Origin of the sequence: Microcoleus sp. Pol8_D6 (genome assembly GCF_036700965.1) — a bacterium.
GTDB lineage: Bacteria > Cyanobacteriota > Cyanobacteriia > Cyanobacteriales > Microcoleaceae > Microcoleus.
Window position 1 is genome coordinate 1 of sequence record NZ_JAUBPW010000032.1, and the last position, 57,314, is coordinate 57,314.

The window sequence follows — 57,314 nt, forward strand, 5'->3', positions numbered from 1 at the left end:
GGTCGCAGTGTCTTCAATTCTTTCTTGGTAATTTACTTTCATACAATCGTCCTTTTGCTAGAAGTGCTATTGTAGCACATTTTTGGAGAAGTGGTATTAATACCAATTACCTAAACGTTGTTACCTTTAGTCACAAGTTGAAAAGGGTATGAGGCGGTAGCGGTCAAATCTCTATCAATGGAAGGGTGTATGCGGCTGATTGATTCGGTATCGTGAAATTAAGTAGCCATAATCCTCAGCAATCTGCAACGGTTGGCTGTTTTGGCAGGCAGCACCACAATAATTAGAGTTAGCATAACTTGATTCCATGCAAAACACGATAGACATACTTCCTTCTTCAGACTCGCGGACTCTTTCTAAAAAGCAACCCGTACTCCCAAATTATGAAGCAGCCGATCGGCAATTTGTCAATTTGCTAGAAGTCGAGGATTTAGACAAGACGGTGGCGACAAAACCGTTACTTGTCAGCGATTTTGAAAGCGCGATCGCCTATGCAATTCAAGCAGCTTACCAACAGGAACCGGGCGATGAGGCCGCTCACCGCTTCTTGCAGCGCGTGCTTTACCGCATCAACCGCCTCAACTTGTTTTGGTACGATGATTTGCGCCGCTACAACAACGAGCGATCGCACTATTTGCGTTCCGTGCGCGATCGCATTGAGGAACCTTGGCAGCAGTGGGAAATCGCGCAAATCGACGTTGCAGCGCTGCAAAAATTGCCGGATGTCAAGCAAGCTCTGCGCGATCGCGCGGCCGCCGATGTCGATCCTCCTTTGAACGAGAGCGATCGCTATTTGCGCGAACACATGACTGAAGAGGGATACAAACACCTGCTGGCGATCGCCTCCTTCGACGGTTTAGTGGAAGCCAGCCGTGTTTCTCGCATCATCGGCGGTGCCGGCAACGAAATTCAGTGCACCCTTACGCGAGTGCTGATCGAAGAATACGGCGGCGGTCGTCTCCCCCGCAAGCATTCGACCTTTTTTGCCCAAATGCTGGCTGAATTCGGGATGAGTACAGAACCGGAAGCGTACTTCGATTTAGTGCCTTGGCAAGTGCTCGCAAGCATTAATCACAACTTCCTGCTGACGGAACGCAAGCGCCATTTTCTGCGCTACAACGGTGGACTCACTTATTTTGAGGTCGCGGGGCCCGTGGCTTACCGCAATTATCTAGCCGCCGCCCAGCGTCTGGGCCTGTCGCAGGCTGCGATGGGTTATTGGGAACTGCACATCAAAGAAGATGAGCGTCACGGCCGCTGGATGTTGGATGAAGTGGCGATCCCGCTGGTTGATAGATACCCACAGGAGGCTTGGGAACTGGTGTTGGGGTACGATCAGGAGAAGTCGATCGGCGATCGGGCTGCTGCTGCTGTGGTGCGATCGATCCAAGCTTCAGAACGGAATTAAGGGCTATCTAGGGTGCATAAGTCTTGGATGCACGCTAGATCTTGCACCTTTCTCAATAAGCCTTTGAGGAACAGGCAAGATGCCTGTTCCACAAAGAGTGTATTTCTTGTGGAACAGGCATCTTGCCTGTTGCTGACAATGGTGGAACACGCAAGATGAACCTGCCACCGCTGTATTTCACAATGCTGTCATTAACTGAATGAGCTCGATCGACAAATCTCTTTGCGACTTTTGGTGCTTCTTAAACAAAACTCCAGCCAGCAGATAGATATTTTCCGTATAAAAAGCCATTCCCTGTTCTCTAAGAGTGGCGATCGCGCTTTTCACTTTGGGTTCCGAACTATAATAGCCAAAAGTTAAAGGTGCAATTTCAAAATTCGCAACCGAGTAGCCTCGATCCAAGGCATAATCGATCAAACCCACAGGATTAGAATAACTAGAAACCATCAGCAAAACTTCATCGCTGCCCAAAGATAAAAGTTTATTAGCAATTGTACAACCATCATTCCCGCCGTGCAACAGTGGCTGGTAGATTTTATCATCTACTGCAGGCAAGTAAGGGGGATTTGAGATGACACAATCCGCCGACTCGTATAAAGGCGAATCAAAAAAAGAGCAATTGTTGACGGTGTATTTTTCGCTGAGTTGATATTCTTTAATTTGAGACTGAGCAATTTTCCAAGCTACATTATTTAGCTCAAATCCCTGTATTGTCCCCTCAAAATCACTTCTCAGCAAAGACTTAATAACTGGACTTCCCTCTCCTGAACCAAACTCTACGATAAGTCGAGAATTGTCACTAGCATTTAACACTAAACTTTCCAAGCAGTGCGCGTAAAAATCCGATTCTTCCGGGCAGTGGAATACCTGTTTCAGAGGATGGGATGAAGTGAGCATAAATTCTGTAACAAAGTTGACTATTTTTAAAGTATCGAATAAGTAATATCCCAGCCATCTGTCGCAAGAGCTATTTTATCAAACTCCTCTGCAATCTCTCTCTTCCTGTTTGAGTTCGTGCGAGCAACTAACTATTACTGCCGACAGATTATCAAATTAACTAGATTAATCCGATTGACAGATTGCAATTATAGCGATTGCTGGTGAGATAGTACCTAAGCAAATAATTGTAAGTTTTAATAGTGTCAGATATGAGCTTTTTTAATTATTCAGTTCCGCCTCTGCGCCGGAAACAGATTAACATTGAGGTTCAGGATTTAGAAGGGCTTTGGCAGGTTCAGTTTCCCCTGGGCAAAGATCGATTTTATTCACAATTTTACACTTGTCTCGATCGAACTTGCTTGCTGTGGAGCTTGCTGTTAATACCCATCTTCGGCACAGCACAATTTTTTTCGGTGAGTTGGATGCTGCAAGCTGGTTTGTGGTCAGCCCTCAGCCTCGTAGGTACAGCAGCAATGGTAAGCATGACATACTCTTGGGTCAAAATAGAACGCCTGATTTGGGTGCTTTACGGTTGGGTAATACTAATGTTATTAGGATTGTTGCTGACGGATTTAGCAATTTTTCTCAGTTGGGGAAAAGTGTTGGCGAATCTCTGTCCCCTGTGGTTGGGCATGAGCGGAATAGGGTATTTAGGGACTGGATTTGCAGTGCGATCGCGCGCGCTTTTAGCAGCAAGTTTATTTCACCTGTTGGGGATTTTAATTTTACCTTACACTGGCGGTTGGTCTTTCCTATTTACGGGAACCGTAATGGTATTTAGCTTGCTCGTTTTAGCAGAACTGCAATGGGATATGCGCCACCCTATTAACAGGCTGCATTAACTTCTCTACCACCGCGATTCTAACAACTATCAACGTAAAGCATTAACCACAACAGATGAGTACATTGCTCATGAATGATGATATCATGCCCGCTAGAATAACGTCACTGCAATTGGTTAGTAGTAAGGATTCTTCGTTCTCATCAAAATTTGAGGAATGAAGCCCTCACTACACAACGGATAGGGGTTATGTTAGCGGACACGATATTACTGATTGCTGATAACTAATTGCCACCAGACTGTACAGATTTGCGGGTTTGGTTAGTATCGTCGCCCTTATGATGCCACGTGCCACCTTCGCCTTGAACATATTCAGATTTTACACTGTTCCAAGCAACGCTAGTAGCACCATCGGCGCTCATTCCATCTTCGCTAGCGCTCTTAAAAGCCGCCTGAAAAATTTGTTTAGCTCCTTGGGGGAGTTCTTGTGCTTCTGAAGGTAAGGTGTCAAATTGTTGTTCTGGCATAATGACCTCTAATTATTAAACACAAAGTAAATCTTATATACTAGAAGCCACTACTTTCCTCTCTCTAAAAGCAAGTTTAAGATTGCATTCTTATCAGTCCGAAGACAGATGTAACATTAAATTTATTGGGAAAATATAATGCAACTTAATTGCCGTTGCTGGTTCAGCCGGATTTGGCTAATTTCGAGCCTCAAACAGCCATTAATCTGACTTCGGCTTTTTCACCTGCGAACTTAGAAAATACGTCAGTGCAGTGATTACTAAAGCGATACCCGCTCCCAACGGAAGGATGTTCGTCCCGCCGTTCCACCGAACTACCTCAGAGAGAAACAATACACTCAACACTACTACAATGACGCTGGTGAGTTTGGTTTTCAGGTCATCGATGGTGTGAATTTCCAGCCAGTGTGGTACTTTGATGCGCTCGTCTATAAACAGCTCGTAAAGTCCGAGTGCAGTAATGTAAAATACTGTGGCGAGGAGAAACAAATCTACAACTTCGATGCAAGACAGAATCAGTTGTTTCGAGTTTTCGCTGGAAACCGGTACTGTAGCTGTGTGGCCGATGGTAATGACGGTTTCCAAGACACCGTAGATCAAAAGCGTCATAGACGCTGCAAAAGAACCTAATACAGCGATTAACATTAGATAGCGACTTCTGGCAAGAATTCGATGCAGCATATTTGATCTCCGCTTGAAAAAAGTGTTAGATAACAAGCGCTCTCTGGCATACCTGTGGCTTTACTATATCAGAGTTTGCCCGATCGCACTCACAAGCAATTCTGACGAGTGCGCCACCCCTGCTTAATTTAATGTCGCACGGGCCCGACTCGAATAGCCCTCAGTTCGCCTTCCTGTTTAACGCAAGTCAAAGCCCAGTCAAAAGCCTTGCTGTTTCGGGGTTCTAGGTGTTCGGGCTACTCAGAGCGAGCGGCGTTTTGAGATAATTTAGTTTCCTGAGAAAATTTGAGCTGTATGCTACCAGGGGAAAAATTGTCAGCAGCAAGTTAAGGAAAAATAGCGATCAAAAAAATTTTAAACTAACTCATCTGGCGGAGTGCTAACCCAAAAGTGACGGTGACCAAATCCAGAATTTCTGCCTCAAAGCACCAGCAGCCGGGGAAAATTTATAGGAAGATCAGCGCCCTTGTCTCAGAAAGCCGGTTGATGCGTATATATCTCGTTACTCAACCCAAAATTTTTCAGATCAACCAGCTTTTTATCCCCCGTATACAAATTTTTATTTAGCTAGTCTGCCGCTCAATCAAATTTCATCCACCACCTGAAAGAAAAAGCTATTTTGTCAAATATTCCTAAAGATGAATGGCGAACTTGAAGTATACGTAATAGCTTATAAACTGTTAACGTAGCGGTGTAATTAATCAGGAAAAAATCATCGAGGCAACGGGACTAAATTTGCTCCCTCACCTTCATTATCCCGCAGCAAAGGTTATAAAATTTGCACGTTACGCTGTCAAGTTGACCCTGCTGTTTTGGCATCACAAGCGATCGCAGCACTCTATGCAAAAGCAAGCATTACCATGAAATCTTCTAAATTGTTGAAAGTTGTTTTAGCAAGCGCTTGTACTTTAGGTTTAGCAACGGTTTCCTTAGCACTGCCTGCTTCAGCCCAGTCGGGCGGTGCTGGCGGCGGTGCTGGCGGCGGTGCCGGCACAGGCACAAGCGGTACAAGCGGTACAAGCGGTACAAGCGGTACAACTGGCACGGGTACAAGCGGTACTGGCACAAGCGGTACAAGCGGTACTGGAACAAGTGGTACAAGCGGTACGACTGGCACGGATACAACCGGTATCAGCGGTACGAGTGGTATCGGTACAAGCGGTACAAGCGGTACAAGCGATACAACGGGTACAACGGGTACAACGGGTACAAGCGGTACAACGGGTACGAGTGGCACCGATACAAGCGGTACAACGGGTACAACGGGTACAACGGGTACAACGGGTACAACGGGTACAAGCGGTACAACGGGTACGAGTGGCACCGGTACAAGCGGTACAACGGGTACGAGTGGCACCGGTACAAGCGGTACAAGCGGTACGAGTGGCACCGATACAAGCGGTACAAGCGGTACGAGTGGCACGGGTACAACTGGTACAAGCGGTACAACTGGTACGACCGGCACCGGCACAAGCGGTACAAGCGGTACGAGTGGCACGGGTACAACTGGTACAAGCGGTACAACCGGTACGAGTGGCACGGGTACAAGGGGTACAACCGATACGACTGGCACTGGTACAACAGGTACAACTGGTACGACTGGCACTGGTACAACAGGTACAACTGGTACGACATCGACGCCGGCTGAAACTAATTCTGGAGTTTTGAGTGCTCGGCGCGATAGCCCCAACAATTTCGGGTGGCTGGGTGCCTTGGGCGCGTTTGGTTTGATCAACTTGTTTCGGAAAGGCAGTACACCATCCCATCGCTAGTTTGGGGGGATTCCCTACGGGATAGCTTCGCTTCACGTACTTTTGAAAACAACTTAGAGGCATAGAAAGTCATGACTTCACTCAATCGCAAAAGTTTGTTCAAAAAATTGGTAACAGTTGCCGGAATTGCCGGCGTTAGTTCCTTGATAGCTGTGCCGGGATTTGCAGAATTAAACCGCCAGACTCACGGCTTCAACCAGTCGGGCGATCGAGTTTTTGAGCTTGCTGATAGCGACTTAAACGATCCTAATTCTCCGGGACCTTCTGTTACAGATCCTAACAACAACAATCCTGGCGGTTCTCCCAACACTCCAAATACCCCCACCAACAACACTCCCGGCCGTTCTCCAAATAGCCCCATCAACAACACTCCCAGCCGTTCTCCCAACACTCCAACAGGTGGCGAAACTTCGCCTAATTCTCTCAGCAGCCAAGACAGAAACTTTGTCATGCAAGCAGGTCAAATTGGTATGCTGGAAGTGGAACTCGGCAGATTGGCAGTGCAGCGCGGTTCTAGTGCAGGTGTGAAACAATACGGGCAAGAAATGGTTGAGGAACACACCCAGGCTAATCAAGAACTGATGCAGGTAGCAATGCAAAAAGGCGTAAAACTGCCAACCGAAATGAGCAGCCAGAACACAGCTTTGATGGATCGACTTTCCGGACTATCCGGTACAAGTTTTGACACCGCTTACAAGCAGGCTATGATCGACAGCCACACTCAGGCTATTGCTTTGTTTCAGGCTCAATCTCAACAGGGACAAGATCCAGACTTGAAGGCTTGGGCCACCCAAAAGTTGCCGAACCTTCAGGCGCACTTGCAAATGGTTAACCAAATGTTGGCAGATACCAGCCAGCCCAAATAGGAGGTAGAGGAGGCAGAGTGCGATCGCATAAAAGCCGATCGCACTCTACCTTTTGTGCTCGGAGAGGGAACAGTAATAAATTCTTTTAAACCCTATAATTTTTGAGAAGAATGGAAGATTTTCTCCGCAACTTGTTGGGCAACAATATTACAGCAACCTGGCTGTTATTAATCGTATGGTTTTGCTGGATTGCTTACATACCCGGTCGCCTGAAAAATTAAAAATTATCAATTAAAACTTCAAAATTAAGTACGTATGCGCCAATAAACCTTACCCTGCAACCAACCTATTGGAGGGTGCCTCAAGCCTCAGATTTTCTACGATATTTCATGCCATATCTCATGAGGCACCCTACAACTTAGTCTAAATTAATCATTTTTTAACAGATAGGCGTTCTATCGCCCGATCGCGGAAACAAGCAAGTGCGATCGGGCGATTTATTCAAACAACACCAAATTATATCATTTCCGGTTACACTCCTTATGATGTTGACGGTTGACTGGTGAATGTTGACGCCGTGAACGCCGTGAACAGTCAACAGTCAACAGTGAACTCGAATTTACTATTCCGATGCTAACGGATTTGATATTAATTAGTCCTCAGTGTCCACAAAAACAGTTACAGCCGCCACAGCGATTAGCATTTCATCATTTTTATCATTCAGAGAGGCGATCGCCCTTCCTGGGACAATCATGCCTCCTTGCTCCACAATCAGAGTTTTGCTGCCAAAAGGCAGCACCGCCAACACATCCTCAGCGCGCACTTGTTCCGGGTAAGGAACAGCCACCTTTACCTCAACAATCATCTGATTGGGGTCAGTCAAACCCGCCACTTCCCAGACCCCCAGCAAAGCATTATGGGCAATCGCATTCCGTACAGCCCTTGCACAGGCGACAGTCGGCTCCTGCCCGTGCTGGTCTATACCCATCCCCATTTCAATAATGAAACATTTACGTGCCATAGTTGCCCCTTGCTTGATTTTTGTTTGTAGTCTATCGCACTTTTTTCCAAAACAATTATCAACCAAACTGACCGCTCTTGATATTATTTTATAAATCGATATCACAACAAAAGAATAATACCAGTCTTAAAAAAAAATCCAACTGTAGGCGAGCTTCAAACCCTTATGAAATCAGTCCTTCTCAATCTCAAATCTCAAATGGTATAACTTATGGTAATATAACCAAATTCAGCTTTCCTCGCGGACTGCCCAACTCATCGCCAGCTTGAATCATGGATAGTTTTCTACCAATTGCCTACTTTCAAAACCAATTTCTCCCATTTACCGACGCCAAAATTTCCATAGCCACCCACGCACTGCACTACGGAACCGGAGTTTTAGGCGGGTTGCGGGGAATTCCCGACCCCCTAAATGCCGATCGAATATTGCTATTTAGATTAGACCGCCACTGTCAAAGATTAAGTCAAAGTGCCAGCTTCCTTCACTGCGATTTACCAGCCAGCAAAATTCAACAAATAATCATTGATTTTGTCCAGAAAAACCAGCCAACAAAATCATTTTATATCCGCCCTTTCGTCTACACATCCAGTTTAGGAATTGCCCCACGACTCCACAACGTAGAAACCGACTTTTTTGTTTACGGATTAGAACTTTCAGACTATTTGCCCAAAGAAGGAGTCAACTGTAGAATTAGCTCTTGGTACCGCCAAGAAGACCGCAGCTTGCCCTTAAGAGGTAAAATTAGCGGTGCTTACATCACCTCAGCATTAGCTAAAACAGAAGCAGTAGAATCCGGCTTCGACGAAGCAATTATGATGAATTCTCAAGGAAAAGTCAGCGAAGCTTCAGGAATGAACATATTTGTCGCCAGAAACGGTAAATTAGTTACTCCCGGTTTCGAGCAAGATATTCTCGAAGGAATTACGAGAGATAGCGTTATAACTATCGCTAGAGACTTAGGAATTGAAGTCACAGAAAGACCAGTTGATAAATCCGAATTGTTGATTGCAGACGAGATTTTCCTGTGCGGAACCGCCGCCAAAATTACGCCTATTAACCGAGTAGAAAACTATCAATTGCCCCAAAATAGACCCATCACCGAAAAGATTTTGGACAAACTAACCGCGATTATCGAAAATCGCGACAGCAAGTACAAAGACTGGGTATTTCCGATTAATCTTAATTAATCGAAAATACCTGCGATCGTAGAAGCGAGTTCACTCGTTACCAGGCTCTGCCTGGTAACGCAGATCATGGAGCATCGGCCTCCACATTTCATGGCAGCCATGCGAGGCAGAGCCTCTGGATATCGGTTCCCAGGTAGAGCCTAACAGTTGTTGTGGAGCAGGCATCTTGCCTGTTTCCTGCTAGGAACTACCCGCACAAAACAGCCGCGTGATGCCGAATGTGATCCTCCATAAAACTAGCTATAAAATAATAGCTATGGTCGTAACCTTCCTGCATCCTTAAAGTTAGTGGCTGTCCCGCTTTTGCACAAGCTTCCGCGAAAACTTCCGGCAACAACTGCCCGTCACCCAGATACGAATCAGCCGTCCCGCAGTCAATTAAAATCGGGCGGTTATATTGCGCCTGAAACACCAATTCGCTAGCATCCCAAGCCTTCCACATCTCTTTGTCGCCACCGAGGTACTGCCCGAATATTTTTTGTCCCCAAGGGCAGCGCATGGGCGCGGAAATAGGCGCAAAAGCGGAAACTGAAAGATAGCGAGATCGATTTTTCAAAGCGCAAATTAACGCCCCGTGTCCGCCCATCGAATGACCGAAAATTCCCTGTTTTTCCGGTATCGCTGGAAAATTTCCTGCGATTAAATTAGGTAATTCATCTACCACATAACTGTACATCCGATAGTGAAAATTCCAAGGTGTGGCTGTCGCATCAACATAAAAACCCGCACCACTTCCTAAATCCCAATCGTCATCTTCGCCGGGGATGCCTGTATTGCGTGGACTGGTGTCGGGCACAACCAGCATTAACCCATATTTTGCCGCAAATTTTTGCGCCCCCGCTTTTGCCATAAAGTTCTCTTCCGTGCAGGTTAAACCTGATAGAAAATACAAAACTGGTACGGGTTGAGATAAAGCTTGCGGCGGCTGATAAACTGCAAATTTCATCTTGCTGTTGCAAGCGGAGGATTGATGGCTATAAAAGCCGAGTTTGCCACCGAAACATTTCTGTTCTTTGTGCAGTTTAAGGGATTCCGATATCATGTTAATTCTATTTCATTTTTGAATTAGATTTTTTTTACCGCAGAGGGCGCAGAGGAAGAGAGAAGAGAGAAAGATTTGTGTTCAAAATGTTAAAACTGTGCGAATTGATTCACCTTTGTGCATCAATTCAAAGGCTTCATTGATTTTGTCGATCGGCATTACCTGAGTTACCAGACTGTCAATATCAATTTTACCGTCCATATACCAATCAACAATCTTAGGAACATCAGTTCTGCCTTTGGCCCCGCCAAAAGCCGTCCCTTTCCAAACCCTGCCAGTTACTAGCTGAAACGGGCGAGTGCTAATTTCTTGACCGGCTCCCGCTACCCCAACAATTACGCTCACACCCCAACCTTTGTGGCAGCATTCTAAAGCTTGGCGCATCACATTAATGTTGCCGATACATTCAAAACTGTAATCAGCTCCACCTTTGGTTAAATCTACTAAATAAGGCACTAAATCGCCTTCCACTTCGTGGGGATTGACAAAGTGAGTCATGCCGAATTTTTCCGCCATCTCTCGCTTGTCGGGATTCAAGTCTACGCCGACAATCATGTTAGCTCCCACCATGCGAGCCGCTTGAATTACATTCAAACCCACGCCACCTAAACCGAAAACTACCACATTAGAACCAGGCTCTACTTTCGCAGTATTTATGACAGCGCCGATGCCAGTTGTTACGCCGCAGCCGATCAAACAAACTTTATCAAAAGGAGCGTCATCGCGAATTTTTGCTACTGCAATTTCCGGCAATACTGTATAATTAGCAAAGGTAGAAGTTCCCATGTAATGGTAAAGTTTCTGCCCGTCTATGGAAAACCTGCTGGTGCCGTCGGGCATCACTCCCTGGCCTTGAGTCACGCGAATTGCTTGACAGAGATTGGTTTTGCGGCTCAAACAATATTCGCAGTTGCGGCATTCGGGAATGTAGAGAGGAATTACCCGATCGCCCACTTTGACACTCGTTACTCCCGGCCCAACTTCTGCGACAATCCCGGCTCCCTCGTGGCCTAAAATAGCAGGAAACAAACCTTCAGGATCGGCACCGGAAAGAGTGTAAGCGTCAGTGTGACAAACACCCGTGGCTTTAATTTCCACCAGCACCTCTCCAGCCCGCGGCCCATCCAGATCCACCATTTCAATGCTCAAAGGTTTGCCGGCACTGCGAGCAACTGCTGCTTTAACTTTCATCTTTCTCCCTTCGATCTATTTGTCAATTGACCCGTCAATATGTATTGTATTACTTAACGTCAAAATTCAGCAGATATATGACAAAATTAATTGTAATTACCGGAGTCAGTCGCGGTCTCGGTCTTGCCATGACCGAAAAGTTTATTGAATTGGGACATACAGTTGTGGGATGCGCCCGTTCTTCCGAAGCGGTGGAAAAACTCAACCAAAAATATAGTGCGCCCCATTATTTTACTTGTTTGGATGTCACCAACGACGATCGAGTAAAAGCTTGGGCAACAGAAATTATGGCACAAAAGAAGCCGCCAGATTTGCTCATCAACAATGCAGCTTTAGTCAACCATCCCGCGCCGCTTTGGTTGGTCAGCAGCGAAGAATTTTCCCAGCTAGTAGATATTAATATTAAAGGTACAGCTAATGTAATTCGCCACTTTGTCCCGGCAATGATTGCTCGAAAAAACGGCATAATTGTCAACTTTAGTTCTGGTTGGGGAAGGTCAACTTCGCCGGAATTCGCGCCCTATTGCGCTTCTAAGTGGGCAATAGAAGGACTTACGCGAGCGCTCGCTCAAGAATTGCCAGCAGGTATGGCAGCAGTTCCTTTGAATCCGGGGATAATTCACACCGATATGCTGGAGATTTGTTTCGGCGAAGATGCGGCAAGTTACACATCAGTCAAAACCTGGGTGCAAAAAGCAGTTCCTTTTTTACTAAAATTAAAACCTTCCGATAACGGAATACCAATGACAGTTCCTGGATAATACAGCAACCCTGGCAGGATTTACGCACATCTCTCTTTTCTTCTCCTCTGCGCCCTCTGCGCTCTCTGCGGTTCATAAAAAAATCTCAAAAATGAAATAAAATTGCTATATTCCCAACTCAAAACTCTTTCCCCAAATAGCAACTGTGAACTTGCCGCTAACCTCCCCCTCGCAAACCGAAACCCGCAAAGCAGACCACCTGCGGATTTGCCTCGAAGAAGACGTACAATTTCGCGAAACTACCAGCGGCCTCGAACACTACCGTTTTGAACACTGCTGTTTGCCAGAACTCGATCGCACTGAAATTGATTTAACCTCCACATTTCTCGGCAAAAAACTAGCCGTTCCCCTGCTAATTTCCTCAATGACTGGCGGCACAGAATTAGCCCAGACAATCAATTATCGCCTCGCCGATGTCGCTCAAGAATACAAACTGGCAATGGGAGTCGGTTCCCAGCGAATTGTTGTAGAAAATCCTCAACTCGCTCCTACATTTGCAGTCCGGCGGCGGGCTCCAGATATTCTGCTATTTGCCAATATCGGAGCGGTTCAATTAAACTACAATTACGGTTTGGAAGAGTGCCAAAAAATTGTTGATATTTTAGAAGCAGATGCTCTAATTTTGCACCTCAATCCGCTGCAAGAGTGCGTTCAAACCGAAGGCGATACTAACTTTAAAGGACTGCTAGATAAAATTGCCACATTGTGCGCTAAATTACCAGTACCAGTTATTGCCAAAGAAGTCGGCAACGGTATTTCAGGAAAGATGGCAAAGAAATTGCTCGCTGCGGGGGTAGGTGCGATCGACATTGCCGGAGCCGGAGGTACTTCTTGGGCGAAAATAGAAGGAGAGCGAGCTAAAGATGGGAAGCAGCGCAGGTTGGGCGCAACCTTTGCCGACTGGGGAATACCGACAGCCGAGTGCATTGTCAGCACCCGCGCCGTAGCACCGGATGTTCCTCTGATTGCCTCTGGAGGCTTGCAGAATGGGTTGGATGCAGCGAAGGCTATAGCTCTTGGCGCGGATATTGCGGGACTGGCGCGACCGTTTTTACAAGCTGCTGCGGAATCGGAATCAGCCGCAGGCGTTCTAGCTGAGGCTTTAATTGCAGAAATCGCCACCGTGATGTTCTGTACGGGCTGCGGTAATTTGGGTGAGTTAAAACATTCTGGGGTTTTGGAAAGGTTAAGATAAAAGAGAGTCAGCAGTCAAAAGTCATTAGTCAGCAGTCAAAAGTCATTAGCTAATAACTACGACAGGAAATAATTGTTTAGTCCTAGTTGCAGGAATTACCCATAATATCGTTTGCGCTGGCATCGGAATAATATTTTTTCGAGTGCAGTGCGAGCGACCAGCTCCCACGCTCGGTATTATTCCGTTCTAACCGGATTTGCTATAACTAATGACTAATGACTATTGACTATTGACTAATAACTAATTACCAATTATCTAATGAAAGATTTCCTAAAATATACCTGTGCAAGTTTACTGGGAACCTTCCTAGGAATGTTGCTGCTGGGCAGCATCGGATTGGGGGGACTGGTACTACTAATTGCTATGGCGGCATCGTCGTCTAAAGATTCAGGCCCGCAAGTCAAAGATAAGTCTGTATTGGTATTAGACCTTTCTTTAAATATCACCGACAGCAAACCGAGCCGTAGCACTAGCGCGGCGATTGAAGAAGTGCTTTCGGAAGATTCCGGCGATACAGTAACGTTGCGGACTGTTTTAGACACGATCGAATATGCTAAAAAAGACCCGAAAATCGTTGGCATTTATCTCGAAGGTAGCTCGGATTCGAGCAGCAGCGGGTTTGCCAATCTCAAAGAAGTTCGAGGGGCATTGCAGCGTTTCCGAGATGCCAAAAAACCCATTTTTGCTTACCAAATGGACTGGAATGAGCGAGATTATTACCTCGGTTCCGTTGCTAATACAGTTGCCGTCAATCCTTACGGAGCTTTGGAAATCAACGGTTTTAGCAGTCAGGCAATGTTTTTCACCGGTGCTTTGGAGAAATACGGCCTGGGAGTGCAAGTGACTCGCGTCGGCAAATACAAGTCAGCCGTTGAGCCGTTTTTGCTCACAAAAATGAGTCCCGAAAATCGCCAGCAAACTCAAAAGTTGCTCGGAGATATGTGGGGAGAATACCTGAAAACTGTCGCCCCGAGTCGCAAAGTGACTGTTCCGCAACTGCAAGCACTTGCAGATAATGGTGGAACCTTGATGGCTGACGAAGCTCTCAAAAGCAAGTTAGTTGATAAAGTTGTATACTTTGACGAAATATCGACTGAACTCAAAAAACTCACAGGAACCGATCGCGAAAACAAATCTTTCAAGCAAATTAGTTTGAAAAACTACGCAAAAATTGCTGAGGATAAAAGCTCAACTCGCGCTAACAAGAAAAACCAAGTTGCTATACTTTACGCTGAAGGAGAGATTGTAGACGGCGAAGGCGGCCCGACTCAAGTAGGAGGCGATCGCATCGCTCAAGAAATGCGGAAAATTCGAGAAGATAACGACGTAAAAGCAGTGGTTTTGCGCGTCAACAGTCCCGGAGGTAGCGCGACGGCGGCCGAAGTCATTGGACGAGAAGTTATGCTGACGGGCAAAAAGAAACCAGTTATCGTTTCGATGGGCAATTTAGCAGCATCCGGCGGCTATTGGATTTCGATGGGTTCCAGCAAAATCTTTGCCGAGCCCAATACGATTACCGGTTCGATCGGCGTTTTTGGAATGCTGTTCAACGCCGAAAAGTTGGCTGCTAACAACGGCCTAACTTGGGACGTGGTGAAAACCGCCCGCTTTGCGGATACTAACACGGTTTCCCGCCCGAAAAATCCTCAAGAATTGGCGAATATTCAGAGGGTAGTTGATCGCATTTACGATCGATTTATTACTAAAGTCGCCGACTCCCGCAAACTGCCGAAAAACAAGGTACAAGAAATTGCTCAAGGCAGAGTGTGGTCTGGTACGGCTGCGAAACAGTTGGGTTTGGTCGATGAAATTGGCGGCCTTGAAGATGCTGTCAGAGAAGCTGCTAAGCAAGCTAAACTCGGCGACGATTGGAAGTTGGAAGAATATCCAAAACGCCGCACTTTGGAGGAGCGAATTTTGGAAAGAATTTCCGGCGTTCACGTGTTGCAACCAGTCGCCAAACTCGACCCGCTAACGGCGGAATTTAAGAAAATGCAAGATGACTTGGCTGTGATCAAGTCTATGAACGACCCGCAGGGGATTTATGTTCGCTTGCCTTTCAATTTGCGGATTGATTAATTAATTGATGATACCAAATCCGGGATTTTTACCTGTTTATTCTTCAGTCCCCCTCTGTTCGGACGAAAGTTTTGCTCTTGAAGCGTTGTAAGCGCTGAGTCTGATAGGGGTTTTTAACCCGGATTTGGTAAAAGTAGGCTGACAAGCGAATTTCAAAGGTGCTACCCGCCACGTGATTTATCCGTGGAATCAATCCCAAATCGAAAATCGAAAATTCTCAAGCCCCCGCATTTATCCGTGGGGTCGCCTCTAAAATCTCAAATCTCAAATCTCAAATCGATTGACGCATCCTACCAACAACTGAAAAACCCGGTTTCTTCAAGAAACCGGGTTTATGAATACCCTAAAAGTCGATCGACTGGGAATTGGCAATATTTGTTATGCAGCACGCTGAGTTAACAATCCCCAGATGAATAGTAAAACGATCGCGCCTACGACTGCAAAAGCTATGCTGGGTAAAGTCAATGCTCCGAAGGATGCTCCCCCGCTCGTCCCCAGTAAGACTTGACCTAGATAACCTCCCACTAGCGCGCCCAAAATTCCTAAACCTGTTGTTGCCAGAAAACCGCCGCCTTGAGTTCCCGGATAAATGGCTTTGGCGATCGCACCGGCAATCAGTCCTAAAACGATCCAAGCAATAATTCCCATTTCTCTTTCTCCTGAATACTTAAACTTTTCTTGTGCCTTGTCTTATGTTCTAAGAATAACAACCCCTATCCCGCTCTTACCTCTACCGTAGGGAGGAACCGAAAGTGGTAGGATTTCTCATGAATCGTCCGAGTTTGAGGTTTTTTAATATCTCAAAAGAGTTAACCCACTTTTTCGAGGGAAGAAAGGTACTTATGCTCAAAGCAAAAAGGAAATAGGAGAATTTTTTCTGGGACTTTTTGTGTTTTACTGGTAAAAAAATTACAATAATTTTGTGAAACGAGGAAAGTTTGCGCCCGATGGATCTGACTCTGTGCATGATTGTGAAGAATGAAGAGGGAACACTGTCGCGGACTTTGGACAGCGTTAAAGGTGTTGTTGACGAAATAGTGGTGGTGGATACGGGATCGGGCGATCGCACCCGTGAAATTGCCAGAGAATCCGGGGCGAGGGTTTATGACTTTGAATGGTGCGACGACTTCGCAGCGGCGCGCAATGAGTGTCTGAAGCACGCCCAGGGCCACTGGATTTTGGTGTTGGATGCCGATGAGGTTTTGGTACCGGAGATTGTGCCTCAAATTAAGCAGGCAATTGCGAGCGATCGGCTGCTGCTAATCAATCTCATCCGCCAAGAAATCGGTGCCTCTCAATCTCCCTATTCCCTAGTGTCGCGCTTGTTTCGCAATCGCCCCGACATCCGCTTTTCTCGCCCTTACCACGCAATGGTAGACGACAGCGTGGCTGAGATTTTGCAGAGGGAACCAAATTGGAAAATAGCTTCTCTCCCCGATGTGGCGATTTGGCACTCTGGTTATCAAAAAGATGCGATCGCAGCAAAAAGTAAATTCCAAAAAGCTCAAGCAGCTATGGAACGGTATATCGCTTATTATCCAAACGATGCTTATGCTTGTAGCAAATTAGGTGCGCTGTATGTAGAAACCGGGCAAATTGGGCGGGGAATTAATTTATTAACCAAAGGCTTAACTGCCGAGGGCATTGATGATTCTATTGTTTACGAGCTGAACTATCATTTGGGAATTGCTTATCGCCAGCAGCAGCAATTTGGTAAAGCCAAAGAACACTATCAAGCCGCAATTAATACCAATGTTTTCCCCCCGCTTAAGTTGGGCGCTTACAATAATTTGGGCAATTTGTTCAAAGATGAAGGAGATTTAAAATCTGCTGAGAAAGCTTACAAAGCAGCTTTAAAAATTGACCCCAATTTTGCTGTAGGTCACTATAATTTAGGACTGACGCTGAAGGCAGCCGGAAATTTAGCAGATGCGATCGCCTATTACCGACAAGCGATAAAAATCGATCCAGAACACGCGGAAGCTCATCAAAACTTGGCAGTAGCCTTGCTGAAAATTGGCAAAATGCCAGAAAGTTTAGCAGAATTCAAAAGAGCGATCGCCCTTCACGAACAGCGTCGCCCATTTGAAGCAGAACGCCTGCGTCGGGGACTGCAAGAAATGGGTTTACTTTAAACTTGTTACCAAATAATTTGTAGGGGCAATCCCCCCGTGGTTGCCCCTCGAACCGGACGGGGTAAGCACGGGGGCATTACCCCTACAAACTGTAAAAATTACCAGCAAAATCAAGAAATTATCTCTACTTTGCCGCTATCCAAATCGTAGCGGCCCCCAACAACTTTAAGCTTGCCCGCTTTGACTGCTTCAGCTAAAATAGGCGAGGAGGATTGTAACTGATTGACATTCATTTTCACGTTAGCTCTGACTGCGTTATCCCAGGCATCGCCTTTTTGACCTTTGGTCGAATCAACTGCCGGTTTAATCGCTGCCACCAAAGTGCTAATGTGACCCGGAACAGCTTTACCATCTAAAGCAGCTTTAACAGCACCGCAGCGTTCGTGACCCAGAATTACTAATAGTGGCACGCCTAATTCTAAGGCCGCATATTCTATATTTCCGAGAACCACATCGTCGAGAAAATTGCCAGCTACTCGGATATCAAATAAATCCCCCAATCCTTGGTCGAAAATAATTTCGGGAGTAACGCGCGAATCAGAACAAGCCAGGATGGTTGCAAACGGATGTTGACCCTGTGCTACTTCTACAACTCGCGATCGAGCTTGGTCGGGAAATGTCCGTTTTTGCTGAATGTAGCGTTGATTCCCCGCCATCAATTTCTTGAGAGCACCGTCGGGAGTAATGCCAGAGATTGCCTCTGCCTTTGCTGCTTCGGCTTGTAAAAACGCAGGTGCCAAGCTTGCCGCTAGCATCCCTGCACCAGCCCTCAACATTAAATTGCGTCGCGAAATCATGCTTCTACTTCCGCTTTCAGTCATTGCTTAAAACTCGGTTCAATTTTTTCTATTTTATACCATAATATCTACCACAAGCTCAGTCAGACTTCTTTGATTTTTCTCTACAAGGTGTTCCGGCACAATATAAAATTCAAAAAAGTGGTCTATTTTTATTTCATTCATATTTTATTTAGTAAAGTCAACTGCCGTCATCCTTCTACCGGCAGGGGATGCTAGAATATATCTAAAACGACAATTATTTATCAATGGCTCGAAATGTCCTACGTCGCCAGCATTCATATCTATCCGGTCAAGTCCCTTGACGGCATAGCAGTCAGTCAAGCCACTATTCTAGCCAGCGGAGCTCTAGAAGGCGATCGTTCTTTTGCAATCTGCGATGCAGCCGGAGAATTTGTTAACACTAAGCACAACAGCGGAGTCCGTTTTCTACGCTTATCCTTTGACATCAAAAAGAGAATTGCCGGTCTGAAAATTCAAGGCACTGAACAAGAAATATTTTTTCATGTAGATAGAGAACGCTTGGGAATAGAATCTTGGTTGAGCAGCTACTTCGGTTTCCCCGTCAAGTTAATTGAAAACTTGCTGACAGGTTTTCCAGACAATCTCGCTGCACCAGGGCCAAGCATTATCAGTACCGAAACAATTGCCGAAGTTGCATCTTGGTTTCCGAGAGTTTGCGTTAACGAGATGCGCCATCGCTTGCGAGCTAATATTGAAATAGGAGATGTCCCGGCTTTTTGGGAAGACCAACTTTTCTCACAATCCGATGAAATTGTGAGGTTTAAAATAGGAACAGTAATATTTGAAGCTATTCATCCCGGTCAGCCATGTATCCTATCTACGCGAAACTATGGGGCGAAAGCAGGCGATCTAAATTTTAAAAATATACTAACAGCCAAGCAGAAGGAAATCATGCCTGACTTGGTAAAAAAAGGGCATTTAAATCACTTTAGTCGGCTGATAGTTAACACGCGACTCGCACCTCAAGCAGCAGAAAAAATATTACACATAGGAGACGAAGTTCAAATTATCACCGTCAGCAACTCTCTATTGAATACCATTTCTGATTAGTTGTAGGTTACGAGTCTGATCAAGCCGGCGGCAACTCCAAAGAAAGTTGACCCAAAACACCAGTTCTAAAATCGTTTAACATCTGTCGCGCCGTTCGTTCGACATCTCCTTTATACTTGTCTTTTGCGACCTCGTGCAAATAATCTTCACCATTACTAGATGCTGGATCTAATTTATACCTGGATTTGAAACCAGATAGTGATACCAACGTGTCATCAGTCGCCTCCAGCCCTTGCAGCAAATCTACCATCGCTGCTGCTACTACCTGATTGTCGTAAGCTGCTTCGCCAATATCTTCGCAAATAGCTAATTTTATGGCATTTTCTTGATTGTTAATTCGGGTTGGGATCACTCCAGGCGCGTCTAATAATTCAATTTCGTCAGAAATGCGAATCCATCGGAGCGATTTAGTTACTCCAGCTCTGCGGGCACTGTCCACCACTCTCCGCCCTAACAGCCGATTAATTAAAGCAGATTTTCCGACATTGGGAAATCCCATTACCACTGCCCGGACTGGACGGGGCAGCATACCTCGATCGAACCTTCTTTTATTTAGCTGCACCCCAGCATCCTGCACGGCATCCGCCACAGCGTCTACTCCTTGACCGTGCTCGGCATTGGTAAAATACGCCGTTTCCCCTTGGGTATCAAACCATGTTTCCCACGCCTCGCGCGATCGAGGTGTAATCATATCCATGCGGTTGATGACCAAGACTCGCGGCTTGCCGCCCACCCAACTCGGCATTTGGGGGTGATAAGTAGCCAATGGAATGCGGGCATCTCGGACTTCGAGCACCACATCTACCCGCTTTAGCTGTTCTTTTAATGCCCGTTCAGCTTTGGCAATGTGACCGGGATACCAGTGAATTTTCATTAGTTATTAGTTATTAGTCAGCAGTCATTAGTCAGCAGTCATTAGTCAGCAGTCATTAGTCACCAGCCATTAGTCACCAGCCATTAGTCGCTGTGTCAGGGCGGGTTTACGCATACCCTGGATTTACATAATAGATACGAGTGAACCCGCCCCTACAGAATCTACGTTTATTTAGTCGGACACGATATAACACGTGACTAATAACTAATGACTAATGACTAATAACTAAGGCACAATCAAAACTGCACAAGGAGACAGATTGATCACCCGATTGGTAACGCTGTCAGACGCCCCATCATCGGTTAAACCCATCCCCCGACAGCCCATCACAATCAAATCGGCCCCAATTTCGTCAGCCACATCGCAAATCGTGAAAGCAGGTTTGCCTTCCCGTTCGATGATTTCAGCTTCAATTCCCTGCTGGGAAAACATCGATTGGGCCTCAGAAAGAAGTTTGGCGACTGCTTCGGGGGAAGTCATCACCTCTCGCGCGGGGGCATCGGCCTCCTCGGCTGGGGGCTCGACTACCGAGAGAATTACTAAGCGAGAGGCGTAGGTTTTCACGATATTGACCACCTTTTCGGCAGCTTCGCGGGCTTCTCGGCTTTGATCTACAGGAAATAAGACAGTCTTGAACATACTGCGCATCTCCGGGACGCGGACTCCGATAAAATGTTTACGTTGAGCCAATCAGTGCCGTTTGTTTCATCTTCCGTTTTTTGTACGGACGCGGTTGAATGCGTCCGAGGCCCAAGTGCAAGTGACCAGTGCCGCCATTTCAACGGAATTCGACAAAAACACACATATTAGGAGGTTAATCCTGTGACAAAAAAAACTGTAGCAAATTTATCGGCATCGGACTTATCGGGCAAACGGGTATTGGTGCGGGCGGACTTTAACGTGCCGCTCGACAACGGCAATATCACCGATGATACTCGCATCCGGGCGGCTCTGCCGACAATTCAAGATTTAGCGTCCAAGGGCGCTAAGGTGATTTTGTGCAGCCACTTCGGCCGTCCCAAGGGTGTGACGGAGAAGTTGCGCTTGACGCCGGTTGCTGTGCGCCTGTCGGAATTGTTGGGTAAAGAAGTCAAAAAGACTGACGACTGCATCGGTGATGAAGTCGCTGCTACAGTCGCCGCGATGCAAGATGGCGATGTGCTGTTGCTGGAAAATGTCCGCTTCTACCCAGAGGAGGAGGCAAACGACCCGGAATTTGCTAAGAAGTTAGCTTCTGTGGCCGATTTGTATGTCAATGATGCTTTTGGTACCGCTCACCGGGCTCACGCTTCTACTGAGGGCGTTACTAAGTATCTGAGTCCTTCTGTGGCTGGGTTTTTGATGGAGAAGGAACTGCAATATCTCGGCAGTGCGATCGACAATCCTCAGCGTCCTTTAGCTGCTATAATCGGCGGTTCTAAGGTTTCCAGCAAGATTGGAGTCATCGAAAAACTACTCGAAAAATGCGACAAACTGCTGTTGGGCGGTGGCATGGTTTTCACGTTCTACAAAGCTCGCGGCTTGAACGTTGGCAAGTCTTTGGTGGAAGATGACAAGCTGGAACTGGCTAAGTCTTTGGAAGCTAAGGCGAAGGAACGGGGAGTTGCTTTTCTGTTACCGACTGATGTGGTAGTTGCTGACAAGTTTGCTGCTGATGCTAACACTCAAACTGTCCCGGTTGAAAGCATCCCCGATGGTTGGATGGGTTTGGATATCGGCCCGGATTCAGTAAAAACTTTCCAAGATGCTTTGGCTGATTGCAAAACTGTCATCTGGAACGGGCCCATGGGCGTGTTTGAGATGGAGAAGTTTGCTGTGGGAACTGAAGGAATCGCTCATTCTTTGGCTGGACTTACTAAAACTGGTACTACCACAATTATCGGTGGTGGTGACTCGGTGGCGGCTGTTGAACAGTTGAATTTAGGCGAACAAATGAGCCACATTTCTACTGGTGGCGGTGCTAGTTTGGAGCTACTCGAAGGTAAGGAATTGCCTGGTGTTGCTGCTTTAGATGAAGCTTAATTAAGTTAAGTAGGGCGGGCTTTGCCCGCCTTGCTGTCAGCAGGTCTATATCCTTGGCTGCGAATCATTTTTTTGAAGATTTACCGCAGAGGGCGCAGAGAACGCAGAGTAAGAGAAAAGAGAGAAAGATATGGGTTTAAATTCTATAGTTTGCTAGTATAATTTGTTTGAAGTAGCAGTGAGGTTTGTTTGTGAAACTTAAACTCTTGGCAACTGTAACGGCAAGTTTAGCTTTGTTTGGGCTGACAGCTCCCGTTAATGCTCAAAATCCCGATCATGTTAGGCAATTGCTGGAAACTAAAGAGTGCGAAGGTTGTGACTTGAGAAATGCTGATTTGTTCAAGGCTAGCTTGTACAGAGCTAATTTAAGAGGAGCCGATTTAAGCGGAGCAAATCTCTATGAAGCTAATTTGCTAGAAGCGGATTTAAGTGATGCTAATTTGGCAAATGCTAACTTAGTTAATGCCGAGATGTACGGTGCTGAATTGAATGGTGCTAATCTACGAAATGCGGATTTGTCTAATGCTTTTTTGGGGCGAGCGAATCTGACGAGTGCGGATTTGCGCGGTGCTAAACTTTTTAATGCGAATCTGGGGGAAGCTTATCTGCTGCAAGCTAATTTGTCGAATGCAGATTTGAGGCGTTCGCTGCTGTTTAGAGTTAATTTGAATCGTGCGAATTTAAGCGGAGCAGATATGTCTTTCGCGGATGTGCGCGATACTAATTTGCAGAATGCTATTTTGTCAAATACTAGGCTTCCTAGGGCTCAATTGACCGGGACAAATATTGATGCGGCGAATAACGTGCGGCAGGCTGATTTGGAACGTGCCAACTTGCGAGGTACGAATTTGGGGCCAGGGGTTTGCGTGATCACTACTTTTCCTTATTGTGTTTTGAATGTGGAATAATCTACTTGCTGAGTGCGTCAGCCTCCATTTTTTCGGCAGCTAGGGGAGTTTGTGCTCCCGCCCAAAAACGGACACAAGTTCCCCACTTAAGTTGTGGAAAGATCAAAATTTTAGACCCTAGTTCCAGCTCCCAGATGAATCTGTGGAATAAATCTAAAATCTAAAATCTAAAATCTAAAATCGACTGACTCGCTGGCTGGCGCACCCTAAGTTGAGATCCGAGCTAAGTTTGAGGTGGTTTGTATCCTCTTTCTAGGGCAAATCTCACAAGCTGGGCACGATTTTCTAACTGTAATTTGCTGAAAATGCTGCTTAAATGAGCTTGCACAGTCCGGGGGCTAATAAACAGCCGATCGCTAATTTGTTTGTTAGTATAACCCTGGATAACCTCCCAAAAAACTCTTTCCTCGGCTGGTGTTAAAGGCAAAGGTGCAGGTGCTGGCAATACTGCCACAAACTGTGGTTCCACCGCCCTACCGCTAGAAGTTTGCAGCAGTCGGACAATTTCGGCGTGAATGCGGTGAGAGCGCTCTAACTGCGCTTTTACCTTAGCTAAAATTTCTTCAGACTGAAAAGGTTTTACCAGATAATCGTCACCGCCGATCGAATGACCTTCAACTTTTGACTCCAACTCGCCTTGACCCGACAAAAATATAAAGGGGACTAACTGTCCCAAACGGGTAGTTCGCAAACGGCGACAAAACTCAAACCCGTCCATTTCCGGCATCATGACATCTGAAATTACCAAATCTGGGGGGGCATTTTCAAACATCGAGAGCGCCTCAACCCCTGAATTAGCACATTCCACACGATATCCTTGACTTTCCAGGTACATTGCTAAGACTGTTTGACAGTCTGCTTCGTCGTCCACTACTAATATTCTTTCCATGACAGGCTTGCACCAATTCCAGTTGGACAGTTATTGAAACTGCCAGTCCCAAAGTAGGAACTTAATTGAGTTTACCTGCTGCAACTTAATAAAGGCTTGCAATTTCAAGACGCCACAATTTCTCAAATAGTCCAATTAGGGGCGCCTAGCGCCTAAAAGGGGAAGCAGTAGAGCAATATGGGGAACAATCTCTTTCTTTGATTGGCCTATCATCAAAAGCTACAACTTTTTATGAAGAAGCGTCAACTTTTATGCCGAAAATAGAAGGTAAAAGAAAGAATTTTATCCTATAAAACAGAAATTTTGGTGACACTTACACTATTCCTAGACCCGACATTGAAAGGTTTTTAGATTTTTCGGGTTCGGACACAGGTACAAAAGGAACAACGCGACCAGGTGCTGCTGGGGGCGGCGCGAACAAACTCGGGTCGGCAACCAACATACTTTCAATTATCGCTGCTGGTTCGGGGCGACTGAACAGATACCCCTGCATGATATCGCACTGATGTTGTTTCAAAAAATCTAGTTCTGCTTCTGTTTCCACCCCCTCAGCAATTACAGTCATATTCAAACTGTGACCCAGTAAAATTACTGCTGTAGTAATAGCAGCATTTTGAGTATCTTCGTTGGCATTACGGACGAAAATTCGATCGATCTTTAAACTGTCAAAAGCAAATTGCTTAAGATATCCTAAAGTAGCGTAACCGGTACCGAAGTCGTCAATAGCAATCCGAATTCCTAGAGCTTTTAGTTGGTTTAAAGTAGCGCCTGCTACTGTCGCATTTTCCACCAAAGCGCTTTCGGTCATTTCTAATTCTAAATTAGCAGGCTCTAAACCTGTAGTTTCCAATATTTGGACAATTCGCGCCTTGAGTTCCGGGTCGGACAACTGCCGGGCCGACAAGTTTACTGATATTGTAAAGGGCGAAAACCCCGCCGCTAGCCAACTAGCGGCTTGAGCACAAGCTGAAAGCAATACCCACTCCCCAATCTGAATAATTAAACCTGTTTCTTCTGCTAAGGGAATAAATTCGCAGGGAGAAATTATACCTCGATCGGGATTTTGCCAGCGCACTAAAGCTTCGGCGCCGATAACTTGACCGGTCGCAATATTCACCTGCGGCTGATAGTATACCTGAAACTCACCTTGTGCCAAAGCGTGGCGCAGCAAAGCTTCGAGAGCAAACTTTTCAGGAGAGAGAGTTGTAACCTTGGTGGAGTCGTTAACTAAATCTTTGAGTCTGGCTTCTGCTTGGTGAAGTGCGACTGTTAGCGGTTGAGTAATAGTTTGCCGTTTCAAGACGCGAGAAGCAATGGCTCCCAGCAATTCAGCCTTGGTAAACGGCTTTGTCAAGTAATCGTCTGCCCCCAATTCCATCCCCCGACGAAAATCGGTTTTGTCACTTTGAGCCGTGAGGAAAATAAATGGAATTGTTGCAGCCAGCGAGTTTTGCCGCAGAGTCCGCAACACGTCATAACCGTCGAGTTCCGGCATCTGCACGTCGCACAAAATTAAATCCGGTATCTCCGAAAGTGCCATCTGCACCCCAACTCGACCGTTCTCGGCCGCAATGACCCGGTAGCTGTGAGATTCCAGGAGTTGCAGAAGAGTTTCCCGGATTAATTCGTCGTCCTCAATTACCAAAATTTTGAGCATGATACTTAGATAACAGATGGCACTATATATCTGAACCTGACTAACTCTAGCATACTCAAACTAGGGAATTAGTAATTGGGCCAATTAGCCAATAAATGATTAGCCAAATGGCTGAATATTTTCCCTCAGTTCTTAAGTCACAATCAAAGAACTGCCTAAATTGGGAAGATTTCGCTCTCTTTCAAGAGCTGAAAACTGCTGCGCCCGACTCCTTTGATAAACTTTTATTACAAAATACCCAATATTTCTCATAAAAAAAAATAGCGAACAGTTTCAGTGCGCCCAGGGCGAAAATTACTCAGGCTATCACTTATATTATGTCCGGTTAATTGTTCATAATTCGTCCGTGTTTGTACTAAAAACTAGAGTTTTCTCTCCATGGATGAATCAGGATGCTGCATCCTGATTCATCCAAAAAAATATACTTGCTTTCAGACAACAGTAGTGGAGAGATAAAAATTTTAGATTAAGGTTCAATCTCCCAGATTCATCTGTGAAGTAAATCTAACATCTAAAATCGACTAACGGAAAACTTAATTATGGTTCTATAGCAATCATTGCCGGAGTCGTAATTTTTTTACCCCGCCCCAACCCTCCCCCTGGGTTCGGGGAGGGAGTAAGAAGTTCACACATGATTTAGGATTGCTATATAACCGGAAATTCTCTTATCCACGGCCTAAATTCACAGGCTGAGTGGAATTCGCGCAAAACTTGGAATCTACAATTGCAGAAGTGATACTGACAGCGTGCATGGATGATGACGGAATTATCCGGTCTTGCGGAACTACCACGGTCTTTTTACAAACCAGCTCGCTACTGCCTACAGAGGCAAAGTTCCAAGCATAAAATTCGGGACTGCTGACTGTCGCATTGGCCGGATGTAAACCTAGTGCAGTCACTAATACTAATCCAAAAGTCACTAAACCTACGATCGCGAATCTCAGCATATTCTTTGTTTGAACAGGAAAACTTACCTGATTGGTATTACCTTATTATTGCCTGGGTGGATAGAGAGCGTCAATAGCAGTTATTCTGCCGTCAGGTTCAACTCGTAAGCGATCGGCTCAGATGCTTGAGAAACTACCACGAATTCATAAAAACCAGCATCATCCAGCAATCCAGACCAACTAAGTCCTTCTGCATCTTCCAGCAAAGCTCGCGCGCCCTTTGTCCGCCCCGGAGTATAAATTGACAGTAGGGTAGATTTGCGCGGTGCTTGCAAATTCACGCGCAAAGTTTGATTTTGAGCGAACCTGGCAATGTAAGCTTTCCCTTCTCCGGGTTTGAGATTCCCTGTGAGGCTTTTGCTCTTCGATAGGCGGTCAAATTCAACGCTTTCAACAGTTGCTCCAGCTTGTAAGGCTTCGAGTTCGTCGGCGGTAATTGCTTGCCAAATTTGTCCGATCGGCAAACCAATGATATTGCGATCGCGCGGCTGTTGTGGAAACCAATAAAAGAACCTAGCATCAGCCAAATCGTACAAAGCCCGACTACTCAAATTCAGCTTGTTAACCTCAGTTTTCCAGCGATCGATATCAGTGGTGTCGTAAGTGCCCAACCGCGCTCTAGCGTTGCTGCTGAGATTTTCCAGCTTATCGAGCAACTCGTCGCCGATTTTCTGCCACCTTTCGCGCCATTGGCGATCTTCATCGCCTTCTTTTAACAATCGTCCCCCCAATTCCGGGTATTTGGCATAAAAAGTCTCGTCCACAAGGTTGACGTAACCGCTATAGAATCGATCGTCAATTTTGAGCTTGACAAAGCGATCTTGCAAAGCATCTTCTTGCTGCTGCTTCGGGCTTGGAGGCTGGGAAACTTTCTGCACTTTTGATTGCAGATTTAACAAAGAATTGCCCGCAAACCAGCCAACTCCCCCCATAGTTGATAGCACAGCCACCACAAACAAAACCATTTTCCAAGCAGGCATCTTTTGCTGATTGCCAATAGCAGCAATTCGCACCGGAGTTCCCGGCAGTTTTGGTGTGGGAGCGGGCACGGGTATAGGCGAGAAATCTGGTGGCTGGGTGATCCCAAAATCCGGGGCTGGTGGTAAAGGTGGCTGTAACGGCGGATTGCCGGAGAGAGCGAGCATTACCTCGCGAGCCGAGGAGTAACGCTGGCTCGGCTGCTGAGCAAGCATTTTATCCAGCACCAGGGACAAATTCGGAGACAGGGAACATTCCCCCCGCCAGTTCCAATTCAGGGTATGGCTGTCGATCAATTGATGGGGTTCCTTCCCAGTCAGCAACACCAAAACCGTGGCCGCCAGAGCGTACAAATCGCTGTGGGGAGAGACAATGCCCATCTGCATCTGTTCGACGGGAGCATAGCCGAGCTTGCCGATGCGAGTCGCGGGGGCGGGAGTGCCGTTAGCCTCAGCGAATAGAGACTCTACGGTGGCGGCGACTTGTTTTACTCCGCCAAAGTCGATCAGCACGGGCATCCCGTCAGAACTCCGCAGAATCAGGTTGTCCGGGGAGATGTCGCGGTGAATCACTCCCAAAGAGTGAATGTATTCGAGCACGGGCAAAATCTGCAGCAGTAATTGATTGATTTCTGCTTCTATGAACCGCAAACCCTGACGCTTGCGGGCGTCGAGCAGGAAGCGGTAAGTTTGACCGGGTACGTAGTCTTGGACGAAAAATAGGTAGCCTCGATCGCTGATACTGACGCGGAAGAGTTCGCGAAAGCGGGGAATTTGATTGTGTTGCAGCTTGTAGAGCACTCCCGCTTCCCGCTCGAACAGTTCCTCGGATTTTTGTAAAGCGTAACTTCCATGTACTTGGGGCGCAAATTCTTTTAAAACGCAGGGTTCGTTAAATCGGTGGGCGTCTTCAGCGAGGTAGGTGCGTCCGAAGCCTCCGTGTCCCAATTCGCGGACGATGCGGTAGTGGTTGTTGAGAGTTATGCCGGGGTAGATGGGATTGTTCATTGGAACTTGCTGCGTCGGATTTTCACGCTTGACTGAGACTGGGAGTTTTGGGCGATCGCTGAATTAATCTTGCCATAGTGTGTCTGTGTTTATTAGTCGATCGAGAGCTTGGCTATCCCCTGTGGTTATTGTTAAAACAGCAGTTTCGTGCTATTGAAGTTTATCCACTGGGCCATATTTTCGATCAACCTCAAAATGTGTTCAAATTTTTAGTGTCCAGCCCAATGTGCGATCGGGCGTTAGCGCTACTAATTGAATCTTGAGCGATCGGGGTGCAAAATAGGCATTTTAAGGAGCAAATCATGCAGCCAGAACAGCGTCAGAGAGCAATTGGGGCGTTGGAAGAGTTTTTGAGGGCGCCGCTTGAGGAACGATTGCAACACCAGCAGAATCGAGTTGCCGAATCCGGGGCGATCGCGCTTTTTCAAAAAGTCGCGGCCACAGTACCAGCTTACCAGACTTTCCTAGCTGCACTTAACATCAATCCCGCCTCAATTCAAACCTTTGAAGACTTCCAAAAGTTGCCCCTAATTACCAAAGAGAATTATTTACGCTCTCACCCGCTACCTCAGTTGTGTCACCAGGGGAAATTAGAAACTTGCGATTTCATTGCTGTTTCATCGGGTTCGACAGGAAACCCGACATTTTGGCCGCGTTTTATCAGCGACGAGTTGCAAATTGCTGCTCGTTTTGAACAAATATTTCACGACAGTTTTTACGCCGACACTCGCTCAACTTTAGCTGTCATTTGCTTTCCGTTGGGAACTTGGGTAGGCGGAATGTACACAGCCAATTGCTGCCGCTATCTAGCGAGTAAGGGCTATCCAGTTACAGTTGTGACGCCTGGGAATAATAAGACTGAAATATTTCGAGTTGTGCAGGAACTTGGGGAGCATTTTGATCAAGTAGTTTTGTTGGGATATCCGCCATTTCTCAAGGATGTGATTGATAGCGGAATTGCTGGGGGTGTCGAGTGGCAAAAATATCGAATTAAGATGGTGTTTGCGGGAGAAGTGTTTAGCGAAGAATGGCGGAGTTTGGTGAGCGATCGCACTAATTCTGACAATCTATATTACAACTCTGCGAGCCTTTACGGTACTGCGGATGCCGGCGTTTTAGGCAACGAGACACCGCTGAGCATTTGCATCCGCCGCTTTTTAGCAAACAATCCCGAAGCAGCACGCAATTTATTCGGGGAATCGCGCTTGCCAACGCTGGTGCAGTACGATCCGAAAAGCCGCTTTTTTGAAGTGAATAATGACGGCACGCTGTTATTTTCTGGCGACAACGGCATCCCGCTAATACGCTATCACATCTCCGATAACGGCGGTTTAATTTGTTACGAAGCAATGCTCAATTTTTTGGCTGAATGGGGATTTAACCCTGTGGCACGTTTGCAGCAAGCAGCAGCTATGAAAGTTTCTGATTTCCCCAGAGGGATTCGCTGCTTGCCATTTGTCTATGTATTTGGGCGATCGCACTTTACCGTTTCCTACTTCGGTGCCAACATTTACCCGGAAAATGTCACCGTAGGTTTAGAAGTTCCCACGATTCGGGAATGGGTGACGGGAAAATTTGTGCTGCAAGTCAAGGAAGATGCGGAGCAAAATCGGTTTTTATCGGTGGTTGTGGAATTAGCACCGGGGGTGGATGGCGACGAGGAGATGCAGCAGGCGATCGCATCTTCAATTCTCGCGCAATTGCGGCGGCTAAACAGCGAATTTGCTAATTATGTGCCGCCAGAATATCAGTTACCTGTGGTGACATTAACTGCGATGGGCGATGCCGAGTATTTTCCGATTGGGGTGAAGCACCGATACACGCGGCAGTAAACCGTGTTTTTGTGAGTAGGGGCTGGACTAAATTGTATCGGGATCAATATTTAATTCTCGCAGTTTCGCGGCCAGGCGATCGGCTCGTTGAGCTTCTTGTCCGGCTCGTTGAGCCTCTTCGTCGGCTCGTTCAGTCTCCCTTTCTGCAACCTCTTCAGGAGTAGGGACAAGCTCTCCTTCTGCTGTAAAGAAACGCAATTTTCCGCCACAAATTCCGAGACTCAAATCGAGCTGCTGACTCCGCAGATGTCCGAATTCGTTCGGTGCAATTGGTTCATATTCCCCGTCAACTAAATGAAACCCAGCTAATTCTAAAGTTTCTGGGTCAAACCAAAAGTAGTCGTGAGTGCGAAAAGTATCTTGATAGAGTTGTCTTTTAAAGTTTTTGTCTATATCCGCTGTTTTGGGAGACAGGATTTCAACGATAATATTGGGGTACTTTCCCTCTTCTTCCCAAACTACCCAGCTTTTACGAGTTTTTCGTTCTGTTCCGAGTACCACAAAAAAGTCTGGCCCTCGGAAGTCTTTCGATTTGAGTTGCTTGGGACTGTAATAAATGGTGAGGTTTCCAGCAGCATAAAAATTGTTTCTATCTCGCCACAGCCATTCTAGACAGTTGAGGAGTAGGATTATTTGTCGGAGATGCAGTTCTGTTTCCACGGGAGGTTCATCACTGTATAAATCGCCTGAAGGAAAGATAACATTTTCTAGTATCTCTTGTTCTAGTATCTCTTGGGTAGTAGCTAATTCTGCAGTTGCGGACATGGCTGCTTAGTGAGGAGTAAGAGGTTGTGTGTCTATTTTAGCAAGCTTTTCATATCTCTGCCGAGGACTATTCTGAAAGCCCGATCGCGCTTTTTGCCTAAAAACGCGATCTAGCACCCAATAATTAGTTTTTAACTATTAGCAATTAGCGTTTTATTGACCGTCAGTTTGTCTGAGAGCTGCCAGAATTTCCGGTCGCTTCATGCGCGCGTAGCCCCGCACTTTCCTGTCTTTGCCGATCGCCTTCAACCGTCTCAGCGAAAGACTTTCGTAGTCTTCTTCTGGGGACGGGGACGGAAACGGCAACTCCAACTGCAACTGCGGTAACTGAGGTTTCTGCTGTGCTTTCGACTGCTTCTTCGGCTGCGTTTTTGACTGCTTCTTCGGCTGTGCCTCTGGCTGTCTTTCTGAGTGAGTCGCTGCGGCTCCCAGTTGGCCGCGGAGTGTTTCAATTTGATTTTTCAGGTCATTTTCTACGTCTTCAATGGCCTCGGAAACAAACTGATTAATTGTTTGGACTGTGCGTTCTAATTTTATTGACAGCAGTCTTTCCAGTTCATCCAACTGTATCAAAGCACCTTCAAGATTTACCTCAGAAATAACAGCCGATTTTGGCGGACGGTTGCTGCTCGATTGTTCAATTTTTTTAGCCATTTTATCTACCTTTTCCTGAAATGCTTTTTCCACTTGTTCGAGCAAATGCTTAATCTGTTCTATTTGGTTACGCTCAAAGTTCTGCTCAGTTAGAGCTTTTACGTGCTTTTTTAGCAGGTCTTCATTTTTTTTAACAGATTGTTCTATTTGTTTTGTTAGACTATCTACCTTTTTTTGAAATGATAGCTCAAATTGTTGCAGTAGAGTCTCAATTTGTGCTGTTTTATGAGTCGGTTGCGGAGCTAAATGTTCCATTTCTGCTTGAGCAACAGCTACCTCCTCGTCGGTCATTTCAAATACCCACGCCCACATTTGCTCGGTGCCGAGTTCTTTAGCAACAATACACCAATCTGAGCCGCAGACCACTTCATATTCTTCTTCGTTGCTGTAAGCTTCGGTAGGGCGTACAATTAAAGGAATTAAGTTGCTGCCTTGCTCGATCAGACTTCTCCTGAGAGCTTCGCGGCGTTCGCGAGGAATTTCGCCCCGATGAGGCTCTGGTATGGCAATTTGGGAAGTGTAAATCTGAGTGTGACTAATTGGCTTAATCCGCAAATATTCAACTATTTGGTTTTGATCGGACGATCGATCCATCTTGTTACAAGTCCCCTTTTGTCATGAAAATCTGATGTGTAGGTATTTATGTATGTTTGGACTTTACAGCCGGCGTTTTAAGGGATGCAGGACTAACCCAAGAACTCAAATTGTAAGGTGCGAGACAAACACCTTACCCAGACCGTGGTAAGTTAAAGGGTTTCTTGGGCTGAGTCTTCCCAGCCTGCGATCGAACTCGGTTATCTGGGGGAGATATGGCGTGCTGCTGTAACTGTGTGACTGGCTGTGCGGTGACAGCCCGGGCGATGGCGTCCCGCCCCGCAAGCTACGGCAAAAGTTACTGCAATTCCTAAAAAAAGCGACTGTGATGAGTTTAACTGCCTGCGGGACACCAATGATCCACTGCTTTACTCATCTTTACTTATTTTGGCGTCAGGGCGATCGGGCTGGCGTTGCGAGTTGCGATCGCAATTGCGATTTATACGAAAGCCAGCTTTAATATCGCCCTTATTCTTTAGTCTCAAGCGAGAGGGGCGAAAGTTTCTGTAGGATGGGTTTCAACCGCCGAGTCATATCGGGTTTTTCAAATTTTGTCGGGCGGGCTTTGAGCGCCCCAAAAATGCAATTGAGATGGCTGAAAGCTTATAAATATTTTTGCCACTTGTCAATAAGCTTAATCATTGTTTTCTCGCCTAACCCTTTACCTTTCATGCGTTCCAACACATTTTCAAAAGATGCAAACTGCTCCAAATCTCGCTCTTTAATGATTTGTTCTATTGTTTGAGCTTTTATGCCAGCATTTTTCAAATTTGTAGCCAATTTGAATTTATCTTGAGTGTTGAGTGCTTCCAACAGCGGAACAGGTTTGGGAATCCGGCTTTCAACATCTTTAACCCTCTCTATCAGCGCCTGTTTTTCCCGCGTATACTCGGTTTTTAATTCATTAATTCTGTTTTCCAATCGAGTTTCAATATTGGTCAGCCGCTGTTCAAAGCTGGAGGACTGTTGCGGAACCACAGTTACACTTTGATTCTCAGCTCTTGCGGTTTTTCTGAGAATTTTAAGTTGATCTAGGAGAAGTTCTTCATTTTCTTCTTCCAGGATGAATGCTCCGATTGTCTCCCCTTTGAAAGCATCTATTTCCTTTGCTCTCGCCGCCGCATAATATTCAAAGTCTCCGTCTACTATTTCGTAAGCATCCATACCGTTTCGGCGGACAATTATCGGATTAATCAATCCTCCTGACTCTAAAATTAGTCGGGCTAATTTCTCTAAATCAGGCTCTGCAAAATTGGAACGGGGAACTGCGGATGTAATTTTTTTCACTGCAACCAGTGACGGAGATAATTTTTTCATTAGTTTTTACCTATTTTTTCCAAAACTTCTATTGCTAGCATTTCAAATTCTTGGGAGGCGATGGAATCAGGCTTAAAGTCCAGAACTGAAATCGGATCGGCAATTTCCATATTCCCGACTATTTGAAATTGTTCTGCACACTTTGCTAAATCGTCCCTCTCATAAATTACGCTTTCCATGATTTCAAAGCCGTAGCGTTTGGGAATTGCCTCCCTCCGCTTGGGTAAACTGTACTGTACAAATTTAGCATTTGTGGAGATTTTGCAAGGGAGTACACCTAAAACTTCTAGAGGTTTCTTGCCAATTTGTTTTTTGAATCCATTAACTTTTTTAATAAAATCCTTGACATTAATCAGTCCTTGATTGGCAAAAGGTTTTAAGTCAGAAGGAATAATTAAATAATCCGCTGCAATTAGGGCAACTCTAGCATAAAAATTCAACGATGGTGGCGTATCAATCAGTACAATATCATATTTATCCTGTACTTCTGCTAGTTTCTGAATTAAAATCATTCGGCTGTAATCGAGCTGATTGAGTTCCGTCTCATATTGCATTAAATCTATGTGGGAAGGAACCACATCTATTGCGGGGTGGCAAAAATTAGACTTGCGAGCTACTTCTTCGATCGAGAAAAAGTCTTCTGATTGCAAAACTTGAAGAATATTATTATCTTTCAAATCATCTTGTTCTTCATCCTCAAATTTTACTAAACCAGTCGCAAAGGTTGTATTTGCCTGACTGTCTAAGTCGATTACCAAGACTCTGTTACCTTTCTTGCTCAGCGCAGCAGCTAAATTGACTACTGTTGTAGTTTTGCCAACGCCGCCTTTATTGTGGTAAACTGCAATAATTTTCATACTATTTTGGCTTTTTGGGGAAACGGTTACATCGGATTTAACTTGAGGCTTAACTGGATAAGTTTCAGGTATTTGTTCCCGTTCTGAGATTTGACTTGGCTCAGGTTCTGCGGTGGCGGGATTGTTGAGCTGTACTGGGACTTCGCTAATTAACTCAGGACTAACCAAATTAATTTTACTATCTTCCAGTTCGAGATTATCGGGATTTTTTATGAATTTTAAACTATCTCTGCCAATTAAAGCGATAATTTCATCAATTCTATTTTCAATGTCTTTTCCAGCACACTTAAAAACTGGCTGAATATCATCGGCGACTCGTTCATAAATTCTAATTTCTTTACCGTTAGTTATGAGTCCGTAGCGGATGCTCAAACTTGTTAAATAGCGATGGAGTTTTCGCAGGTGGCGGTCTAAATTTTCCTTCGGATGTTTAGCCTCCATAACTACACTCATTGGCGAGTCTGCATCGACAACTATGGGGATAACTTGGGTTGCAAATGAGAGGAAGTCTAGACGAATAGTCCCAAATGCGATTTCTTGGTGCCAAGTGTCCGGCGTATAGCCTAACTTTGGTAGCAGATAGCTGACAATCAGTTTGCTTTCTACTTCGCTTTCGTTGCGACAGTTATTGGGATTGAAAGTCATTCGATTTTAGATTTTAGATTTTAGATTTTAGATTGGGAATGACTGATTTAATCATGGTAAGGATTGTGATATTGAGAGTAGGGCGCACATTCCGTTTCTTACAAAAGCTACGGATTGTAATATCGAAAAACCCGGTTTTGTTTGAAAAACCGGGTTTTTATGGCATTTATCGCGTTTAAAACTTACTTTGTTTTAGCGTTAAATTCCTGCAATGTTTGATAGCCACCAGCGGGATTGTACAAGTGACAGTTGTCGGCAATCCGCTTCATTAAAGACCAAGAAAATTCTGTTTCGTAGAGATGATCTTGCCAATTTTCCTTTAAGCTGCTGTGGGCGAGGCGCAAATTGTACCAGGGAATAGCAGTTGAAAGGTGGTGGGGAACGTGCACGTTAATGTCGTGGCACAGAAACTCTACCCAGCGGGGATAATCGCAGTGAACTGTTCCCGATAGTTGCGCTTGGGCTTCGTTCCATTCTTCGGGTTCTTTAAATGAAATGTCTGGTGCTGTGTGGTGGACGATCGTAAAAGTGCTCATCCAGAAATGGTAAACCAGCCAGGGCATCAACCAAAATTTGACAAATCCCCAAATGCCTGTGGTTGCAATTAAAATCGGAAATCCGATCGCAGCACCGATTAAAACTACAAAAACTGAAAACCGCACTTGTTCTTGTTTCTGTTGTCCTTTGAACCGCCACCACATAAAGTGCACTTTTGCCCAGTGGGCGATCGAGCCGATCCACCACATCCAACCGAATATTAAACTATAAGCTATTTGTAAAGCCTTGGGCGCGCCAGCGTAGTCTGCTGCTGTCATCGGGTGCCAAGCATTATCCTCGCCAAGTTTGTTGGTGTGCTTGTGGTGGTAATTGTGTCCGTGCCGCCATGCGTGAAACGGATAAATTAACGGCAGAAATGCAATATGTCCGACTAAATCGTTTACCCAGCGGCGGTTAGCAAATGACCGATGACCGCAGTCGTGACCGATCACAAAAAAACCGGTTAATCCGGTTCCTGTGAAAATCCACATTAGGGGTAGTAGAAACCAAGGAGAGACTGCTATGCCCCAGTAACCGACCGCAACTAAAAGAACGTTGACGATTACTTTTGTCCAAGCTTTGCGGGGGTTTTTGACGAATACTTCCCGCGGCAGGGTTTTGAGAATATCTTTCAGGCGCAGGTTGGAAGTGTCACTTGCGGATGTCAAATTTAGTGGTTTTTCGATCGATGCTGTCATAAACTGATTTCGATTCTCCGTATGCCATGACGATGGCTTAACAAATTAGCGCAATAAAAAAGCGCCGTAAAATGTCAGCTCGTTGCCAGCAAGCAGCAGACGAGTTGAGCTGTAGGCAAGCGCGTTTTAGCAAAAGCTAGCGATCGCTATCCGCAGTTAGGAATTTCTAGCACTTTCGGCAAAAAACACTGCGGGTAGCAAAACCTTTGTTTTTATAACACAGGGGCAGGACAATTAGCATTAGCGACTGTTGTCTGCTAATTGCTGTTGCTGCCAGAAATGGGGTCGATCTCCCGCAAGCCAGCGATCGAGCGCTGTTTGAGGCTTTGCACTTCCAGCAGCAAGGATTCGATTTCCGCTTGCAAGTGCAGGAACTTAACTTGCTGATCGGCTTGGTAGGGGCACTTCACTGAATTTACTTTGCGGGCAAAACTGGTCGATAGCGTAGAAGAACTAGCCATTTCGGGATTGCTCGCGGTAACTTGAGGCCGGGAAAGAGTCGATGAATTATTTGACATCAGTAATTGAGTAGACATATCTACACATTCACACCATTAAGTTACTTTAACCTGAACCGATCGTATTAAACATCAAATTAACCGATCGAGCTAAAATTAGTGTAAATTCTTCGGCCATTGCCTAAAACCATTGACACCGTGACCCTGATTCTACCTGCTACTGACTCTGCTGCTAACTCTGCTGCCCGCGCCGCTGAGCCGAAACGCTACGGCTGGCCCGGCTTGATCGAAGCTTATCGCCCCTACCTGCCGGTGACGGAAACCACGCCGGTAGTGACGCTCCAAGAAGGCAATACTCCCCTGATTCCAGCACCTGCGATCGCCTCTCTCATCGGTAGAGACGTGCGCGTCCTAGTGAAATACGACGGCCTCAACCCCACTGGTAGTTTCAAAGACCGGGGGATGACAATGGCGATTTCCAAGGCAAAGGAAGCTGGTGCCGAAGCAGTAATTTGCGCCAGTACCGGCAATACTTCGGCCTCCGCCGCCGCCTACGCCAGACGCGGGGGGATGCGAGCTTTCGTGTTGATTCCCGAAGGTTACGTGGCTTTGGGCAAGTTGGCGCAAGCTTTGCTTTACGGTGCGGAAGTCATTTCGATTGGGGGAAATTTCGATCGGGCTTTAGAAATTGTCCGCGAAATGGCTGTTAACTACCCCGTGACCTTGGTAAATTCGGTGAATCCTTACCGATTGGAAGGCCAGAAAACCGGAGCTTTTGAAGTGGTGGACGCCTTGGGCGACGCCCCCGACTGGCTCTGCATTCCCGTCGGAAATGCGGGAAACATCACAGCATACTGGATGGGTTTTTGTCAATACCACCAAGCCAAAAAATGTTCGCGCTTGCCGCAGATGATGGGATTTCAAGCTGCCGGGGCTGCACCGTTGGTGACGGGAGAACCGGTGGCGCACCCAGAAACCCTGGCGACGGCGATTCGGATCGGGAACCCCGCTAGCTGGAAACAGGCGATCGCAGCTTCCGAAGCCAGCCGCGGCAGTTTTGCCGCAGTCACCGACGCCGAAATTCTCGACGCTTACCGTTTGTTAGCGTCACAGGAAGGGATTTTCTGCGAACCGGCGAGTGCAGCTTCTGTGGCCGGCTTGCTGAAGGTAAAAGACCAAGTTCCGACTGGGGCGACGGTGGTTTGCGTGTTGACTGGTAACGGTTTGAAAGACCCGGATACCGCAATTAATCACAGCAACAATCAATTTAAAAGTGGCATTGCTCCGACTTTGGATGCAGTAGCTGGGGCGATGGGATTTTAGCAGAAGGAAGAGGGAACAGGGAAATATGAAAACTCTTTGTCATCTTCTCTCTCTTCTCTTCCTCTGCGTCCTCTGCGTCCTCTGCGGTTCGTTAAAAAAATTCTTAATTCATCACCAGGAGCAAACAGAATGGTTCAAACACCTGCCAAACTTCTAAGTGTTGATGAATTTATTGCCAACTTTGGCGACAGCGATAGTTACGAACTAATCGATGGTGAATTAACCGAAATGGAACCAACGGGGCCGCACGAACAAGTATCCGCCTTCCTCGGTCGAAAACTCAATGTAGAAATCGATCGTGTGGATCTACCCTACTTTATTCCCCCTCGCTGTCTGATCAAATTATTAGGAACAGCAACAGCGTTTCGCCCCGACGTACTTGTAGTAGATCGAACTCAACTAATTAATGAACCTTTGTGGCAACAAGAACCTGTAATTACATCGGGAAACTCAATTAAACTAATCGCTGAAGTCGTCAGCACCAATTGGCAGAACGAATACGCCCGCAAAGTTGAAGATCACGCACTGCTGGGAGTGCCTGAGTATTGGATTGTGGATTATCTGGGCATTGGCGGCAGAGAATATATTGGCAAACCCAAACAGCCGACAATTACGATTTGTATGCTGCGAGAAGATGAGTATCAAAAACAGTTGTTTCAAAAGAGCGATCGACTGATTTCTTCACTCTTCCCAGACTTGCAGTTAACCGCACAACAAATCTTCGGAGTAAGCAGTATTTTAAATTCCTGATTACCAAACGGCGGTAGTTCTAGTAACAGTAAGTTGCGTAGCGTACACCCTAAAGAATAACTTCAAAGAGCTTGTATGCTGCGGAGCGTCAATAAAACTTTAGCGATTATACAATGACTAGCCCTACTGCAACCCTATTAATTGCCTGTCCCGATCGCAAAGGACTCGTCGCCTTACTTGCCAATTTTATCGCGTCCCACAACGGCAATATCATCCACGCCGATCACCATACAGATTTTACCGCCGGATTATTTCTGAGCCGGCTAGAATGGCAATTAGATGATTTTGACTTAACCACCGAACAAATAACACCTGCTTTTAGTGAAATTGCCAAGGATTTACAAGCCAATTGGCAACTGCATTTCTCCCAAAAAATTCGACGGCTTGCGATCTGGGTCAGCCGTCAAGATCATTGTTTATTAGACTTAATTTGGCGACAGCGAGCGCAAGAAATCAGAGGTGAAATTCCCCTGATTATCAGCAACCATGAAAATTTAAAGCCCATTGCCGCACAATACGGTATCGACTTTGAGTATATTCCCATTACTAAAGACAATAAAGCTATTCCAGAAGCACAACAGTTAGAACTTCTTAAAAAATATAATATTGATTTAGTAGTTCTGGCTAAATATATGCAAATCTTGAGTCAAGATTTTATCAGAAAATTTCCCCATGTGATTAATATTCACCATTCATTTTTACCCGCGTTTGTGGGTGCAAATCCCTACGAAAGGGCTTATGAAAGAGGGGTAAAAATTATCGGTGCAACAGCCCACTATGTTACACCTGAGTTAGATGCGGGCCCGATTATCGAACAAGATGTTGTGCGCGTGAGTCACCGCGATGAAGTGTCGGATTTGGTTCGCAAAGGTAAAGATTTAGAAAGAGTTGTGTTAGCAAGGGCCGTGCGATATCATTTACAAAATCGTGTTTTAGTTTATGGCAATCGGACTGTGGTTTTTGCTTGAAAGTTATGCCTCATATCAATCCTGGTTTGTTACTTTTTTGATCACTCGGCGGGTGATATCAATTCCGGTTGCACGATCGTAGTGTAGCGACTCCCAAAGTTTTCTCAACTTGATATTTTTCATGAATTGTGACGCGCTTAAGATTGTCCATTGTCGTCAATTTGCGATCGCCCTTGCGTCAGTTTTCGCACAGAGTTACTAATACGACGAGGTTTCGGAAGTTTACCTTTGTCTGCGGGCCATCCTTCACGCTGCTGGGAGCGATCGCCATCTGTCTCTTCGGTTCGATCGTGCAACAAGATGTTCCGCGTGGGATAAGGCAAATCGAGGCCGTTTTCCACATATAGCTTTTTTTTAATAGCACAAATTACCTTGTCGCGCGATCGCAGATCGTCAATTCGGCGCGGCGGAGCAATCCACCACCGAACGCGGATATTGACCGTACTTTCTCCTAGATCCATCGCCAGTACATCGGGTGCAGGATCTTTCAAAACCTCCTTCAGGCTGTACAGTGCTTCCAGGATTAACTGCTTGGCCTGGTCAATATCGTCGCCGTAACCAATACTAATATCGTATTCCATGCGGCGTTTATCGAAAGCAGTATTCACTGTCACCGAATTCGTAAACAATTCGGCATTTGGAATGACAATCCGCCGACCATCATAGGTTTGGATTGTTGTAGCGCGGGTCTCAATATTTTCTACCGTTCCCTCAAAGTTTTTAAACACAATTTGGTCATCGATTCGGAACGGTTCCGTCAACAGAATTAGGATACCGGCTAAGAAGTTTTGCAAGATATCGCGAAATGCAAAACCAATCGCCACCCCGCTAATTCCCAGCAGTTGCACCAAATCGCCAGCTTTTAATGTAGGAATTACAATCGAAAGAGAAATAAATAGACCAACTAAAACGATCACACTCTGGGCTAACCGCCCTAACACCAGCCCCAAATTTCGAGCTTGGTAGTGGTGGCGGGTAAGTCGCCTGACCACTCTCTTAATTTGCCTTCCAACAAAGTAAAAAATTGCAAAGACAATTAAGGCCAGCACAATATTAGGCAGCATGATCATAAAGCTGTCGATCATGCTCTGAATCTTTTTCCAGACTATGGATATCTCTGCCTTCATCAAGTTTCCTCGCGCATCAGTCGTTGTCGATAGTAGTAGAATCTAGCTCGATTAAGTTCTATCTAAAGACTGTAGGTTGGTACGACGAGAGGAAGATTTTTTGGCAGTCCTCAAAATTTTGAATGCAGATTATAGGTTGGGATATAGTACAGTTACATCGATTAGTATATTATCCGTAGATGCGGAATAATATCAACTCAGCCCTTCATCGTCCTGTATTCATCTCTCTTCCCTTTCTCTGTATCCTCTGCGTCCTCTGTGGTTTAATCATTCCGATACAACCGGAATTGAATATCATCAAGAAGCTGAGAAATTAATGCCGCTTAATTGCAGGAAAAGCAAAAACAACACATCGGTAACTAAATCCCACCTGCTAAGGGGAGTCGCCATGCCGACAATTCCTTAATTTGTAACTCCTAATTCCCAAAGGGCGGTAAATCGAGTAACTGATTTTTAGAAGGTGGAAGTTGGGCGGGATTTTTGCCTGTTTGGGCGGAAGTTTGGCGGATTTCTATCGCAGTTTCGCCAGGATTTGCAGTGCGAGTAGGTACTATTTCTAAAGAATATACTGTCTCCGTTTTTGCAGGGGCAGGATTTTGGGCTTTCGTGAGCAAGTCAACGGCATCTCCGAGGGCGCTAGTTAAATTTTTGCTAGTTTCAGCATGACGGGCTTCTTCTTGTTTGAGGGCTTGAGTAAGTTGTTTAACTTGTTCGATCGCCCGATCGCGCTCTTCGAGAACTTCTGCTAACTTAGCTTTAAGTTCGCCGACTGTTTGCAGTTGTTCCACTTCCTGCTGGCGAGCAACTCCAGCATCATCGCCTTCGGGCATAATGGGGGAAAAATTTTGTAATTGCTCTATTTGTGCTTCCAGAGAAGCGATGGTTTGCTGAGTTAATTTGGCATCATTCCGCCGCTGTTCGGCTTCGGTATTGTAGAGTTGACGCCACTGAGCGGCACTTTCACCGGCCTCATCGCGATCGCGCGAAACTTCTGTTAACTGCTGTTGCAGCCGCTTGATTTCATCTAACCACTGTCTGACATCTTGAGCCATAATATTGATTTTAGATTTTAGATTTTAGATTTTAGATTGGGGAATTGGGAATTGGCAATTGCGAGTTGATAATGGCTTAATTAATTAACGACTTTTGTACCTCATCTTTCGCCCCATTGCCTGTGCGCTATGAACATTTTTTACTGGTTGCGCTACCTGATTTTAGCTTTGTTTAAGGCATTTTTGAGGCTGCTTGGAGCTCTCAAACGGAAATTTGGGGGTTTTTGGCTGTTTTGTCGGTGTTTGACTTGGGGCACGCTCAAGGAAGTCGGCGCGAAGGCGGGAGAGCAGCGCTTGCCGGGGCTGTCTGCGGAAATGGCCTACAATTCTATGCTGGCGCTGTTTCCGGGGCTGTTGGCTATCTTATCTGCGATTGCCCTCTTTGAACCTTTGCAGTCAACACTTTATCAAATCGCCCGTCTTTTGGGCGAAATTATACCCGATGACGTGCGGAAGTTGATTGGTGGCTTAATCAAAGAAATTCTGTTAACTCGCAATAAAGGGCTATTTTCGGTGAGCTTTCTTGCCTCGATTTGGGCATTTTCGGGAGTAATGAGCGCGGCGATGGCTGCACTCGATCGCATCCATGAAATCCCTAGCGATCGAACTCGACCATTTTGGAAAGCAAAACTTATTTCTTTGGCGCTGAGTATCGGCACAATTGTGCTGTTAATTCTAGCATCGGGAGTAGTCTTTGTCAGCGACTTAATTGTACAAGCTATTGCCCGCCAGAGTTGCCTGCTGGAGTCCGTCGCCAATTGCGATTTAAAAGATGTTCAAAATTGCTTGCTCCTCGCGAGCACTTGCCCTTTGGAGTCGCAACTGTTAGGTGTTTGGCGGCTGTGGCGGTGGCCGATTTCTTTGGGAATTATATCACTGGCTTTTGCTTTTGTTTACCGCTACGGGCCTAGCCGCCGCCTACCAGATATTCCTATTTTTTCTGGAGCTGTTTTTGCTGCTATTTTATGGGCGCTATTTTCAGCTTTATTTCGGTTTTATGTTTTGCATTTGGGCAATTACAGTTGGACTTACGGCACGATCGGAACTTTTATTGTGTTGCTGCTGTGGCTCGATCTTTCTTCTTTGGTGATGCTGATCGGCGCTCAGTTGAATGTGACAGTGGGAAAGGCAATGAAACTAAAATAACGGGCATTGGGCATTGGGCATTGGGCATTGGGCATTTTGTTATTTGTTATTTGTTATTTGTTATGACAACAGTGAACAGTGAACAGTCAAAAAACTATTATTAATTACCGGATGCCGGCTTACCGACGGAGTAAAGTGCTGAGGATACCCGCAACAAAAGACAACAAAATCAGTATCCAGATAACACCACCGGGAATGAATGTCAATATTCCAACACCTCTGAGAATCCAAACTAGGAGGGTGAGGCCCAGGATAGTCAAAAAGATGCGGGTAGATAGTCGCATTTGAAATCTAGGAGAATTAGTCATGTTGAATCTTAAAATTTTGTCTGGATCAATGATAGCTGCTTTGCTGGCGATCGGCAGTTACCTCACCTTAATTTCGGTTCCGGGTTCCGCTGTTGCGCCAGGGGGTGCAAATAAGTTGGGGGAAACGGCAAAAACTGCTCAAAAAACACCTTCTGCAAGTTTAACAATTTCCGATCGCACAATTGGAGCGGCGAAGGTGGGGATGACTTTAGGACAATTGAAAAAGGCTCTCGGTTCCACAGCACAGTTTAAAGTAGAGTCTCCTTTTATGGTAGACTTTGATGCTGTGGCAGTTAGTCGATCGGGAAAAGTGCAATATCGGATTATCTACGCTGCGGGTACAAAGCTAAAAGATACGGATGTTATTGAACTTTTGATGACTGACAATCCTAATTATAAAACAGTTCAGGGCGTCGGGCCGGGAATGACTCTGAAACAAGCTGAGGCAATTTACGGCAAAGCTACTTTATCTTATAACGTGGATAATGAAATGAGAGAAGGGGTTGTATTTGCCAAGCAACCCACTAGAAAAATTATGTTTGTTCCCAAGGCTGAAGGGAAACAATTTGCGGGAGTTTATGGCGCTGGTCAAGGGGGATTTTATCAGACTAATAAGTATCAGCCAAATGCTGTGATTCGCTCTGTGATGGTGCGGCAGTAAGTTAGTAGAGACATCCCAATAGATAACTCGGCGATTGAAATCGCTTCTACAGAAGCTATCGTCCCAGCAGAGGGGGACTCAAGAAAGGAAAGACGATCGCACTTATCAACAAAAGTGCGTGAAGCGAAGCTATCCCGTAGGGAATCGCCAATGTTTAGTTAACTGAAACCGCCGCGAAAATTACCATTTATAACGCGGTGGTGACGGAATTGGAAGGGTGGCAGGTCGCGGATAAACGGTGACTGTCCCCACTGCGATCGAACACAACCTCAAACTTAACGTGAGGTATAGTTTGTCGCAAAAACTGAAAATGCCCGTCTGCATCTGAACGACTGCGGAAGCGCGCAACAATTATCCATTGCTCAGAGGGTAACAGACGGGCGATCGCCCAACAACATAAGCGGTCTTTGTATGTCAACATAGAACTCGTCTCCATTGATATTTTTGGAGCCAGAGCCAGCCCGGAACCTTGGACAGTGAGGGGCTGGCTTCTGACGTTTTAAGGCCTGAGCCTTATATACACTAATAGCATAATTTGATGCCATTGACATCAAATGACACAAAAAGAGATCAAAGGGTGTTGGAGTGTAAGATTGAAGACAATTGAAGTAAAACCATGCCAGCCCATGCCTTCACGAATGCGAGTCACAGTTACCCTGCCAGAAGACGTTCATCAAGCCTTGTCCGAATGGGCCGAAGAAGAAGATAGAACCCTTGCAAACCTACTATCCCATGTGGCAGCTAAAGCAGTCAGAGAGCGCCAAGAGCAGAAAAAGGAAGAATCAGAAAGCGATCGCCCTTAAGCAATGGCCACGGCGTACGATGGACTGTGTAGAAATGTTTTGCAGTACAACGAATGGCTTCACGGGGACGAGTTACCGCATACCTACCAGAAGAGATTCAAAAAGCTCTGGAAGAATGGGCAGAAGAAGACAGCAGATCCGTTAGCAGTTTGGCAACCTACCTGCTGACTAAATCTGTTCGAGAACGCCAAGAACAGAAAAAAGATAAATCAGAAACCGATCGCCCTTAAGAACGATCGCCCGCAATCCCATCCGCGTCCATCCGCGTCAATCCGCCTACATCTGCGGTCAAAAAAAGAACCATCGCCTCAAAAAAATAAGGTGGGCCGCAGCCCACCCTACTCAAATTATTTCGCAGTTACCAACTGTGCCGGCAGCCGCTTAAACGCCAACCTTTCATTCTCGATATCCACAAAAATGGTATCGCCGTCAGCAAAATCTCCCCGCAAAATACCCTTCGCCATTTGCGTTTCCAACTCCCGTTGAATTCCCCGCTTCAGAGGCCGCGCACCGTAAACCGGATCGTAACCAATTTCTGCTAAGAAGTCGATCGCAGATTCTGACAATTTCAGAGACATTTTGCGATCGGCTAACCGTTTTTCCAAGCGCTTGACTTGCAACTGCACGATTTGCCGCAGTTCGGCCTTACTCAAACCGTGGAAGATAATCATCTCATCAATCCGGTTCAAGAATTCTGGGCGGAAAGTTCCCCGCATCGCTTCCATCACCCGACTCCGCATTTGTTCGTTATCTCCCGCCACATCTAAAATGTATTGAGAGCCGACATTCGATGTCATAATAATCACAGAATTCTTAAAGTCTACTGTGTGACCTTGAGCATCGGTAACGCGGCCGTCATCCAGAATTTGCAGCATGATATTGAATACATCCGGGTGCGCTTTCTCGATTTCATCGAATAGAATCACCGAGTAAGGACGGCGGCGCACAGCCTCAGTTAATTGTCCACCTTCATCGTAGCCGACGTATCCCGGAGGCGCACCAATTAACCGCGAAACCGCGTGTTTCTCCATGTATTCCGACATATCAATTCGGACGATCGCTTCTTCCGTGTCGAACAGATAAGACGCTAATGCTTTAGCTAACTCAGTTTTACCAACACCCGTGGGGCCGAGGAAGATAAAACTCGCAACCGGACGATTGGGATCGGCTAAACCTGCGCGCGATCGCTGAATTGCATCTGCAACCGCAGTCACTGCTTCATCCTGTCCAATTACCCGCTTGTGCAGTTCATCTTCCAAGTGCAGAAGTTTCTGCATTTCCGATTCAACCAACTTGCTAATCGGAATTCCCGTCCACTTGGAAATAATCTCCGCAATGTCACCTTCCGTGACTTCTTCCCGCAGCAAAGTTTTACCTGTGGTTTGAGTTGCTGAAAGTTGAGATTCAGCTTCTTGCAGTTGTTTTTGTAATTCGGTTAACTTGCTATATTTCAACTCAGCAGCACGGTTCAGGTCATATTTTAATTCAGCCTGCTGAATTTCAATATTCACCTTATCAATCTGTTCTTTAATCTTTTGAATACTGCCGATGACACCTTTTTCCGATTGCCACTGGGCATTCAAAGCGCTTTGCTGTTCCTTGAGGTTCGCTAAGTCTTTTTCCAGTCTTTCCAAGCGTTCGATCGAAGCCGCATTGCTTTCTTTTTGCAGCGACAGTCTTTCCATTTCTAGCTGCAAAATCCGGCGATCGATTTCGTCTAGTTCTTCCGGCTTGGAGGTAATCTCCATTTTGAGTTTAGCTGCTGCTTCGTCCACTAAGTCAATGGCTTTGTCTGGAAGGAAGCGATCGCTAATATATCGAGTAGACAAAGTAGCCGCCGCCACTAGGGCGCTGTCAGAAATTTTCACGCCGTGGTGCACTTCGTAGCGTTCTTTCAAGCCCCGCAAAATCGAGACAGTATCTTCCACTGTCGGTTGGTCAACATAAACTTGTTGAAAACGGCGTTCTAGTGCCGCATCTTTTTCGAGGTACTTGCGGTATTCGTCGAGAGTTGTAGCGCCGATACAGCGCAATTCTCCCCTAGCTAACATGGGTTTAAGTAAGTTACCGGCATCCATCGAGCCTTGAGTTGCGCCAGCACCGACAACGGTGTGAATTTCATCGATAAATAAGATGACTTTGCCGTTGCTGTCGGTAACTTCTTTGAGCACCGCTTTCAAGCGTTCTTCAAATTCTCCCCGGAATTTTGCACCAGCAATTAATGCGCCCATATCTAGGCTAATTAATTGTCTGTCTTTGAGAGATTGCGGCACATCTCCGGTGATAATTCGCTGGGCGAGTCCTTCGGCGATCGCAGTTTTGCCGACTCCCGGTTCCCCAATCAATACCGGATTATTTTTGGTGCGACGGCTCAAAATTTGAATCGTGCGGCGGATTTCGTCATCCCGTCCGATTACCGGATCGAGTTTGCCTTGACGCGCGGCTTCTGTCAAATCTCGGCCGTATTTTTCCAGCGCTTCGTATTTGCCTTCTGGATTTTGATCGGTCACTTTGTTCTTCCCTCGGACTTGGGTAATGATATCTTTGAGCTTGGCTTCATCTAGTTTAAATTCTTGCAGCAGATTTTTGCCGAAACGATCGTCCTTAACGTAACCTAGTATCAAATGCTCGATCGAAATAAATTCATCGCCGTAGTCTTTGCGATAAGTTTCGGCGCGATCGAGCAAAGTGTCGAGAGAACGACCTAGATAAACGTTGCCGCCGCTTCCAGTAATTTTCGGCTGACGGCTGATAAACTCATCAGTGCGATCGCGCAATTTTGCTACAGAAACTCCCGCTTTGTTAAATAAGCTGCTAGCAAGTCCCGATTCTTGTTCCAGCAAAGCTTTCATCAAGTGTTCGCTTTCTAGCTGCTGCTGCTGACTTGCTTTGACGATTTCGGGGGTGCGGGCGAGGGCTTCCCAGGCTTTTTCTGTAAATTGGTTTGGATTATTCGGTTGCATAAATTTTAATTCCCTGAATAGAAAATGATGACTGCTGTAGAGGCAATTGCTCGATCGCCCGTACAATTGTCATTTTAGGGAGTTACGGAGGGCGATCGGATCGGTGTTCCCCTATCTGTAGATAGGTATTTCCGTCCTTTGTCGCAGTCTCTGGCAGCGAAAAGCAAACTGTCGCCCCTAAAAGTTGCACTCTTCGATAAAAGCAACTCTCACATTAAAAATGCTGTCTAGTGCCACTTGAAAAAACGGCATATTCTTAAACAGTCTCCTGCTGCGGAAAATGGAGAAACACTCATGTAAATAGGAGAGAGGACTTGAGAAGCGTCACAGTCCTATAGCTAAACCCAAAGCGTTATTGTTTTACTCATCAATAACAGCCGCTATAACTCTCACACATGGAAAATATAGCTATGAAAATTTTACCTTTAATTTCGTTAGGTATTATAGCAAGTGCCGCGATCGCAGTAGCCCCTGAAGCTTGGGCAAATACCTGGCGTGCCGCACACCGGATGTCCGGTTTTTCCGCCGACAGCAATTACTACTTGTATCTAGAAAGTTCTAGAGATACAGGAGCGGGAATTCCCAAAGCAGAATTGCAAATTGTTCGAGTTGCTGCAAATTCCTGCATCAAAAATGGGTGTATCGAAACTAAATATGGCGAGCCAGACTCCAATAAAAGCACTAAAATGGCAGAAGATGACTTGCTTAAAAAAAGTTGGAATAACAGGCAAAGTTTGAAGTTAACTCCTCCTCAAGCTGGAACTAAACTGAACATTATTTCTCGTACTCCCGGAGCCAATGGAAGCGAGACTGTCGCCGTCAAAGTCAATACCGCAAAGCCTTTACAAATTCGCCTGGAACAGCGGCAAAAAACTACTCCTCCTGGCAAAGAAAGCGCGGCAATGCGTCTTGTAATTAATCATAACGGTCGGCAGCGTGTCCTCGGATCGCTGAACAATTTTGAAGATTGGGTGTTCTCTTATTCAATCCGAGATGTTCGTTTGTCTCCGAACGGGCGCAATGTCGTTGTCCTGGTGGACAAGACAGAACGCACTTTTGAAGGAGTCTTGAAAACTACTGTTGTACAAGGCTTTGTTCTTTAGGCTTGCTATATTCCCAGGTTTTGACCTGGGAATTCTCAAAACTTACGCAGAACCCCTATATGTAAGGTGCACACGGTGCACCTACAGATAGAGTCTATGCGTTAGTCCCGATCGCGTTGTTAATTATTCTCTATTTTGATAATTAATATATCAATAGATTTTAAAATTTCCCTCTTTCTTCCTCGCTCTTTCTTGTTCCTTGAACATCTGCCTCCTGACTATTGACTAATGCTCAATAATTAATCTGTGTATCCGTGTCAAAATCCATATTTTGCCTGACTTCATGCCTGCATAACTACCCGTTCCGGGAGACTGACAATAAAAGTTGAACCTTTACCGTCTTCGCTTTCGACGCTAATTTCGCCACCGAGAATTTGACACAAACGCTGGCTAATTGTCAATCCCAAACCTGTGCCTCCGTACTTGCGGGTAGTCGAAGCATCAGCTTGGGTAAAAGGTTTAAATATCTGCTCTAATTGCTCGTTTGTCATGCCGATGCCGGTGTCGCTGACTCGAAACATTAGAACTTGAGAAGTGTAGTTTGAACCCGATTGAATATCATTATTTTTATTTTGTTTCGCAGGTCTAGATTTTTCAATTTTAATTCTTTCGACGCCGATAGTAATGACGCCTTTTTCGGTAAATTTGGCAGCATTGCTGAGCAAATTGAGGAGAATTTGCCGTACTTTCGGTTGGTCGGCGTACATTGTGCCAAGTTCGCCTTTTGTTTTCAGTGCTAAAGCATTGCCTTTTTTTTCTATTAGCGGTTGAGCCGTAGTCATCACTTCTTCAATCATGGTCGCCACGTCGAAGTTTTCCAAATAAAGCGTGACGTGACCTGCTTCTATTTTGGAAATATCGAGGATGTCGCTAATCATATCCAGCAGGTGTTTGCCTGCGGTTTGAATTTTTTCTAAGTCCGGGAGAAAGTCTTCTGAACCGGAATCTTGAGCATCTTCTTGCAGCATTTCGCTGTAGTTAATGATGGCGTTGAGGGGGGTGCGTAGTTCGTGGCTCATGTTGGCGAGAAATGCACTTTTCGAGCGGTTGGCAGCTTCGGCTGCTACTTTTGCTTCGTGCAATTCTTCTGTGTATTCTGCTACTCTTTGGATTAATTCGTTGAGGGAAATTGCTAGCATTCCCACTTCGTCGGAAGTAGTGACGGGTACTTGCAGGTCAAAGTTAGATTCTTCTGTGACTCGCTGAGCGATGAGGGTGGTGGCTTCTAAGGAGCGAGCGATCGCCCCGCTGGTGTATGCTGCTAGAATTGCTGCGATCGCACCTGATATCAAGAGAGAGCCAACGAGAATGAGAGTTCCGAGTTTTTCGGCATTTTCGTAGGTTCTCAATGCCTCGTCTGCTTTCTCGCGAAAGTTGACGGCCAGTTGGGCTGAATCCTCGGAAAACTGTTTGAGTTTCAAAGCAGTTTCGCCCGCCACAAAATTGTTCAAGTTCCGCCCGAAAGCCTGCTGCTGTTGCGGATTCAAAGCAGATAATTTCGCAGTAGCCAACAATTTTTGTACTTGTTGAAAGTATGATTCTACGGTTTTGCCGTTGACTTGAGCGAACTGTTGAAGCAGTTGGTAGTCTTTGGCAATATCGGCATTCTTCGTCGGCGGTAGGGTTTGCAGTTGTTCGAGGATGCCGCTCATCTGAGCAACGCGAGTCAGGAATTCCGATCGTTCGCGATCGAAAATTTGCGGTTTGGTCGTCAGACTCGCGAGCTCTTGCTGCTGAATTCTGACTTCCTGCACCGTGTGATTGAGGTTTGTTAAGATTTCCGCTTTGTCTCGGTCGATCGCTAGTTTTTCTCTAACTTGCTGTTTGTGATAGGATTCTACTCCCCGTCCCGCCACAGCACCCAAAACGGCAATACCAATGACCAAGGCGTATCCGCAGCCGATTTTCTGCCTGATACCCAAGCGGCCCAACAGACTTTTCAACCCTATTTGAGGACGGTTCTGCAGTTGATTTTTCAAAGCTAAGGTTAAAGACATGGGCAATGTACTCGTCACCTTTGAGAGGCACCATCTATATTCTAATTGATGCCTGCATGAGGGTAAATAAAGTTCTGGCTTCAAGCCAGGTTTCGGCAGTTGTGGGGTCTTTGCAGGGTTCCACAGATCGATCTGCTTGACAGTTTGGAGGAGTTATGCGTAACAAAATATAGCAGAAGGAAGAAGGCTCTTCGGCTGCCTTCGGCTACATTCCCTTTGGCGATGCGATCGGGCAAGTCGCGGTTTCTCAGCCCAGTCGAAGGGCAGGACAAGTCGCTCAGAGTAAAAAAAGCTAGAAGTAAGAACCAGTCAAAGGCATGGTTTCACTAATTAAGAACCTACTCACCGTCTGGCGTGGTTGCGAGATAAGTTGCGAGTTATAAGTTGCAAGTTATGAGTTAGATTTCTGATTAAAAACTCTACTCTACTCGCAACCCACAACTCTATCGCTGTTCCCCTACTGGCAAAGTCGAAATTGTGCTATCTCAGCAGGAATTCTTGAAGCATTAGGTACGCTAGCAGAGGCAGGAACGAAGATTCCCAGGCCGTAACTGCAACCCTCTGCCGTCGTGCATTCCCCAGGCTTAGCAGTGATTTGATATTCGCCTTGGGAAGGGGGAGTAAAAGAGATTGACGCCAATTCGCCTGTTTTTTGACTCACAGCGACTTCCTGACCGCTTGCATCCTTGAGAGATAAGTTTAAATCCTGGCAATTTCCGTCGCAAGTGCCAACAAAAACATACTCCACATTAGGATGCAGCGTTGCTCTAAAAGGAGATGAAACTTGCTTGCGAACTTGGCCCAGCAACGGCACAAATACTAATTTTTGACCGTTGCTTTTCCGCTGCTCAACTTCTGTTTTCAAGCGACAAATAACCGTTTTTTCGTTTTCGGTCAGTTCTTGAGCAATCGCATTTCCTACAATTGCAGTACCGAGGATCAGGGCAAGGCCGGAAATAACCAGATGTTTGAAATTCATTGATGTCCCTTAAAGTTAATTTTGGGTGATTGCAATAGACCGCTTTTGTCAGCAGTCTATTCGTTTATCTGGAGCCTATCACATTTGTTGACTTTTCCGAAAAAACAGGTCGGAGAAAAGTGCGATCGAACTCATGTCGGGTTTTAGATGAATCTGGCGTCAGCTATCGCCGAAACTCCACAGATTGCAGACCGTAGGAGCAGAACCCCGCCCTGATTGTATTGTACTAAATTAGGGCGATCGGCATCAGTATCTAGAAACCCGGTTTCTGGGCGGATGCCTCGCAGCTCAACCTACGATTTATAGTAAAGACCGGGTGTAACAAGACCTGAATCTGTCCAAGACTGTAAATCTCTGATACAGGTTCCCAGATTCCATGTCAACAACATAATACAAATTTAAAAAAGTCTTGCTACCATCCTTAATCTTATACCAATTATTAAAAGTCAAAGCGAACCGTAAGGAACGGCAATCCCGTGTCTTTAGTCAAAATCCCTCCGTTAAATCTGTTAAATCCCTTCTACAATCCATTGCCTAACTTCCTGCTTCCCCTCATTTATCACTGTTCCGAAATTTCCACGCAGGAACAAACTTGGAATCTCCCCAAACGCCGCGGCGATTTTTCTTAGCTTCGGCTTCCGCTTGTTCCAGAACACTGGCACTGGGACAGTTTTTCAAGTAAGGACGGTAAACCATTGCTAATCCTTCGCGGATCAAAACTTCTTGGGCAAATGTGCCGTTTGGCAAACGAACTTCGCTAACTTTGCGGCCGTAGCGGTCAGTATCGGTGACGGTCAAGACAACGCGCCCCCCCCCTTGTTTGACTAGCTGCTGCATTCTTTGGTGCGCTAAATTTCCCCACTTAAATTGATTTTTTAGTGCTGATGCTTTGCTATTTTTCTCAGCATTTGTGTGCGCGACTTCCGGTGCATCTACACAGGCAAAACGCACTTTGATATCTTTTCCGGCGCTATCGCTGGCGACAAGGGTGTCGCCGTCGCTGACTCGCTTGACAGCATAGTTGTTGGGCGCTAACTTTTGCGGACACCCGAATAGTAGCAATAGCAGAGCAACTGCACTTAAGGTTTTTATTGTTGGGAAAATGGCGATTTTAGTTTGGCTCATATTTCTTTGTTTTATTTAGTTTCCATCCAATTTTGCCCAGCGTGGATGTCAACTATCAGCGGTACCATACCTGGCGCCTTTTCCTTCGCACTTGTATTTTTCGGCAGAGCATTTTCCATCGTACTTATAATTTTAGGAGCATTTTGCATCGCATTTCTAATTTTCGGTTGTAATTCTTCCCATTCATCGGGAGGTACTTCAAATATTAATTCATCGTGAACTTGCAGCAACAGCCGCGCCTGATAGTTTTGCAAAATTTTGTGTACCTCAATCATGGCAAGTTTAATGATATCAGCACTAGAGCCTTGAATGGGAGCGTTGGCTGCAGCGCGCAAAGATTGGGCGTCATCTCTGCTGACAGATTTAAGTCTATCGGAGTGAATGTCTTGGGGATTGCGACCTTTTAAGTCCCGGAGGCTTTCGCTCTCGAATTTTAAATAGCGGCGACGGCCTAGAATTGTGGTAACATAGCCGAGGGCGATCGCCTCTTTTTTTACTTTCTCCAAATATTCAAAAACTTTACTGTAACGCTGGTTAAATCGTTCAATAAACTTTTTACCGTCTGCTGAAGTTTTGCCCATCGAACGACCAAACTTGATCGCCCCCATACCGTAAATTACCCCAAAATTAATCGTTTTTCCAAACCGTCTTTCGTCCGGCGTTACTTCCTCTTTTTCAAACAGCAGTTGAGCCGTTACGGTATGCACATCTCGGTTATTTTGGTAAGCTTCTATTAAAACAGGTTCTTGACTCAAGTGAGCCAAAATTCGCAGTTCAATTTGAGAATAGTCAGCCGACACCATCAGCCAACCTTCCTCCGGTAAAAAAGCTTTACGAATTTGCCGTGAAAACTCGGTGCGGATGGGAATATTTTGTAAATTTGGATTAGAAGAAGAAAGCCTTCCCGTACCCGTTGCAGTTTGGTTAAAATCTGTATGCACTCGCCCAGTATCCGCACGCACTAACTGAGGCAAAGCATCGACATAAGTTGATTTCAACTTGGATAATGTTCGGTGTTCTAATAAATCGTCTACAATCGGGTGGTCTCCTTGCAATTTATCCAAAACAGCCGCATCTGTAGAGTATCCCGTCTTAGTTTTGCGAGACTTTTTCTGAAACTCATCGGGTATTTTTTCTAACAATATTTCGCTGAGTTGTTTCGGGGAACCTAAATTAAATTTTCTTCCGGCTGCGGTATAAGTTTTTTCTTCTATTTCCGCTAAGCTTTTTTCTAGCTGCTGCGAAAGTGTATTTAGATAAGCAGAATCAATGCGAATTCCGCAATATTCCATTTCAGCTAAAACTGGTTCTAGGGGCTGTTCTACTTCCAGCAGCAACTTGTGCAAAGACTTATCGGGAAAGTTATCTTCATCAGCTTTATCTAATTCTGCTCTAAGTTTACCTACTAACTGAAATGTAGTGTGAACATCCATGCCGCAGTAGTCGGCTACCGCCGGAATACTGATGTCAGCAATTGTTTTGTTTTTGGGTACTAATTCATTGTAACTTTTGGCGACAATGCCTAAGTATTTCCTTGACAATTCGCTGAGGCTGTGGCTAGTTTCTGGGTCGAGTACGTAACTGGCTAGCATGGTGTCGAAGACGACTCCTGCTAGTTTGATTCCCTGACAGCGTAGGATCGATCGATCGAATTTAGCATTTTGCAGCGCCTTCGGATAATTCTCGCTTTCCAAAATCGGACGCAAAGCATTTAAAACTGTGGCTTTGTCCAAGTTTTTGCCCGTTTTGTGTCCCGTGGGAATGTAAGCGACATCCTCTTCACCGGTTCCCCAACAGCAGCCAATTCCGACTAATTCGGCGTCTCGCGGTTCGATGGCGGTGGTTTCGGTATCCCACGCCACGGGTGAGGTTTTGTCGGTGAAAGTTTCCAGCAGTTGGACTAATTCGTTTAACTGTTCGGTTGTTTGAATTATTCGGGGTTTAATTGGCAGTTTGTTTTCCTGCTGGGCGGCTAGGGTTTCTGCCAAACTGTAAAAAGTGTCACTTTCATCTTCTGAAATTTCAGAAGTTTGAGGTGACTTATCTATTGTGGGGTGGGCATCTTGCCCGCCCTTTGCAACAGGCAAGATGCCTGTTCCACTGTCGGCAACAGGCAAGATGCCTGTTCCACTCGCCAGTGAATTGATTGTGGGGTGGGCATCTTGCCCGCCCTTTGCCAATGGTTCTTCTACACCGCCGAACCGTTTTTGAATTTGTTTAACTTTGCTTAAAAATGTTTTAAATTCCAACTTTTCCAGCATTGGAATCAAGGCTGATTCGTCAAAACCTATAAGCTGGCAATCTTCTAAGTTGATTTCTAATGGCACGTCTTGGACAATTGTTGCCATGCGTTGAGAATGATAAGCAGCTTCTTTTCCTTCTTCTAGCTTTTTCTTAGTGGCGCCTTTAATTTCATCTATTGCTGCATAAATGCCGTCGAGGGAATTGTAAGCTTCCAGCAATTGCAGGGCGGTTTTGTCGCCGATGCCTTTAACTCCGGGGATGTTGTCGGATTTGTCGCCGCACAAAGCTTTGTAATCTATTACTTGTTCTGGCAAAATACCGAGTTTGGCTTTGACTTCTTCCGGGCCGTATTCTTGGGATTTGCCTTTGCCCGATCGCCTGAGTTCATCTGTACTCAAATATAATACGCTGATTTGTTTTTCGGTTTCTACTAATTGAAACAAATCTCGATCGCCCGTGAGGATTTTGACCTGATAACCGGCCGCGCTGGCTTTGTTTGCCAAAGTTCCCAAAACATCGTCGGCCTCGTAGCCGGGAGCAGTTATTGCAGGTAAATTCAAATAGCTGAGGAGTTCTTGCAGGTTTTTGATATCGGGAATAAAATCTTCGGGAGTTTCCGCACGACCGGCTTTGTAAGTTTCGTCTGCTTCGTGGCGAAATGTGGGCGTGGCGAGGTCAAAGGCGATCGCCATGTACTGGGGGTCGTGGGCCGCCATTACTTCCAGCAGCGACTTGAGAAAGCCAAAACAGACGCTGGTGGGAATGCCCGTCGTAGTTCGCAAGCCTCCGTCTCGACTTTTGGCAAAGGCGAAGTAGGAGCGAAAGGCCAGGGAGTGACCGTCAACTAAGATGAAGATGGGAGCTTGATTTTCCGACACAGACACAAATACCGATCGCACGAAAGGATTTTCTCATTGTACTCAGTTGTCCGCCTGCATTGATCGACCGGAAGGATGGCCCGCAGACTTGAGGACGCTTGACACTCGATCGGATCTCGGCTTACTGTGCAGCTTGGCTGAGAATAGTAGAAGATGGTGAACTACCCACACTAAATCGAAACGATTATAGTGTGGGCTTCTAACATCACAGAGGAATGCCTCAGAACAGACTTGCGTCCAATCTTTGGTCTTACTTCCCCTCCGTTAGCAAAAACGGCTGTTCCATCCGTCTGTAGTATCCTGATGCCCTCCGCTCTAATGTTTGTTGCGGCGTTACCATCACGGTCATGACGAGTACCGCAATTAGGACAAGTCCACTCCCTAACATCAAGCGGTAACTTATCAATCTGGTAATAGCAATTAGAGCAGAGCTTGGAGCTGGGGAACCAGCGGTCAGTCTCAACCAACTTGCCACCTTTTTTCTCTAGCTTGTAAGCTAGGAAATTGATAAAGATTCCCCATCCCACATCAGATATGGCTTTAGCTAAATTGTGATTGCGTACCATGCCTTTGACATTAAGATTCTCTACTACGACAACTTGGTTTTCATTGACGAGCTTTCTCGAAAGCTTATGTAGAAAATCCTGACGGGATTTAGTTACCCGTTCGTACACTTTAGATACAGTCTTTTTGGCTTTGTTCCTTGAATTACTTCCTTTCTGTTTTTTAGCTAGTTTTTGTTGCTTGCATTTGAGATTTTTCTCGTGTTTGGCTAGATGCTTAGGGTTGTCATACTTGGAGACTTTGCAGCCATTACTCGTAATAGCAAAATGAGTCAATCCCAAGTCAATC

The 57,314-nt window shown here is 45.8% G+C and carries 51 protein-coding genes (1 of these 51 running past the window's edge); 22 read left to right on the plus strand and 29 right to left on the minus strand.

Annotated features, from left to right (window positions below):
- Window positions 1–307: 307 nt before the first annotated feature.
- Window positions 308–1,408, plus strand: coding sequence for an iron-containing redox enzyme family protein (locus QUA10_RS14665; protein WP_333083308.1), 1,101 nt, complete (start codon window positions 308–310; stop codon window positions 1,406–1,408).
- Window positions 1,409–1,585: 177 nt separating this feature from the next.
- Here QUA10_RS14665 and QUA10_RS14670 read toward each other — a convergent pair whose 3' ends face one another.
- The gene (locus QUA10_RS14670) at window positions 1,586–2,305 is read right to left on the minus strand and encodes an SAM-dependent methyltransferase (protein WP_333083307.1); all 720 of its coding nucleotides are present in this window, start codon (window positions 2,303–2,305) and stop codon (window positions 1,586–1,588) included.
- 251 nt (window positions 2,306–2,556) lie between these two features.
- On the opposite strand from QUA10_RS14670, the gene QUA10_RS14675 reads away from it, so the two are divergent.
- Window positions 2,557–3,189 (plus strand): hypothetical protein, encoded by a 633-nt coding sequence (locus tag QUA10_RS14675; protein WP_333083305.1) that lies wholly within the window; start codon window positions 2,557–2,559, stop codon window positions 3,187–3,189.
- Between the two features lie 223 nt (window positions 3,190–3,412).
- Here the strand turns inward: QUA10_RS14675 and QUA10_RS14680 are convergent, their stop codons facing one another.
- Both QUA10_RS14680 and QUA10_RS14685 read right to left on the minus strand, forming a co-directional pair.
- Window positions 3,413–3,655 carry a ChaB family protein gene (locus QUA10_RS14680; RefSeq protein ID WP_190662935.1) on the minus strand — a complete coding sequence of 81 codons (243 nt, stop codon included), beginning with the start codon at window positions 3,653–3,655 and terminating at the stop codon, window positions 3,413–3,415.
- A 201-nt stretch (window positions 3,656–3,856) separates the two neighbouring features.
- Window positions 3,857–4,336 carry a YqhA family protein gene (locus tag QUA10_RS14685; protein WP_333083304.1) on the minus strand — a complete coding sequence of 160 codons (480 nt, stop codon included), beginning with the start codon at window positions 4,334–4,336 and terminating at the stop codon, window positions 3,857–3,859.
- Between the two features lie 860 nt (window positions 4,337–5,196).
- Between QUA10_RS14685 and QUA10_RS14690 the strand changes: the two genes are divergently transcribed.
- Window positions 5,197–6,108, plus strand: a complete 912-nt coding sequence (locus tag QUA10_RS14690; protein WP_333083303.1) for a hypothetical protein — start codon at window positions 5,197–5,199, stop codon at window positions 6,106–6,108.
- Between the two features lie 71 nt (window positions 6,109–6,179).
- Entirely contained in the window at window positions 6,180–6,974 is a 795-nt protein-coding gene (locus QUA10_RS14695) for a DUF4142 domain-containing protein (protein ID WP_333083301.1), read from the plus strand.
- Window positions 6,975–7,566: 592 nt separating this feature from the next.
- Here the strand turns inward: QUA10_RS14695 and QUA10_RS14700 are convergent.
- Entirely contained in the window at window positions 7,567–7,935 is a 369-nt protein-coding gene (locus QUA10_RS14700; protein ID WP_333083299.1) for a Lin0512 family protein, read from the minus strand.
- Between the two features lie 272 nt (window positions 7,936–8,207).
- Between QUA10_RS14700 and QUA10_RS14705 the strand changes: the two genes are divergently transcribed.
- Window positions 8,208–9,122, plus strand: coding sequence for a branched-chain amino acid transaminase (locus tag QUA10_RS14705; RefSeq protein WP_333083297.1), 915 nt, complete (start codon window positions 8,208–8,210; stop codon window positions 9,120–9,122).
- A gap of 187 nt (window positions 9,123–9,309) precedes the next feature.
- Here the strand turns inward: QUA10_RS14705 and fghA are convergent, their stop codons facing one another.
- Window positions 9,310–10,164: an S-formylglutathione hydrolase gene (gene fghA / locus QUA10_RS14710; protein WP_333083295.1), complete on the minus strand. Its 855-nt coding sequence runs from the start codon at window positions 10,162–10,164 to the stop codon at window positions 9,310–9,312.
- An 81-nt stretch (window positions 10,165–10,245) separates the two neighbouring features.
- Window positions 10,246–11,355: an S-(hydroxymethyl)glutathione dehydrogenase/class III alcohol dehydrogenase gene (locus QUA10_RS14715; RefSeq protein ID WP_333083294.1), complete on the minus strand. Its 1,110-nt coding sequence runs from the start codon at window positions 11,353–11,355 to the stop codon at window positions 10,246–10,248.
- A gap of 77 nt (window positions 11,356–11,432) precedes the next feature.
- On the opposite strand from QUA10_RS14715, the gene QUA10_RS14720 reads away from it, so the two are divergent.
- From QUA10_RS14720 to sppA, 3 genes are all read left to right on the plus strand, one after another.
- Window positions 11,433–12,116, plus strand: a complete 684-nt coding sequence (locus QUA10_RS14720) for an SDR family oxidoreductase (protein ID WP_333083293.1) — start codon at window positions 11,433–11,435, stop codon at window positions 12,114–12,116.
- 145 nt (window positions 12,117–12,261) lie between these two features.
- The gene (gene fni / locus QUA10_RS14725) at window positions 12,262–13,311 is read left to right on the plus strand and encodes a type 2 isopentenyl-diphosphate Delta-isomerase (protein ID WP_333083292.1); all 1,050 of its coding nucleotides are present in this window, start codon (window positions 12,262–12,264) and stop codon (window positions 13,309–13,311) included.
- Between the two features lie 258 nt (window positions 13,312–13,569).
- Window positions 13,570–15,390 carry a signal peptide peptidase SppA gene (gene sppA / locus QUA10_RS14730; RefSeq protein WP_333083291.1) on the plus strand — a complete coding sequence of 607 codons (1,821 nt, stop codon included), beginning with the start codon at window positions 13,570–13,572 and terminating at the stop codon, window positions 15,388–15,390.
- A 378-nt stretch (window positions 15,391–15,768) separates the two neighbouring features.
- Here the strand turns inward: sppA and QUA10_RS14735 are convergent, their stop codons facing one another.
- Window positions 15,769–16,038, minus strand: a complete 270-nt coding sequence (locus QUA10_RS14735) for a GlsB/YeaQ/YmgE family stress response membrane protein (RefSeq protein ID WP_333037423.1) — start codon at window positions 16,036–16,038, stop codon at window positions 15,769–15,771.
- 299 nt (window positions 16,039–16,337) lie between these two features.
- Between QUA10_RS14735 and QUA10_RS14740 the strand changes: the two genes are divergently transcribed.
- Window positions 16,338–17,525, plus strand: a complete 1,188-nt coding sequence (locus tag QUA10_RS14740; protein WP_333083290.1) for a tetratricopeptide repeat protein — start codon at window positions 16,338–16,340, stop codon at window positions 17,523–17,525.
- Between the two features lie 110 nt (window positions 17,526–17,635).
- Here QUA10_RS14740 and QUA10_RS14745 read toward each other — a convergent pair whose 3' ends face one another.
- Complete coding sequence (locus tag QUA10_RS14745; protein WP_333083289.1) at window positions 17,636–18,346, minus strand: carbonic anhydrase; 711 nt, start codon at window positions 18,344–18,346, stop codon at window positions 17,636–17,638.
- Window positions 18,347–18,580: 234 nt separating this feature from the next.
- Between QUA10_RS14745 and QUA10_RS14750 the strand changes: the two genes are divergently transcribed.
- Entirely contained in the window at window positions 18,581–19,396 is an 816-nt protein-coding gene (locus QUA10_RS14750) for an MOSC N-terminal beta barrel domain-containing protein (protein ID WP_333083288.1), read from the plus strand.
- Between the two features lie 19 nt (window positions 19,397–19,415).
- On the opposite strand, the gene ylqF is transcribed toward QUA10_RS14750, so the two are convergent.
- Both ylqF and QUA10_RS14760 read right to left on the minus strand, forming a co-directional pair.
- Entirely contained in the window at window positions 19,416–20,270 is an 855-nt protein-coding gene (ylqF, locus tag QUA10_RS14755) for a ribosome biogenesis GTPase YlqF (RefSeq protein ID WP_333083287.1), read from the minus strand.
- A 225-nt stretch (window positions 20,271–20,495) separates the two neighbouring features.
- Entirely contained in the window at window positions 20,496–20,909 is a 414-nt protein-coding gene (locus QUA10_RS14760) for a universal stress protein (RefSeq protein ID WP_333045478.1), read from the minus strand.
- A 183-nt stretch (window positions 20,910–21,092) separates the two neighbouring features.
- On the opposite strand from QUA10_RS14760, the gene QUA10_RS14765 reads away from it, so the two are divergent.
- Together QUA10_RS14765 and QUA10_RS14770 are read left to right on the plus strand one after the other, a co-directional pair.
- Window positions 21,093–22,292: a phosphoglycerate kinase gene (locus tag QUA10_RS14765; protein WP_333052811.1), complete on the plus strand. Its 1,200-nt coding sequence runs from the start codon at window positions 21,093–21,095 to the stop codon at window positions 22,290–22,292.
- 191 nt (window positions 22,293–22,483) lie between these two features.
- Window positions 22,484–23,200 carry a pentapeptide repeat-containing protein gene (locus QUA10_RS14770; RefSeq protein WP_333083286.1) on the plus strand — a complete coding sequence of 239 codons (717 nt, stop codon included), beginning with the start codon at window positions 22,484–22,486 and terminating at the stop codon, window positions 23,198–23,200.
- A gap of 223 nt (window positions 23,201–23,423) precedes the next feature.
- Here QUA10_RS14770 and QUA10_RS14775 read toward each other — a convergent pair whose 3' ends face one another.
- The 4 genes from QUA10_RS14775 to QUA10_RS14790 form a co-directional block, all read right to left on the minus strand.
- Complete coding sequence (locus QUA10_RS14775) at window positions 23,424–24,089, minus strand: response regulator (protein ID WP_333083285.1); 666 nt, start codon at window positions 24,087–24,089, stop codon at window positions 23,424–23,426.
- A gap of 313 nt (window positions 24,090–24,402) precedes the next feature.
- Complete coding sequence (locus QUA10_RS14780) at window positions 24,403–25,746, minus strand: EAL domain-containing response regulator (RefSeq protein ID WP_333083284.1); 1,344 nt, start codon at window positions 25,744–25,746, stop codon at window positions 24,403–24,405.
- Window positions 25,747–26,411: 665 nt separating this feature from the next.
- A complete protein-coding gene (locus QUA10_RS14785) occupies window positions 26,412–26,693 on the minus strand; it encodes a hypothetical protein (RefSeq protein ID WP_333086291.1) in 282 nt (93 codons plus the stop codon).
- Window positions 26,694–26,773: 80 nt separating this feature from the next.
- A complete protein-coding gene (locus tag QUA10_RS14790) occupies window positions 26,774–28,678 on the minus strand; it encodes a serine/threonine-protein kinase (RefSeq protein WP_333083282.1) in 1,905 nt (634 codons plus the stop codon).
- 302 nt (window positions 28,679–28,980) lie between these two features.
- Between QUA10_RS14790 and QUA10_RS14795 the strand changes: the two genes are divergently transcribed.
- Entirely contained in the window at window positions 28,981–30,510 is a 1,530-nt protein-coding gene (locus tag QUA10_RS14795; RefSeq protein WP_333083281.1) for a phenylacetate--CoA ligase family protein, read from the plus strand.
- A 27-nt stretch (window positions 30,511–30,537) separates the two neighbouring features.
- On the opposite strand, the gene QUA10_RS14800 is transcribed toward QUA10_RS14795, so the two are convergent.
- Both QUA10_RS14800 and QUA10_RS14805 read right to left on the minus strand, forming a co-directional pair.
- Complete coding sequence (locus QUA10_RS14800; RefSeq protein WP_333083280.1) at window positions 30,538–31,275, minus strand: Uma2 family endonuclease; 738 nt, start codon at window positions 31,273–31,275, stop codon at window positions 30,538–30,540.
- A gap of 153 nt (window positions 31,276–31,428) precedes the next feature.
- Window positions 31,429–32,523, minus strand: a complete 1,095-nt coding sequence (locus QUA10_RS14805) for a Rho termination factor (modular protein) (RefSeq protein ID WP_333083279.1) — start codon at window positions 32,521–32,523, stop codon at window positions 31,429–31,431.
- 328 nt (window positions 32,524–32,851) lie between these two features.
- Here QUA10_RS14805 and QUA10_RS14810 point away from each other — a divergent pair, with 328 nt between their 5' ends.
- On the plus strand, window positions 32,852–32,983 hold the full coding sequence (locus QUA10_RS14810; RefSeq protein WP_333086292.1) for a hypothetical protein: 132 nt from the start codon (window positions 32,852–32,854) through the stop codon (window positions 32,981–32,983).
- Window positions 32,984–33,126: 143 nt separating this feature from the next.
- Here the strand turns inward: QUA10_RS14810 and QUA10_RS14815 are convergent, their stop codons facing one another.
- The 4 genes from QUA10_RS14815 to QUA10_RS14830 form a co-directional block, all read right to left on the minus strand.
- Window positions 33,127–33,840: a ParB N-terminal domain-containing protein gene (locus tag QUA10_RS14815; protein ID WP_333083278.1), complete on the minus strand. Its 714-nt coding sequence runs from the start codon at window positions 33,838–33,840 to the stop codon at window positions 33,127–33,129.
- Window positions 33,840–35,342 carry an AAA family ATPase gene (locus QUA10_RS14820; RefSeq protein ID WP_333083277.1) on the minus strand — a complete coding sequence of 501 codons (1,503 nt, stop codon included), beginning with the start codon at window positions 35,340–35,342 and terminating at the stop codon, window positions 33,840–33,842. Before QUA10_RS14820 ends, QUA10_RS14815 begins: the two co-directional genes overlap by 1 nt.
- 182 nt (window positions 35,343–35,524) lie before the next feature.
- Window positions 35,525–36,577: a fatty acid desaturase gene (locus tag QUA10_RS14825; RefSeq protein ID WP_333083276.1), complete on the minus strand. Its 1,053-nt coding sequence runs from the start codon at window positions 36,575–36,577 to the stop codon at window positions 35,525–35,527.
- A gap of 257 nt (window positions 36,578–36,834) precedes the next feature.
- Window positions 36,835–37,113 (minus strand): hypothetical protein, encoded by a 279-nt coding sequence (locus QUA10_RS14830; RefSeq protein ID WP_333083275.1) that lies wholly within the window; start codon window positions 37,111–37,113, stop codon window positions 36,835–36,837.
- A gap of 120 nt (window positions 37,114–37,233) precedes the next feature.
- Here QUA10_RS14830 and thrC point away from each other — a divergent pair, with 120 nt between their 5' ends.
- The 3 genes from thrC to purU all read left to right on the plus strand — a co-directional run bounded on the left by thrC (window position 37,234) and on the right by purU (window position 40,076).
- On the plus strand, window positions 37,234–38,358 hold the full coding sequence (gene thrC, locus QUA10_RS14835) for a threonine synthase (RefSeq protein WP_333086293.1): 1,125 nt from the start codon (window positions 37,234–37,236) through the stop codon (window positions 38,356–38,358).
- A 129-nt stretch (window positions 38,359–38,487) separates the two neighbouring features.
- Window positions 38,488–39,108: a Uma2 family endonuclease gene (locus QUA10_RS14840; protein ID WP_333083273.1), complete on the plus strand. Its 621-nt coding sequence runs from the start codon at window positions 38,488–38,490 to the stop codon at window positions 39,106–39,108.
- A gap of 113 nt (window positions 39,109–39,221) precedes the next feature.
- Window positions 39,222–40,076, plus strand: coding sequence for a formyltetrahydrofolate deformylase (purU, locus tag QUA10_RS14845; RefSeq protein ID WP_333083271.1), 855 nt, complete (start codon window positions 39,222–39,224; stop codon window positions 40,074–40,076).
- A 137-nt stretch (window positions 40,077–40,213) separates the two neighbouring features.
- Here the strand turns inward: purU and QUA10_RS14850 are convergent, their stop codons facing one another.
- Together QUA10_RS14850 and QUA10_RS14855 are read right to left on the minus strand one after the other, a co-directional pair.
- Complete coding sequence (locus tag QUA10_RS14850) at window positions 40,214–41,161, minus strand: mechanosensitive ion channel family protein (RefSeq protein WP_333083270.1); 948 nt, start codon at window positions 41,159–41,161, stop codon at window positions 40,214–40,216.
- Window positions 41,162–41,619: 458 nt separating this feature from the next.
- Window positions 41,620–42,255 (minus strand): hypothetical protein, encoded by a 636-nt coding sequence (locus tag QUA10_RS14855; RefSeq protein WP_333083268.1) that lies wholly within the window; start codon window positions 42,253–42,255, stop codon window positions 41,620–41,622.
- A 129-nt stretch (window positions 42,256–42,384) separates the two neighbouring features.
- Here QUA10_RS14855 and QUA10_RS14860 point away from each other — a divergent pair, with 129 nt between their 5' ends.
- Together QUA10_RS14860 and QUA10_RS14865 are read left to right on the plus strand one after the other, a co-directional pair.
- A complete protein-coding gene (locus tag QUA10_RS14860) occupies window positions 42,385–43,401 on the plus strand; it encodes a YihY/virulence factor BrkB family protein (protein ID WP_333083267.1) in 1,017 nt (338 codons plus the stop codon).
- Between the two features lie 306 nt (window positions 43,402–43,707).
- Window positions 43,708–44,370 carry a hypothetical protein gene (locus QUA10_RS14865; RefSeq protein ID WP_333083266.1) on the plus strand — a complete coding sequence of 221 codons (663 nt, stop codon included), beginning with the start codon at window positions 43,708–43,710 and terminating at the stop codon, window positions 44,368–44,370.
- A gap of 187 nt (window positions 44,371–44,557) precedes the next feature.
- Here QUA10_RS14865 and QUA10_RS14870 read toward each other — a convergent pair whose 3' ends face one another.
- Window positions 44,558–44,806 (minus strand): hypothetical protein, encoded by a 249-nt coding sequence (locus QUA10_RS14870; protein ID WP_333083265.1) that lies wholly within the window; start codon window positions 44,804–44,806, stop codon window positions 44,558–44,560.
- 190 nt (window positions 44,807–44,996) lie between these two features.
- Here QUA10_RS14870 and QUA10_RS14875 point away from each other — a divergent pair, with 190 nt between their 5' ends.
- Window positions 44,997–45,173: a ribbon-helix-helix domain-containing protein gene (locus QUA10_RS14875; protein ID WP_333029546.1), complete on the plus strand. Its 177-nt coding sequence runs from the start codon at window positions 44,997–44,999 to the stop codon at window positions 45,171–45,173.
- A gap of 53 nt (window positions 45,174–45,226) precedes the next feature.
- A complete protein-coding gene (locus QUA10_RS14880; RefSeq protein ID WP_333083263.1) occupies window positions 45,227–45,403 on the plus strand; it encodes a ribbon-helix-helix domain-containing protein in 177 nt (58 codons plus the stop codon).
- 117 nt (window positions 45,404–45,520) lie between these two features.
- Here the strand turns inward: QUA10_RS14880 and clpB are convergent, their stop codons facing one another.
- On the minus strand, window positions 45,521–48,136 hold the full coding sequence (clpB, locus tag QUA10_RS14885) for an ATP-dependent chaperone ClpB (RefSeq protein WP_333083262.1): 2,616 nt from the start codon (window positions 48,134–48,136) through the stop codon (window positions 45,521–45,523).
- Window positions 48,137–48,546: 410 nt separating this feature from the next.
- Here clpB and QUA10_RS14890 point away from each other — a divergent pair, with 410 nt between their 5' ends.
- On the plus strand, window positions 48,547–49,239 hold the full coding sequence (locus QUA10_RS14890) for a DUF2259 domain-containing protein (protein WP_333083261.1): 693 nt from the start codon (window positions 48,547–48,549) through the stop codon (window positions 49,237–49,239).
- Window positions 49,240–49,520: 281 nt separating this feature from the next.
- On the opposite strand, the gene QUA10_RS14895 is transcribed toward QUA10_RS14890, so the two are convergent.
- The 5 genes from QUA10_RS14895 to QUA10_RS14915 form a co-directional block, all read right to left on the minus strand.
- The gene (locus tag QUA10_RS14895; protein ID WP_333083260.1) at window positions 49,521–51,236 is read right to left on the minus strand and encodes an ATP-binding protein; all 1,716 of its coding nucleotides are present in this window, start codon (window positions 51,234–51,236) and stop codon (window positions 49,521–49,523) included.
- A 457-nt stretch (window positions 51,237–51,693) separates the two neighbouring features.
- On the minus strand, window positions 51,694–52,215 hold the full coding sequence (locus QUA10_RS14900; RefSeq protein ID WP_333083259.1) for a hypothetical protein: 522 nt from the start codon (window positions 52,213–52,215) through the stop codon (window positions 51,694–51,696).
- Between the two features lie 552 nt (window positions 52,216–52,767).
- Entirely contained in the window at window positions 52,768–53,340 is a 573-nt protein-coding gene (locus tag QUA10_RS14905) for a thermonuclease family protein (RefSeq protein ID WP_333083258.1), read from the minus strand.
- Between the two features lie 11 nt (window positions 53,341–53,351).
- Window positions 53,352–56,483 (minus strand): DNA polymerase I, encoded by a 3,132-nt coding sequence (gene polA / locus QUA10_RS14910; protein ID WP_333083257.1) that lies wholly within the window; start codon window positions 56,481–56,483, stop codon window positions 53,352–53,354.
- A 149-nt stretch (window positions 56,484–56,632) separates the two neighbouring features.
- Window positions 56,633–57,314, minus strand: the 3' portion of a protein-coding gene (locus QUA10_RS14915; RefSeq protein ID WP_333083256.1) for an RNA-guided endonuclease TnpB family protein. 542 nt of this gene lie beyond the right edge of the window; the window shows 682 of its 1,224 coding nt (coding positions 543–1,224); the start codon falls outside the window, past its right edge; its stop codon occupies window positions 56,633–56,635.

What these genes read in the sequence shown, in the direction of transcription:
- QUA10_RS14665 (WP_333083308.1), top strand. Translation starts at nt 308, where the DNA reads ATGCAAAACACGATAGACATACTTCCTTCTTCAGACTCGCGGACTCTT.
- QUA10_RS14670 (WP_333083307.1), bottom strand. Translation starts at nt 2,305, where the DNA reads ATGCTCACTTCATCCCATCCTCTGAAACAGGTATTCCACTGCCCGGAA.
- QUA10_RS14675 (WP_333083305.1), top strand. Translation starts at nt 2,557, where the DNA reads ATGAGCTTTTTTAATTATTCAGTTCCGCCTCTGCGCCGGAAACAGATT.
- QUA10_RS14680 (WP_190662935.1), bottom strand. Translation starts at nt 3,655, where the DNA reads ATGCCAGAACAACAATTTGACACCTTACCTTCAGAAGCACAAGAACTC.
- QUA10_RS14685 (WP_333083304.1), bottom strand. Translation starts at nt 4,336, where the DNA reads ATGCTGCATCGAATTCTTGCCAGAAGTCGCTATCTAATGTTAATCGCT.
- QUA10_RS14690 (WP_333083303.1), top strand. Translation starts at nt 5,197, where the DNA reads ATGAAATCTTCTAAATTGTTGAAAGTTGTTTTAGCAAGCGCTTGTACT.
- QUA10_RS14695 (WP_333083301.1), top strand. Translation starts at nt 6,180, where the DNA reads ATGACTTCACTCAATCGCAAAAGTTTGTTCAAAAAATTGGTAACAGTT.
- QUA10_RS14700 (WP_333083299.1), bottom strand. Translation starts at nt 7,935, where the DNA reads ATGGCACGTAAATGTTTCATTATTGAAATGGGGATGGGTATAGACCAG.
- QUA10_RS14705 (WP_333083297.1), top strand. Translation starts at nt 8,208, where the DNA reads ATGGATAGTTTTCTACCAATTGCCTACTTTCAAAACCAATTTCTCCCA.
- fghA (WP_333083295.1), bottom strand. Translation starts at nt 10,164, where the DNA reads ATGATATCGGAATCCCTTAAACTGCACAAAGAACAGAAATGTTTCGGT.
- QUA10_RS14715 (WP_333083294.1), bottom strand. Translation starts at nt 11,355, where the DNA reads ATGAAAGTTAAAGCAGCAGTTGCTCGCAGTGCCGGCAAACCTTTGAGC.
- QUA10_RS14720 (WP_333083293.1), top strand. Translation starts at nt 11,433, where the DNA reads ATGACAAAATTAATTGTAATTACCGGAGTCAGTCGCGGTCTCGGTCTT.
- sppA (WP_333083291.1), top strand. Translation starts at nt 13,570, where the DNA reads ATGAAAGATTTCCTAAAATATACCTGTGCAAGTTTACTGGGAACCTTC.
- QUA10_RS14735 (WP_333037423.1), bottom strand. Translation starts at nt 16,038, where the DNA reads ATGGGAATTATTGCTTGGATCGTTTTAGGACTGATTGCCGGTGCGATC.
- QUA10_RS14740 (WP_333083290.1), top strand. Translation starts at nt 16,338, where the DNA reads ATGGATCTGACTCTGTGCATGATTGTGAAGAATGAAGAGGGAACACTG.
- QUA10_RS14745 (WP_333083289.1), bottom strand. Translation starts at nt 18,346, where the DNA reads ATGACTGAAAGCGGAAGTAGAAGCATGATTTCGCGACGCAATTTAATG.
- QUA10_RS14750 (WP_333083288.1), top strand. Translation starts at nt 18,581, where the DNA reads ATGTCCTACGTCGCCAGCATTCATATCTATCCGGTCAAGTCCCTTGAC.
- ylqF (WP_333083287.1), bottom strand. Translation starts at nt 20,270, where the DNA reads ATGAAAATTCACTGGTATCCCGGTCACATTGCCAAAGCTGAACGGGCA.
- QUA10_RS14760 (WP_333045478.1), bottom strand. Translation starts at nt 20,909, where the DNA reads ATGTTCAAGACTGTCTTATTTCCTGTAGATCAAAGCCGAGAAGCCCGC.
- QUA10_RS14775 (WP_333083285.1), bottom strand. Translation starts at nt 24,089, where the DNA reads ATGGAAAGAATATTAGTAGTGGACGACGAAGCAGACTGTCAAACAGTC.
- QUA10_RS14780 (WP_333083284.1), bottom strand. Translation starts at nt 25,746, where the DNA reads ATGCTCAAAATTTTGGTAATTGAGGACGACGAATTAATCCGGGAAACT.
- QUA10_RS14785 (WP_333086291.1), bottom strand. Translation starts at nt 26,693, where the DNA reads ATGCTGAGATTCGCGATCGTAGGTTTAGTGACTTTTGGATTAGTATTA.
- QUA10_RS14790 (WP_333083282.1), bottom strand. Translation starts at nt 28,678, where the DNA reads ATGAACAATCCCATCTACCCCGGCATAACTCTCAACAACCACTACCGC.
- QUA10_RS14795 (WP_333083281.1), top strand. Translation starts at nt 28,981, where the DNA reads ATGCAGCCAGAACAGCGTCAGAGAGCAATTGGGGCGTTGGAAGAGTTT.
- QUA10_RS14800 (WP_333083280.1), bottom strand. Translation starts at nt 31,275, where the DNA reads ATGTCCGCAACTGCAGAATTAGCTACTACCCAAGAGATACTAGAACAA.
- QUA10_RS14805 (WP_333083279.1), bottom strand. Translation starts at nt 32,523, where the DNA reads ATGGATCGATCGTCCGATCAAAACCAAATAGTTGAATATTTGCGGATT.
- QUA10_RS14810 (WP_333086292.1), top strand. Translation starts at nt 32,852, where the DNA reads ATGAGTTTAACTGCCTGCGGGACACCAATGATCCACTGCTTTACTCAT.
- QUA10_RS14815 (WP_333083278.1), bottom strand. Translation starts at nt 33,840, where the DNA reads ATGAAAAAATTATCTCCGTCACTGGTTGCAGTGAAAAAAATTACATCC.
- QUA10_RS14820 (WP_333083277.1), bottom strand. Translation starts at nt 35,342, where the DNA reads ATGACTTTCAATCCCAATAACTGTCGCAACGAAAGCGAAGTAGAAAGC.
- QUA10_RS14825 (WP_333083276.1), bottom strand. Translation starts at nt 36,577, where the DNA reads ATGACAGCATCGATCGAAAAACCACTAAATTTGACATCCGCAAGTGAC.
- QUA10_RS14830 (WP_333083275.1), bottom strand. Translation starts at nt 37,113, where the DNA reads ATGTCTACTCAATTACTGATGTCAAATAATTCATCGACTCTTTCCCGG.
- QUA10_RS14840 (WP_333083273.1), top strand. Translation starts at nt 38,488, where the DNA reads ATGGTTCAAACACCTGCCAAACTTCTAAGTGTTGATGAATTTATTGCC.
- purU (WP_333083271.1), top strand. Translation starts at nt 39,222, where the DNA reads ATGACTAGCCCTACTGCAACCCTATTAATTGCCTGTCCCGATCGCAAA.
- QUA10_RS14850 (WP_333083270.1), bottom strand. Translation starts at nt 41,161, where the DNA reads ATGATCGACAGCTTTATGATCATGCTGCCTAATATTGTGCTGGCCTTA.
- QUA10_RS14855 (WP_333083268.1), bottom strand. Translation starts at nt 42,255, where the DNA reads ATGGCTCAAGATGTCAGACAGTGGTTAGATGAAATCAAGCGGCTGCAA.
- QUA10_RS14860 (WP_333083267.1), top strand. Translation starts at nt 42,385, where the DNA reads ATGAACATTTTTTACTGGTTGCGCTACCTGATTTTAGCTTTGTTTAAG.
- QUA10_RS14865 (WP_333083266.1), top strand. Translation starts at nt 43,708, where the DNA reads ATGTTGAATCTTAAAATTTTGTCTGGATCAATGATAGCTGCTTTGCTG.
- QUA10_RS14870 (WP_333083265.1), bottom strand. Translation starts at nt 44,806, where the DNA reads ATGGAGACGAGTTCTATGTTGACATACAAAGACCGCTTATGTTGTTGG.
- QUA10_RS14875 (WP_333029546.1), top strand. Translation starts at nt 44,997, where the DNA reads ATGCCTTCACGAATGCGAGTCACAGTTACCCTGCCAGAAGACGTTCAT.
- QUA10_RS14880 (WP_333083263.1), top strand. Translation starts at nt 45,227, where the DNA reads ATGGCTTCACGGGGACGAGTTACCGCATACCTACCAGAAGAGATTCAA.
- clpB (WP_333083262.1), bottom strand. Translation starts at nt 48,136, where the DNA reads ATGCAACCGAATAATCCAAACCAATTTACAGAAAAAGCCTGGGAAGCC.
- QUA10_RS14890 (WP_333083261.1), top strand. Translation starts at nt 48,547, where the DNA reads ATGAAAATTTTACCTTTAATTTCGTTAGGTATTATAGCAAGTGCCGCG.
- QUA10_RS14895 (WP_333083260.1), bottom strand. Translation starts at nt 51,236, where the DNA reads ATGTCTTTAACCTTAGCTTTGAAAAATCAACTGCAGAACCGTCCTCAA.
- QUA10_RS14900 (WP_333083259.1), bottom strand. Translation starts at nt 52,215, where the DNA reads ATGAATTTCAAACATCTGGTTATTTCCGGCCTTGCCCTGATCCTCGGT.
- QUA10_RS14905 (WP_333083258.1), bottom strand. Translation starts at nt 53,340, where the DNA reads ATGAGCCAAACTAAAATCGCCATTTTCCCAACAATAAAAACCTTAAGT.